A 56,671-nucleotide genomic window follows, 5' to 3' on the forward strand; every position below is an offset into this window, starting at 1 on the left:
TCAGGTGATTCTGGCCGAAATCGACGTCCTTGACCCGCAGGCGGAGGCCCTCCAGCAGGCGGAGCCCGGCGCCATAGAGCAGGCTGGCGATGAGCCATTTCTCGGCGGTGAGGAGGTCGAGGACCGCCTTGACCTCCTCTCGGGTTAGGACGACGGGGAGGCGATCGGGCCTCCGGGCGCGGACGACCTCGCCGAACTCGCCGAGGGGCCGGTCGAGCACCTCCTGGTCCAGGAACAGCAGGGCCGCCATCGCCTGGTTCTGGGTCGAGGCCGCCACCTTCCGCTCGACGGCCAGGAATGTGAGGAAGGCGTTGACCTCGGCTTCGCCGAGCTCGACCGGGTGCCTCGTGCCGTGGAAGTGGATGAACTGCCGGATCCCGTTGACGTACGCATCCTCGGTCCGGATGCTGGAGTGACGGACCCGGATCGCCTCGCGGACCTGATCGAGCAACCTGGGCATGGTCGTCGTTTCCCGTTCGTTCGGCGTGTGCTCCCCGAGACTCGGGGGCGATTGCACGGACGAACAGACGGTGATTTCCAGATCCGAGTGCCCGGCGGATCACATGGGGCGTGGGGGTGTTTGGAATCGATCCCAAACGTGGGAGCCGCACGATGTCGACCGAAGCCGCCCCGCGATCGGAGAAGCAGATGGCCCTGGAGGCCCTCCGCCAGATGCCTGAGGCGGCGACGCTCGAACAGATGAGCGAGGAACTGGCCATCCTGGCCGCGATCCGTCGCGGTGAGGAAGCTGTCGACGCGGGTCGGGTGCTCACCCACAAGGAGGTCACGCGGAGGTCGGCCTCATGGATTCCGAGACAAACCGGGGAAGCAAGGTGATGCCCATCGAACTGACCGAGCAGCAGCAACGAACCCTCGACGGGGCGGACGAGACCCCTCCTCGGGTGGTCGATCCGAGGACGAACCGGGCGTACGTCCTGATTCCCGAGGGGGATTACGAGGACTTGCGCGAGCTGCTCGAAGACGATCGCCGGCAACGAGCCATTCGCAAGGTGGCGCTACGCAATGCGGCCGGACGGATGGACGAGCAACCGTGATCAGACCCGGCGAAGTCTACGTGGCCGACTTCGACGAGGCGGGTCCTCATCCGGTCATCGTCATCTCCCGAGCCGAGTTGAACCGCGGCCGGTACGTGCTGGCCGTCGTTTGCACCTCGGCCCGGTTCGCGGTGCGAAGCACCCTGCCCTCTTGCGTCGCCCTCCGTGCGGGGCAGTTCGGGTTTACGACCGATTGCGTGGCCCAGTGCGAGAATCTGCTCTCGATCGAGACGACGCAGCTCGACCTCGATTCCGGGCCGATCGGCCTGCTCGACGATCTGACGATGCGAGACGTGATCAAGGCGATCGGGTACGTGATGGATTCCGACTGCGAGCCCCTCTGATCGCGACCCGAGCGCTGCCCTTGCCCCCTCGATCACTCGCGCACCGGCCACCCGTTGCGAACGCGAGGCCCGGGCACGTTTGCCCGATCTGTTACGTCCACGTTTCCCGGGGATTTCGCTTGCAAGCCCCAAATCATTTCGGCATGATCGGGATGTGAAATGGAACTATGTGGACGAATGGGCGTGTTACAACACGGACATTCGTCCGTCTACAACAGGTTAGGCGGCGGAAGGCTTCCAATCAAACCGCGAAGCGAATATCACGCAGAGGCCGACGAAGTACCGTCCGGGCTTTACTTTCGCCAACTAGTCCAACGAGGGTTTCCGTCCGTGGACTGGCAATTTCTGCTCGGCTTATCGACCGCAATCGGTGCCATCGCGGGTTGGTTCGTCCTTCACATTCTCGAAGGGCGACGTCATCGCGAGAACAGGCGACGCGAGTTGATCACCCAGTTACTGATCGAGGCTTACCGTCGCCTGGAAGGCTGCGTCGAGCGATCAAATCCGCTCGATTTGGAGTCAGCGATAGCTGACATTCAGTTGTTCGGCTCTCGTCGGCAAGTCGAGTTGGCTCAAGCATTCGCGGTTCAGTTTGCAAACGAGGGTAGTGCGATCCTCGATAACGTCCTCGTCTCGCTCCGCGATGATCTGCATCGAGAACTTCGTCTAGAGGCGGTGCCACGGACTTTGATGTACTTTCGTATACACGAAACACAAGGAGACGCCTAACCGCTCTCATGGCCAATTTTGTCAAGAGCGTACCTTCGACGGCGGTGGCAGGTGAAGGGTTCCTGACCGGGTTCGGGGTGAGGCTCGGCGTGACGGATCGGCTCGGGACGCGGTCGGCGCGGGAAGGGTCGGGTGGATGAGTCGCGATGCGAAGGGGCATCGGCTCGCAAACCGCGCTCGGGGGTCGGCACGAGGGGGACGATCGGCGTCGTCGGCTCGTGGTGGGGGGTCGAGGGAACGGGGTCCCGGCGAGCGTCCACGCCCCAGGCACTCCTCCGCGGCCCGCCGGCCGGCCGTTCATCGCGTTGGGCTCACGTGTGAAAACGTTTCCGGTTAGGAAATGGCTTGGCGGCGGGGCCGATGGGCTCCCGATCGGCGAGGCGGCCGATCGGGGGTGGTTCGGGTCGGGGCGGGTCGATACGGAGGTCCCGCCGGGGCCGGGGCGAGCCGGCCGGACTCTTCGCGGCGAGGTCGGGGCGCGGCGGCGTGGCGGGAGGCGGTCGCGAGGTGCTGATGTCTGGGTGCCACTGGCTCTGCCAGTGCACCCCGTCCGATCGGCACTGGCAGAGCCAGTGGCACCCAGCGGGGGAGCGAGGATCGGAAGCATGAGAAATACGATGATCTTCTGATGCATCCAAAGAATAAGAAGGAATCCCGACGAGGAGCTGGGGCAAAGCGAGTCTTCAAGCGTGCCCCGGATGAAACGGCCTCCGACACCGGGGCACGCGACGCTTTGCGCCCGGCCACCCGTCAGTGAGGCAACCGGCGACGGTGCAGGCCTCGAAGACGACCAGGTCGGGGCGGATGCGGTCGAGGGCCTTCCTCAAGGCCTCGGGGTTGGTGGGGAGGGTGGCGAAGGTCGCTTCAGTGGTTTCGGAGTCGGAGACGCAGGTGACGCTCTTGAACTTGCCGAGGTCGATGCCGATGATGGAGGCCCTGGTCGTGGGGCTCCTCGGTGCGGTGCCTGGGGAGTTCGTTTGCCACCTCAAGGTGACCCCTCGGCTGACATGGATTCTTGAGGCGGCAAAGAGCTTGCTGCGAACCGATGTCACTCCCTGTCTTCCGACTCTATCGGGGCGGAGTGCTGCTCGGCACGATCGACCTCGCCGGCGGGGCAAGCGATTTCCCTTGGAGTGGAGGGACGTTCCTCTCGGAGCCGGAGTTCGAGTCGGTGCGGGGCCTCTTCACCGAGGAGCTCGCCCAGTTCGAGCGGGACCCGGGCGAGCCATGGGAGCGGCTCTACGCCGAGATCGTTCGGCCCGGGCTTTGGCTGGAACAGGTCGGGAGCGGGGTGACCCACCACCAGGTTCTCATCCATATCGACGGCGATCGGGCCTGGTTCAGGATCATCGTCGAACCCGGTGAGGCATGGAGGCGGATCGCCTTGAGGTGATCGGCTGGGTGGCACTGGCGGGCGATGAGTGCCAATGTTTGGATGCCACTGGCTCTGCCAGAACCGGGCCCGACCGGAGCACTGGCAGAGCCAGTGGCACCCGAACTGAAGGGGCGAGGGTTCACCCGCGGTTGCCGCGGACCTCGCCCGCAGCGGTGTGTCGTCATTCAATCCAAGGGAGTCTCGGCGGCCGGGTCCGCTGAACCTTTGCGTGAGCCGACAGAGGTGTGGGCCGGCAGGTGGCCGGGGCAAATCGAGTCTTCGAGCGTGCCCCGTCGCGACGACTCCGGGCTGCGGTCGCGGGTCCCGGGGGAGGATCTCGAGGAGGGGAGGACACATGGCGCGTGCCCGAAGACCGCGACAACCGGCCGACATGATGGACCCGTACGAGAGGGTGATGGAGGCCCGCCGCACCGGGAGGGAGAAGGCCCGCGCCCGGCGCCCGGCCGACGAGAAGGTACTGCGCGAGGTCGCGACGAAGTTTCGCCGCGCCATGGAAGGGCTCCGCGGCGAGGAACACTGGGACGACTTCAAGTGGCTGAACGGCTTCCCCCGAAGCTGCTGCGTCATCACGAGCCGTCTTCTCGGCAGGTATCTGCACGAGGCGGGGTTCCTGGGCGTGGAGGGCCGGAGCGGGGAGAACCTCTCCCCCTGGATTGTGCGGGACGAGATTTACCACCATACCTGGATTGAGGTTCAGGGGATCATCGTCGACCTTACCGCCGACCAATTCAAGGTCATCCGCCGGTCCGGAGGGGGCACTTCGCGTCCTCCGGGAGTCATCGTGACGACCAATCGAATCTTCCACGATGAGTTTCTTTGTTCGCCCAAGAAGGAGCTGACTGAGTGCTGGTGCGAGCCGCAGCGGAAGGAGTGGGCTGAGGCGGGATGGCCTCAGTTATACGAGAGAGTTGTCGCAAAGCTCCGATAGGGGGGCAGGGAGCCGGGGCAACGTCTTCGTGCCCCGATCCGCTCGGCACTGGTCGAGCCGCCTCACGACTCTTATGGCCTCTTGATGTCAAGGGGGCACGTCGACGGGGAGCGGCGGGGGTGAGGATGAACCCGTTGGCCGTCCCCGGCTCGGCCGGCCGCGGAGGACAGCGAGGAGCCTCCGGGATCGTCCGGCAACGGGGGGACAGGACGGGAGGATGCCCCGTTCATGAGAAGTTTACGGGCGAGCGAGGGTGACAGCGAGTATCATCGTGCCCGGAAATTCGAATTCTTCGCAGGTTTGGAGGCTCACATGCTTATTTCGCGTGCTCGGGGTGATTCGGCGGAGTCGGTGGCAACTGGGATGACCCGTCGCGGTGTCTTCCGGGCGGCGGCCGGGGCGGCGGGAGGGGCGGTGCTGCTGGGGTCGGCAGCGGAGGCGGCCACCCCGAAGGGTCGGCGCGTGCTGAGGCTGGCACATCTGACGGATATCCATATTACACCCGAGCGGAATGCCGAGGCGGGGTTTGCAGCCTGCTTGGAGCATGTGCAAGGGCTGGATGATGCGCCGGAGCTCATCCTGTTCGGGGGTGATTGCATCATGGATGCCTTCGCGCAGGATCCGGAGACGGTGTCGAAGCAGTGGAACCTGTGGCATCGGCGGCTGGAGCAGGATTGCTCGTTGCCGGTTGAGTCGTGCATCGGCAATCACGACGTTTGGGGGTGGAGAGGAGGAGGGTTCGAGCCGTCGACCGACGGCAGTTGTCCGGGGAAGCGCTCGGCGGTTGAGGAGCTGGGGCTACCGGGGCGCTACCGGGCGTTTGAGAAGGCCGGTTGGAAGTTTGTGGTGCTCGACAGCACGTATCCCGGGGCCGAGCCGGGCACGTACACGGCCAAGATCGACGAGGAACAATTCGACTGGCTGGTGAAGGAACTGGAAGCGACCCCGGCCTCGACGCCGATCCTGGTGCTTTCGCATATTCCGATCATGGCCGCGTGCCCGTTTCTCGATGGAGACAATGAACAGAGCGGCAACTGGCAGGTGCCCGGTGCGTGGATGCACATCGACGCCCGCAGGCTGACGGCGCTGTTTCACGAGCGAGGGAACGTGCGGGCCTGCCTGAGCGGACATATCCACCTGGCCGACAGGGTCGATTACCTGGGCACGACGTATTCCTGCAACGGGGCCGTCTGCGGCGGGTGGTGGAAAGGACCGTACCAGCAGTTCGGCCCGGCCTACGCGGTCGTCGAGCTGTACGACGACGGATCGTCCGAATGCCGCATGATTTCCTATGGATGGGACAGCCAGGGGTGATTGGTGGTCGATCGGGTGTGCGCTCCGGGACTGTCGCGGTTTCGGGAGGAGCCCGGAGCGGTGATGCCCCGGAGCGGCCGATGCTGGCAGAGTGCTTTCGCGGCCGTTAGGATCGAGGCGAGCGAATCCTCTCGGCCGGGGACCTCACGTTCCGGGCCATGTGATCGGGTCACTCGAACCAAAGAAAAAGGGTGAGGCCAATGACCTCCAAGCAAGGGCTTTCGCGTCGGGGATTTGTCGGGTCGGTGGGCGTTGCAGCGGGAGCCGCAACGTTTGGGATCAGGACGTCGGGGGCGAGCCCGGCGCAGGATCGGGTGCGGCTGGGCCTGATCGGCGCGGGGAGCCGAGGGAACCAACTGCTCAGCGAGTTTTTGAAGCGGGATCAGGTGCAGTTCGTGGCCGTGGCCGACGTGGATGACACGCACGCGAACGAGACGGCCGAGCGGATTCACCGAGAGAAAGGGGGCGAGCGGCCGGAGTCGATGCGCGACTACCGCAAGATGCTCGACCGGGACGACCTGGACGCGGTGGTGATCGCGACGCCGGACCACTGGCATGCGCACCCGACGATTCACGCCTGCCAGGCGGGCAAGGATGTTTATGTTGAGAAACCTTTGGCCCATAATGTGGTCGAAGGCCAGGCGATGTTCAAGGCGGCGCGGAAGTATGAGCGGGTAGTGGGAGTCGGCACGCAGCAGCGATCGAGCGAGAACTTCCGCAAGGCGGTCGAGTCGATTCGAGAGGGGAAGATTGGGCGGGTCCACTGGATCCAGACCTGGAACTTCGAGAACATCAGCCCGTTCGGCATGGGAGTCACCCCGGACAGTGAGCCGCCGTCGCACATCGATTACGACGCCTGGCTGGGGCCGGCGCCGTTGCGACCGTTCAACATCAACCGCTATCACCTCTTGTTCCGCTGGTTCTTCGACTATGCCGGCGGCATGATGAGTGACTGGGGTGTGCATTTGAATGATATCGCCTTGTGGGCTCTTGATCAAAAAGGGCCGACGACGGTGAACACAACCGGCGGGATCTGGACGGTGAAGGATGACCGCGACACGCCGGACACGATGCAGGTGGTGTATGAGTTCCCGGGCGATTGCGTGTTGACGTACTCGATGCGCAAGGGGAACGGCTACCCGATGAACGGGCACGGCTACGGGATCTTGTTCTGCGGAACCGACGGGACCTTGTTCATCGACCGATCGGGACATGAGATTTTCCCCGATCGGATGGCCGAGCCTTATGGCATCAAGCTGATCAAGGGAGAAGTGCCCACGCGGTCGATTCCCACGCAGGCCGAACAATTCAAGGCCCAGGACGACGGCCTTCCCGATCACGTGACCGACTGGCTCGATTGCCTGAAGACCCGAGGGCGGCCGATCTGCGATGTCGAGGTCACGCACTGGTCGACCAACACGACGCACCTGGGGAACATCTCGTACCTGCTTGGCCGGAAGCTGACGTGGGACTCCGAGACCGAGACCTTCCCCGGCGACGACGAGGCGAACCGGTTGCTCTCAAGGCCGTATCGGACCGGGTATGAGCTGCCGGAGGTCTGAGCGGAACGGGTTGTCTTGATCCCCTCTCCCCCGTTTGCGGGGGAGAGGCACACTCTAACAATTGCTTTTAAAGACGTTTGTCTCCTCTTCGTTCGCCTGGTATTCAGGGAGCCCACGCGATGGCGCACCGTTTTGATCGTCGGCAGTTTTTCCGATCGACGTCGGCCGCGGCGGCCGGGTTTTTGATTTTGAGCAAGGATGAGCGGGTAGCGTTCGGGAGGTCGCCGAACGATCGGGTGGCGATCGCGTGCATCGGGGTGGGAGGAAAGGGGAGGAGCGATACGGATCACGCGGCGAGCTGCGGGCAGGTGGTGGCGCTGTGTGATATTGATGATCAGCGTTTGACGCAGAAGGCGGAGCAGTACCCGGAGGCGAAAACGTTTCACGACTTCCGGGAATTGCTGGACACGCTCGACGATCGGGTGGATGCGGTGGTCGTGAGCACGGCCGATCATACGCACGCGGTCATCGCGATGGCGGCGATGAAGCGAGGCAAGCATGTGTATTGTCAGAAGCCGCTGGCGCATTCACCGTTTGAAGCGAGGATGATGAAGGAGGCGGCGCAACGCTACGGCGTGGCGACGCAGATGGGCAATCAAGGGACGGCGTCGAACGGGTTCCGGACGGGGGTCGAGCTGATCCGAGCAGGGGTGATTGGGCCGGTGAAGGAGGTGCATGTCTGGACGAATCGGCCGTTCAAGTACTGGAAGCAGGCGCCCGACATCGTGGCAAGGCCGACCGAAACGCCGCCGATTCCCGATCATGTGAAGTGGGATTTGTTCCTTGGCCCCGCGCCGGAGCGGCCGTATCACCCGGTCTATCACCCGCACGACTGGCGAGGGTGGTGGGACTTCGGCACCGGGTCGCTCGGTGACATGGCCTGCCATACAGCGAATCTGCCGTTCATGGGGTTGAACCTGGGCTATCCGACGCGGTTCTCGGCCGAGAGCGGGGAGATCAACCCGGAAACGTACCCGGCCTGGGCGACGATTACCTATGAATTCCCGGCGCGGGGGGACTTGCCGCCGGTGAAATTGACCTGGTACGAGGGGGCGAAGAACGGCGAGCGGAACCTGCCCGATCCGGCCTTGTTCCAGGGGAGAGAGGCGGTCGATAGCGGCTCGCTCTTGATTGGCGAGCGCGGGTCGTTGTACTCGCCGAGCGATTACGGGATGGATCAGGTCTTGTTGCCGGCCGATCGCTTCTCGGGCTTCTCGCCGCCGGAGCAGACGCTGGAACGGCTCGGCGGCGAGGACGAGCGGGACCTGAACGCCAAGCGGGAATGGGTTCGGGCGATCGAAGGAGGCCCTGCGCCGCTGGGGAACTTCGATTACGCGGCGGTGTTGACCGAGTCGATGCTGCTGGGGAACGTGGCGGTGCGGCTGGGCAAGGCGATTGATTACGACGCGAAGTCGATGAGCGTGGCCGACCTTCCCGAAGCGGCGGCGCTCATCAAGACGCCGTACCGGCAAGGCTGGACGCTCTGAGTCTCAGGAAGGACCGATCCCACGCCCGAGGCGAAACGAGGCGAACGGGTCTCCCTGGGGCGTTGGATTTGTTTAGAATGAGTTTGAACACGGTGGGGCCGATCGCGGGCATGGAGTCATGCGTGCGATCGGTTCTTCGGTGTGCCTGCGGCGGCGTCTTGAGGCGCGGCCGGTTGGTCTGATCCCGCCTTCTCCGCCCGACTCGTTGGACTCGACCCTACCCCGGAGATCGACTGCATGCCCCTTCCGAAGACACCCATGCTCCGACGGAACCTGGTGCTTGGGCTTGTAATGGCGCTTGCCGTTGCCGCCCGCCCCGCCTCGGCTGCCCTGCCCGCCGACGACACCCTGCCGGAACTGTACACCGAGGTCGCCTTCCCGAACCTGACGTTCGATCGGCCGGTCGTGCTGGCGTATCCGAACGATGAGCACAACTTGCTGTTCGTCGTCGAGCAGCACAATGCCCAGATTTATTCGTTTCCGAACGACTTACAGACGGATGATAAGCAGTTGTTCCTCGACCTGCCGCAGACGATCGGCAAGGACAACGAGGAAGGGTTGCTCGGCTTGGCCTTCCATCCGAAGTATGCCGAGAACGGGCAGTTTTATGTCTATTACTCGGCCACGAACCCGAGGCGTTCGGTCGTCTCGCGGTTCAACGTGTCGAAGGACGACCCGCGCAAGGCGGACCCGAACAGCGAGCAGGTGATCTGGGTCTCGGCCGATCAGCCGTACGGCAATCACAACGGCGGCTGCATCGAGTTTGGGCCGGATGGTTACTTGTACATTTCGCTCGGTGACGGGGGGGCGGCCGACGACCCGTTGAGCACCGGTCAGAACCCGACGGACTGGTTCGGCTCGATCTTGCGGATCGACGTGGACACTCCCGAAGGGGGCAAGGCCTACGGGATTCCGAGCGACAACCCGGCGAAGCGCGACCCGAAGTTTTCTCACTGGGCTCCGGAGGTTTACGCGATCGGGATTCGAAATATCTGGAAGTTCACCTTTGATCGGGAGACCGGCGACCTGTGGGCCGGAGACGTTGGTCAGAACAAGTGGGAAGAGGTGATCAAGGTCGTCAACGCGGGCAACTACGGCTGGAACGTGTACGAAGGGTTCCATCCGTTCAAGATTCGGGGGAACCGGGTTGAGCGGTCGTCGCCGGTCTTGCCGCCGATTGTCGAGTATCCGCACCCGGACGTGCCGGCGGCGCAGCGTCGAGGGCGGAACGACGTGGGAAAGAGCATCACCGGCGGCTACGTTTACCGAGGGGATCGGATCCCGGAGCTGCAAGGGGTGTACGTGTATGGTGACTTCGAGACGTTCCGCATCTGGGGCGTGAAGGTTGATGAGCACGACGAGGTGATCGCCACGGGAGAGCTGATCGACCTTGACTCGCCTCGCCAGGCAAAGATCAACATTGCCGGCTTTGGAGAGGATTCGAGCGGCGAGCTTTACATCCTCGGGTTCGACGGGCGAATCCACCATCTCGTCCCTCGCCGCTGAGGTGGGGAAAAGGTGGGAGGAGCCTCGGGGTCGATGGGGACGATGACCATACCGACCCCGTCGATCCGGCCCGAGTCGTCCAGCTCTCGAATGCGCAAGGCAACCGGCCCGAAGGGCACGAGGCAACCGACCTCGGGCCGCTTCGGGCCGAGTCGTTCCATGATCGCCTGTTCGAGTGTCGCTTCGGGCGGGGCGTGGAGACTGAAGCCGTAGCAGGCTTCCAGATCGCCAACCCGGCTGGTGGCTCGAAGCGGGAATTCGACATCGCGAGGCAGGGCCTCGCCCGGTGCACCCTGGGCGAAGACCCGATCGACGAGGGGTCGGGTGCCGGGACCGAGGACGACAATGACGTGATCGCCGGGCAAGATGCGGGTGCTTCCCTTGGGAGGGATGACGCGGTCGCCGCGGGCGATCAGGGCGATGACGGCTCCCTCGGGCAGGGCCAGCTCACGGACCATCTTGCTGGCAGCCCGGGAGTCGAGGTTGAGGTAATAGTCGACGATGTCGCCATCGACGTGGCGGAGTGAGGTCAGTTCCAACGTCACCGGGGCGGAGGGTTCCGGAGGCCGTTGCAGGCCGAGCTTGCGCGCGAGGATCGGCAGAGTCCAGCCCTGGAAGAGCGCCGAGACGAGCACGACGAAGAAGACGACGTCGAAGATCCGGTTGGCATTGGCGATTTGAAAGAGGAACGGGAAGGTGGCGAGGGTGATCGGCACGGCCCCCTTCAACCCTCCCCAGGAGAGGAAGATCAACTCTCGCCAGGTGAAGCGGAAGGGCAAGAGCGTGAGGCCGACCGCGACCGGCCGGGCCACAAACACCAGGACTGCCGCCAGCAGCAGGCCCTGAGGGGCCACGTCGACCAGGCGGCTGGGGAAGCTCAAGAGCCCGAGCACCACGAACATGACGATCTGAGCCAGCCAGGCCCCGGCGTCGTGGAAGAGGAAGATCCCTCGCTTGAACACGAGTCGACTATTGCCGAGGACGATTCCGGCGAGGTAGACCGCGAGGAAACCGCTGCCGTCGAACGCGACGGTCAGCCCGTAGGCAAGCATGCCGACGGCCGTGGCCAGCACGGGGTACAGCCCGGCCGATTCGAGGCGGATGCGGTTAATGAGCTGAACCCCGAGGAAGCCCACGCCAAGACCGATGACCGTGCCGCCGATTGCCTGAGTGGCAAACAGGCCGAGCAGTTCTGGCCCGAACGCCAGGTCGCCGCGAATCACGCCGATCAGGCCGATCGTCAGGAAAATCGCCATCGGGTCGTTCGATCCGCTCTCGACCTCCAGGGTCGACGACAGGCGGCCGGGCAGCCGAATGCCCCCCGATCGTAAGACCGCGAAGACGGCCGCCGCGTCGGTCGATCCGACGATGCTGCCCAGCAGCATGCCATCGATCAGCTTCAGGCCGAGCACCCAGGCCGCGGCAGCCCCCATGATGGCCGACGTGAGCAAGACCCCCAGCGTCGCCAGGGCCGACGCCGGTTTCCAGGCCGTCTGGAAGGCCGACAGCGGCGTACTCAATCCGCCATCGAACAGGATGAGGGTCAACGCCAGCGTTCCGACGCCGTAGGCCAGCTCGTAGTCCTCGAAGTTGATCCCACCGATCCCCTCCGACCCGGCCAGCATTCCCAGGATCAGGAACAAGACGAGCACGGGAATGCCCGCCCGCGCCGAGAACTTGCTCGACGCGATGCCGAGCAGGATCAGAACGCTCGCAATCAGAATCAACGCTTCGGCGGGAAACATGCAGGAGGACTCTCCGGTTTCGAAGGCGTGCGGGGCGATGCGGTCGGTCGAACGGATGCGGGCACCCTCGTCTGGCCTGGCGGCCATCCACTCTCTCGCGAGGCGGGGGAGAGGGTTGAGGGGAGGGGTCTGGGTTCGGATCGCAAGGCGTGGCGTCCGCGTCACAGACCCCCTCACCCGGCCTTTGGCAACCCTCTCCCCCGCGAGCGGGGGAGAGGGTTGAGGGTCGGTCTCCCTCTCTCCGCGAGCAGGGGAGAGGACCGGGGGAGAGGGGACCGCGCCTGGAAATCGAGGGCCGCACTAGCTTACCCGGTCGACGACGGGGGGGCGATCGCAACTGGAGCGATCCTGTTCAGCTTCCGGACCGATGGAAGACGGTGGGAGAGGTGGAGAACGTGACCCCGAACAGCCGGTTGTGGAGCATTTGCTCAAGGATCGTCGGATCGCCGAGCATCGTCTCGGCCGGAACGTGATCGAGGTCCGAGACGGGTCGAGACGGATAGGCATGAACAATCGCCAGGCGGTCGATCAACGGAGGGTGAGCGGCGTCGGTCCGGGTCGGCAGATCGCTCAGGACGCGGTGACGCATGGCCGTCATCAGGGGGGCGGGCAATCGCTGCCAGAAGGCGCGGAACGTGGCGTAGAGGTTCGGCACGCCGGGGGCATCGGGATCGTAATGTTCCAGGACTTCACGGAAAATCGGCTGCACGAGGGCGACCTTGACCAGGGCCGAGGCGGTGGCATCGCCCCCGGCCACACCGGCGGCGAAGCGGTCGGCGCGGGCCTCCTGGCCCCGGGCGATCGGGGCGAGCAAGCGGGAACCGACGGCGAAACTGCCACGAGCCCAACCTCGGAGCGGACTGCGCGACGGTTTCCTTGCGTGGTCGAGCGCGCGGCCGAGGGCCTCGACGAACCGGGCCGATCGGGCGGCGTGGGTCGCGTCGCCGCGGGCGAGGTGGGCCAGCTCGTGAGCGAGCACGGCACGCAGCTCGACCCGATTGAGCACCGAGAGCAAGGGCAATCCGATGAGCAAGGCTCGCCCTCGGCGTCCCCAGGCCGTTGCGCCGCAGCACGGGAGATAGGCCAGGCGAATTTGCCCCGGAGGCTTCGCACCGGCACGTCGGGCCAAGGCGGCAACCTCGTCGAACAGCTCGGGGGCATCGGTTCGGCCGAGGACCGGGCCGTGATCGCCGTCGGGATCGCCCGCCTCGGTCATGGGCCGGACGCCGCCGAGGGCCGCCAGCACGTCGGACCAGCCATTGATCCGATCGTCGAGCCAACCACCCAGGACCGGCACAAAGCCGCCGAGCGCGATCAAGCCGGCCGCCCCCAGCGCATTGCCGAGGGGAAAGGCGCGCTCGACGACCTCAAGGGCTAGCCCCCGAAGGTGCAAGCCCAGGCCGCCGATCGTCGCGTCCCGGCCCGGGTCGCCCCCTGCCTCGGCTCGGCTCACCCGTGCTCCTCCGCTCGACCGTGCTTGACAGATGTCCGATTCACGGTTGACCTTCTGGGACAAGTGTCTTAGGATACGAAGACCGGGGAATGCGGGTCAACCCCGGACCGCATCCACCCACCTGCCCGCCCTGCGCGATCGCCCCGCGAGTTGGGGCGTCCCCCCGCGCCGCCGAGGCCCGTTTGTTTGGGATTGAGATCACCCCGCATCTGACCCGCACTGAACCGTGGAAGGTCCCCGAGCAATGGCCAAGCGACCCCCCACCATTCCCGACTCGGAGCTGGATGTCCTGCGAATTCTCTGGGACCGCGGCCAGGCCACGGTTCGAGAGGTGCTCGACGCCTCGAAGGCCGCCGGGCGGCAGTGGACCTATGCGACCGTCGCCACCCTGCTCGACCGTCTGGAGCAGAAAGGGATGGTCAGCAGCGACCGCCGCGAGCTGGCGTTTGTGTACACTCCCAAGATCGCCGCGCAGGACGTGCGCCGCAAGCGGGTTGAGAACCTGGTGGACAAGCTCTACCAGGGAGAGCCGGGCCTGCTCGTGCTTCACCTGCTTCAGCAGCACCGGCTGGCGCCCGAACACGCGGATCAGATCCGCGCCTTGCTCGAACAGGACGACGCCGAAAGCCCAGGCTCGGATCAGGGTTGATTCGGTCCGGGTCTGGGTTCTGGTCGGGTGATTCCCGCCTGCCCGATTGCCGATCGCGTTGCTTGAGGAACGGTTGTGATGCCCCCCACCGACGGATCGAAAGCGAGAGATCCGTGGCTGGCCGCCTTGGTGCTGGCCGCGCTGGCGCTTTCGGGAGCGATGGGAGCGATGCGCGCCTCTCGGCCGTCGAACGGGACGTGCCCGGCACCGGGGATGGAGTGGGGCGGCGTCCGAGTCGGCACGCCGATTGCCCCGCTGGAGGGTCTGGGGGGCGAACGTGCCCGGCCGTCGGCTGGAGAGATCCCCTGAGGCCGGGGCTTCCGTCGCGGCTCGACTTCGGGGATCATGGGACGATCGGAAATGGACCGCGAGCCGTCGATTGACCCTGACGGCCGCGAGACGGATCGACCCGAAGCAAGACCGGCCGACCCCCGGCCGTCGGACGAACGAACCGGGGCATCATGGCGATCGTCATTTGCCAGTGCGGAACGTGGTTGAAGGCACCTGAACCGGGATCGGTCGGGTCGGGCCGATGCCCGACGTGCGGCCGGGTGATCGGCCCCGATGGGACGGTCGGCAGCGATCCGGCCCCCGAGCTGGTTGCGGGGCGTTCGAAGTTCCGATTCCGGGCCCGCCCCCCTGCCCCCTCGTTCCCGAGACGCGGGCAGCCGATCGGTCTGGGAGAGGTTTTGACGTTTCCCTTGCGCGATGGGCCGGGGCTGGTGCTGCTGGTGCTGTTCCCTCCGTTCTTGACGATCATGTCGGTGCCGGTCTTCGACATCGTGATGTTCTTCCGAGACGGGCCGAGGGGGGGATTCAACCCGTTGGCCTTGCTCTTGATTCCGTTCTCGCTGCCGTTGATCATCAGTTTTTCATTTACTGGTGGATACCTTTTGCTCTTTTTCGCCCGGGTGCTGACCGATGGGGCGATGGGCAGAACCGACCACCCGAGGTTCCCGATGTGGGACCGGCACACGATTCTGGAAGGGCTGGGGCGGTGGCTCTGGGCGGGGATCGTCGGGCTGGGGGTGGGGGCGATTCCGGTCTTGGTGTATGCGAAGCTGCGCGGCGAGTTCGGGCCGCTCGACTGGCTGGCAGTGGTTATCCTGATCGGCCTGTCGGCCGGTTACGTGCAAATGGGTCTGGCCGCGGCGATCTTGCACGACAACCTGGCGCTGGCGCATCCGCTGGCGATTGCCCGAGCCATTCGGATCATCGGTCGCGAATATCTGCCATTGTGGTTATTAACCGCATTTGCCTTATTGCTGGCGGTCGGGGTCTGGCGGCTGGTGATGTTCCACGCGCCCAGCCTGACGGCGGCCGCCCTGGGATTATGGGGACTCTGGCTGCTGTTGCTGTATGAGGGGATGGTGATCACTCACCTGCTCGGGCGCATCTGCTATCGCAACGCGATCGGCCTGGGCTGGTTCCGGAGGGAGCCGACCTGGAGTTCCTGGGACCGCTCGGGACGGATCTATTCGAACTCGTGAGGTCAACAGTGCGCTCCTGGAACGCGGATTGCTCACGAGATGGGTGAACATCCTTCCGCCCGATGAATCGTTGGTGTGCCAACGATCCAAGGAGCATCGCTGCCATGCCCCGGAACTCCAAAAACTATACGAAGCCCCAGCTCCGAGCGAAGCTGAAGGACGCGATCAAGCAGTCCGACAAGGGGGGCAAGCCGGGGCAATGGTCGGCCCGCAAGAGCCAACTTCTCGTTCAACGGTACGAGGCCGAGGGGGGCGGCTACACGACCGATCGTAAGGACGAGGCCGCGATCTCGCTCGAACGCTGGACCGAGCAGGACTGGCAAACGATTGACGGCGAGGCCGACGCTCGCACAAAGGGGCGGACGAAACGCTACCTCCCCCGCAAGGTCTGGGAGTCACTCAGCGACGACGAAAAACGAGAGGCCGAGCGGACCAAGACGACGCAGAGCATGAAGGGGAAGCGCCGGGTTCCCTGGACGGACGCAATCAAGCGGGCCTTCGATCGTCTGGAGCAAGACGAGACGAAGGGGACCACCAGGTCAAAACGTCCGACCTCGACCTCGTCCAGCGCTCGATCCCAGGACGGACCGACGCGGAAGGAACTTTACGAGCGCGCACGCGAACTGGATGTTTCCGGCCGTTCTCGGATGACCAAGGCGCAGCTTCAGCGGGCGATCGACGAGGCCGCCGAGGGCTCGTGAGCCGTTGGGCAAGGGGAAGGTCAAGGAGGAGACAGGGCTTCGTTGACCGAGGCTGCGGCCGCGTTCGCGTCGATCTCGAAGGCGGGATCGGCCGCTTCTCGGATTAAGGCCAGGGCGGCGGCGGTGGCGGAGGCGCAGTAGTTGGCATCAACCTTGTCGGGGGTGTCGGCCTTGTCGTGGTAGAAGTCGGCCTCGTCGGCACCGTCGAAGAGACCGACGCAGACGACCCCGTTGGCCTCGAACGGCATGTAATCGCTGCCGTACATGATGCCGGAGACCGGTTCGAGGCCGGCGGCGGCAACGTGCGTTTTGAGCCGATTGGCCCAGGCGAGCGAGGGGGCGTCGTTGGCCGGGGAGCGGAGGCCGGGATCGTGCTCGACGATGAGGGCGCGGCGGGCCTCGTCCATCGGGTGCCCGATCATGTCGAGGTTGATCATCAGGACGATCGCAATGTTTTCGTCTCGGCATGTTTTCGCATACGCCCGAGAGCCGAGAAGCCCCTGTTCCTCGCCGCTGAAGGCGAGGAGGCGGACGGATCGAGCCGGAGGGTCGAGCGCCATGGCTCGGGCGAGTTCCAGCAAGGCGGCGGTGCCGGAGGCGTTGTCGTTGGCTCCGGGGGCCAGGCCCTCGGCATCAGCGATCTGAGCGTTCCTCGAATCGTAATGCGCGCCGACGAGGACGAACTCCTCGGGACGATCGGTCCCTCGGATCGTCGCGACGACGTTATGCCGTGTGCGGGGGCCGATCCGGAAGTCGTGGAGGGTAACCTCGTCGCATCCGACGGCTTGGAAACGGTCGGCGAGCCAATCGGCGGTGTGGACGTTCGTCTCCGAGAGGGAGTGACGCGTGCCGAAGTCGACCAAGGCGTCCACATCGGCCATCAAGCGAGCCGGAGAGACGGTCGCGGGTGGACCGTCTCCGACTGCCAGGGCCGGCTGGCCTGCAGGAAAGCAAAACAGACCACACGCCATCAGCCCGGCCACGACGAAGCGGGTGAACATACCCGACGATGAGGCAACGCTTCGACTCATCCCTCAGACCCGGTTTCGGCCGGAACGCGTCCGAGACCGTCCGTAGCAGACCAGGCCGATCACAGCTCCGGAGGCCGCCATTGCCAGGGTCGAGGGTTCCGGGGCGGTCAAGGCCCCAGCCAAGGAGGTAGGATCGGCATGTACGCTCAACTGGGCGAGACGGCCCTCGCCGCCCCGTGTCCGGATCTCAAAGGTCTTGCCGGTCACGTTCAGGGTAAAGCGTTCCAGAGAGACGAAACGGGCCACGGTGGAACTGTCGCTGACGAGGCTCGTGACGGGATCGTTCTCATCGACCAGGAGGTCGAAGGTGTAGTCGAGGTCTTCCGTACCGCGCCGACGGAAGAAAACCAACTCTGTGAGAGTCACGAGCGTGTCGGAGTGGAAGATGAGGGATTCCCCTGCTTGCAGCCAGCCGCTGCCGCCACCTCGAACGCCGAGGCCGGGATCGCCCAGGTGGAATCGTTGCGGATTGAGCAAATTGCCGGCCAGGTTTCTCCCACCGGCCGCAGCGATGGTGAACGTGGTGTCGCTCACGGTCACGTTCTGGCCGGACACGATGTTCCCGTTGCTGTCTGGAACGAGGCCGACGTTGGGAATGAATGTGGAGTCACCCAGCGTTCGGTTGGCGAACGTGAAGTGCGTGATGAGATCGGCATGAGCAGGTCCGGCGAGCAGGAGCGGGAGCAGAGCCACAAGAAATTTGGGGAATATGCGTTGTTTCATGGCCCTTCTCCTAATCGCTCGTTGTCGGATAACTCCGCGTCCCGAGTTCTTCGACGGATGGCAATAATATCCGGTTCGGTTGATTGCTTTGGTGCGACGACCCCGTCCTTCACCATCGAGTCGAAAGCATGATGCGCCTGTCTGTACGCCTAGACCGTACCAAGCATTTCTCAATCCGCAATGACTTGTCGGGGAAAGTTGAAATTAATCAACAGACGAACCGCATTCCGTTGATTCATGCGTGAGCCGTCCAACCAAAGGTCTCGCGAGAGGGCATGGTCCCGAATTCCAAGGAATTCGAGGTGGTGGGCTAAGATGCGCTCCCATCGTCAAGCTGATCGGCGATCAGTTCGATGGGGTGGATCGCGTCGATGCCGGCGAGGCCGTGGACCTGGCTGCGGCAGGAGAAACCGGGGGCGGCGAGGAGGGCGGCGGGCTCGTTGCGGGCGGCGGGGAGGAGGACGCGCTCGGCCAGGGCAACACTCACGTCATAATGCCCGCGTTCGTAGCCGAATGAGCCGGCCATGCCGCAGCAGCCGGAATCGAGGGGTTTGACGTCAAGGTCGGGGATGCGTTTGAGGGCGGCGACGGTGTCGGTGGTGCCGACGAGGGCCTTTTGCTGGCAATGGCCGTGGAGCAGGACGCGAGCGTCTCGGGGTCGGAGCGGGAGGTCGGGGACGCGGTCGGGATCGGCGAGGAAGCGGTCGATCATCATCGAGGCATCGGCAACCGTGTGGGCATCGGGGCCGAGGCGGAAATCGCGGTACTCGTCGGTGAGGGTGAGTAGGCAGGAGGGTTCGCAGCCGACGATCGGCACGCCCTGGCGAGCCGCGCCGATGAGCTTCGCCACGTTCTGCTCGGCCCAGCCGCGGGCGAGGCCGAGCAAGCCTTTCGAGATGGCAGGTCGGCCGCAGCAGACGAGGCCGGCAAGTTCGACGGTGTAGCCGCTTGCCTCCAGGACGCGGACGGCGGCGCGGCCGATGGAGGGCTGGTTGTAGGTGGTGAAGCAGTCGTCGAGGAGAATGACGCGGCCTCGGGTGCCGGCCCTCGGGTCGGGCTGGTGGCGGCGGAACCAGCGGCGGAGGTGGTCGCGATCGAAGGCGGGGGCGATCCGGCGGCGGTCGAATCCGGCGACCTTTTCCATGAGCCAGCGGACGGAGGTGCGCTCTCGCATCCAGTTTGAGAGCGGAGCCGTGGCCGATCCCATCGCGTTGAGGCGGTGGATGTGGGCAACCAGGAGGGAGCCGATCGGCACCGTGCGGGACCGGTACTTCTGATGGAGGTACTCCGCCTTGAGTTTGGACATGTCGACGTTCGACGGGCACTCGGTCTTGCATGCTTTGCATTGCAGGCAGAGGTCGAGGGCCTGGTCGAGGTCGGTGCTGACGAGCCCCTCGGCGGGGAGGGTGCCGGACATGACGAGGCGGAGGAGGTTGGCGCGGCCTCGGGTGGAGTGGTCCTCGTCTCGGGTGACCATGTAGCTGGGGCACATGGTGCCGGTGCCGATCTTGCGGCAGGCACCGACACCGGAACACATCTCGACGGCTCGGGCGAAGCCGCCCTGGGAGGAGAAGTCGAAGGCGGTGTCGCGCGGTTCGCGGTCGGCCTGGTAATGAGGGCCGAGGCGGAGGTCGGTGCCGGGGTCGGGTTCGGCGACGACCTTGCCGGGGTTCATGAGGTTCTTCGGGTCGAACGCCTGCTTGACGGTGCGGAACGCGCCGTAGATTTCCTCGCCAAAGAGCTTGCGGTTCCATCGGCTGCGGGCGAGGCCGTCGCCGTGCTCGCCGCTCATGGCCCCTTCGAATTCGAGGACGAGGTCGGAGACCTCGGCGGCGATCGAGCGGAGTTTCTCAACCTCGCGGGAATCCTTCACATTCAAGATGGGTCGGATGTGCAAACAACCGACATCGGCATGTCCGTAGCATGAGGCGATGGTCTCGTGGCGGGTGACGATGTCGTGGAAGCGGCGGTAGAATGCGGGGAGCTTCTCGACGGAAACGGCGGTGTCCTCGACGAAGGCAACGGGCTTGGCGTCGCCGAGCATGCCCATCAGGAGCGAGAGGCCGGCCTTGCGGACCTTCCAGAAATCGTCCTTGGCGGCGTCGGTCAGGGTGGTGCGGTGGCCGAGTAAACCGGGGGCCCCTTCGACGCGGTGGAGGAGGTCGTGGGCTTTCGCAGCCAGCTCGTCGGGGGTTTCGGCGTAATATTGAGCGGCAAGGACGGCCTCGGGACGACCGGCGGCGAAGGAGAGGCTTTTGGCGTACTCGGGATTGCGGGCGGCGAGGTCGAGGATGGCGCGATCGACCATCTCGATGGCGACCGGCTCGGTTTCGAGCATGGGCAAGAGGCGGTCGAGGGCGTGGGGGATGGTGGCGAAGGAAAGCACCACCAAGCCTTGATGTTTTGGCGCAGGCACGAGTTTGAGCTCGGCCCCGGTGACGACGGCGAGGGTTCCCTCGGAGCCGACGATGAGCTTGGCGAGGTTGAAGGCCCAGGGGTCGTCGGGGACCTCGGGGGCGCGGACCGGCAGGCCGGGGATGAACTCATCGAGGTTATAGCCGCTGACGCGGCGAAGGATGTGGGGGAACTGGCTGACGATGGCGTCGTTGTGGTCCTTGACCACGTCTCGGACATCGCGGTGGATGCGGCCGAGGATGCCGTCCTGGCGGCAGCGTTCGGCCAGTTGTTCAGGTGAGCATGGGCCAAGGGTGGTGGGAGTGCCGTCGGAGAGGACCACGTCGAGCGATCGAATGGAATCGACCGTCTTGCCGAAGCGGAGGGAGCGGGCGCCGGCGGAGTTGTTGCCGATCATGCCGCCGAGGGTGGCGCGGTCGGTCGTGGAGACGTCGGGACCGAACATCAGGCCGAGGGGCTTCAGCTCGGCGTTGAGCCGGTCGAGCACGACGCCGGGCTGGACGGAGACGGTCATGCGATCGCGGTCGACGGTGCCGATCCGGGTGAGATACTTCGACGTATCGAGAATGATGGCGGTGCCGATGGTCTGGCCCGAAAGGCTGGTCGCGCCGCCTCGGGGGACGATCGGCACCCCTTCCTCGGCGGCGATGCGGACGGTCGCGATCACGTCGTCGACCGTGCGGGGGACGACGACGCCGACGGGCATGATTTGGTAGAGGCTGGCGTCGGTGGCGTAGAGACCGCGACTGGCGGGGTCGAAGCGGACCTCAGCGCGGGTGGCGTCGAGCAGGCGGTCGCGGAGTCGGTTCACGACGCGAGGCGATGGCGAGGCGGTGCTAGGCATCGGCGATCTCGGCAATTCGTCCCTGGACTTCGGGCGATCCGTCGTCGAGCGTTATTGTAGGCTTCCGGGGAGTCGATCGCCATGCCTGGTGGCGGGGGAACGGGATTCGGAAGGGGACCCCGCGCAGAGACACGGAGACGTAAGAATGAGAGATGAAAGATGAGAGATGAGAGATGAGAGAAGTCCGGTCGGTTGCTGTCGAGTCTTCGAAGACGCACCGCCGTGTGTCGAGGAGGATCGGTGCGTCTTCGAAGACTCAACACACCCTACGACCGCTTCCAGTCGAAATGAATGGGATCCGGGTGCCCCGGGGTCCGCGCCGCGGACCCCGGGGCACCCGCCAATAAACCGTGAACCTACCGATGAAGACGGGAAGCGGTCCTACTCCTCACGGTGAAACGCACGAAGCATGATCGCTCAGGTGACCAGAATGATGGCCGGGATCAGCACAAGAAGTTCGAACGGGATGAGCACGAGAAACGTGTCTTGCGGGTTGAGTCGCCAGAACGCCAGGAGGCCGGCGATCACCGCGAGGGAGACGAGGAGGGTCGAAAGGCGGATGCGAGGGACGTGCATCAGATCATCTCTTACGACACACCGCGATCAGGAGGTCCCGTCATCTCAACGCGGCGCGGAAGGTCGCAACGAAACAGGGCCACCCGGACCCCCTCAGAAAAAAGGGGGCGGGCGGCCCGAGATTGATGGGACCAGGAGGGGCTCAGAGGGCCTCGTAGCAGGACCGGGAGGGGTCGCAGCAGAGGTCTTTCTGGGCGAGGTCGTCGTCGGGACCGAAGGCCTTGTGGGTGGACAGGCACCAGTAGATGGTGTTGTCGTAGTCGCCGTGCGACTCGGCGGGGCCATCGGTGTAGACGTACATGCCCTTGCTCCGGAGCTTGCGGCACGGGGGGCCGACCATCTGGTACTCCGGAGGGGGGGGCGGCGACGGTTCGGGAGCCGGCTCGGGAGCGACGGCGGGGTCGGGCTCGAGGCCGGGCTCGGGCTTCGGTTTCATGGATCGCACGGGGTCAGGCCTCCGTGTTGGACCAGTACTCATCTCCCGCGGCCCGGAGCAGGGCGCGCTTGACGGCGGTCTTGACCAGGGGGACCTTGTAGGCGTTCTTCGAGAGGGGCTTGGCCCCCTCGGTGGCGGCCTGTCCGGCGGCCTCGGCCGAATCGGTGCTGATCGCCTTGCCGGCGATGGCGGCCTCGGCGGCCTTCGCCTGGTAAGGGACCGGCGCGACGCCGCCGAGGATGATCGACGGCTCGCCGCCGTTCTCTGGAACGCAGACGGCAGCCATGACGATCGGCCAGTCGTGCGAGAGCTTCTGGCGGATCTCGTAGAAGGCGTTTTTGCCCTTCGGCGCGGGCACGAGGATGCGGGTGATGACCTCGCCGGTGGTGAGGGTCAGCTCGCGGTCGCCTTCCTCCTTCGGGACCTGGTAAAGGTCCATGACGGGGATCGTCCGGGAGCCGTTGGGGCCGACGATCTCGGCCTCGGCACCGAGGGCGATGAGGGCCGGGGCGAGGTTCGACGGGGTGACGAACAGGGCGTCGCCGTCGGTCATGAAGATGGCGTGGTAGCGGTTGTCGCCGTTGCGGACGAGGTGGCCGTTTTCGGGCTGACCGCCGAGGTCGATGTCGTAGGGGGCGAACTCCCCTTCGAGCTCTCGGATGAGCTTCTGCTTGGCATCGCCGTCACGCTGGCCGCCGAGCAGGCCGAAGCCGGATCGGTAGTACCAGCAGCGGGGGCGCTGAAGCAGGTTGCCGGCCACGGTCGCCATGTTGCGGATCTGAGGGGTGGCGATGGAGCGGGCGGCCTGCTTGATGGCCGGGTATTTCTCGGCGATCGTCTTGTCTTCGAGCAGTTCGGCCAGGGTGGTGCCGGCGCCGATGGCGAGTGTTCCGCCCTCGGTGCTGATGCCGCGGAAGGAGTCGTCCTCAATGGCCTTGAGGTAGACGACCCGTTCGGGGCTGGAGATATAATCCTTCATGCGGCAGAGCAGATCGGTGCCGCCGGAAAGACCCTCGCTGGACTCGGCGCCGGCCAGGGCCTGAACGGCCTGCTCGACGCTGGTCGGGCTGGCGTATTCAAAGGCTTTCATGGGTTCTGATTGCTCCTCGGAATGATCGGATCGGCCGGGGCGGCGGAAGGGACGAGGGTGAGCGATCAACCTGGTCCGGGCTTCCACCGCCTTCGGGGATCGCGCATCAGGCCTTGGCCAGGGCGTTGAGGACGTTCATGGGGGTCATGGGGAAGTTCGGGACACGGGTGCCGAGGGCGTTGGCCACGGCGTTGCCGATGGCGGCGGCGGTGGCGATCGTCGGCGGCTCGCCGACGCCGATCACGCCTCGCTTGCGCATCTGCTCGTTGTCGAAGGGGATGATGTCGATGGCCGGGATGTCGCTGGCCCCAGCGAGCTTGTACAGCTCCATGTCGGGGTTCAGGCAGAGGCCGGTCGAGGGGTCCATGACCAGTTCTTCGAACAGGCCATAGTTCAATCCCATGATCACGCCGCCATAGACCTGGCTTTTCCAGGTCATCATGTTCAGGATCAACCCGGTGTCCTGCACGGCGACGATCTTGTTGAGCTTGACGACGCCGGTTTCGGTATCGACGGTCAGGTCGACGAACTGGCAGCCGCCGACGCCCTGGGCGGTCAGGCCTTCGGAGAAGCTGCCGGTGACGTTGATCGGCATGGTGCCGAGCTTGCGGCAGGCTTCTTTCCAGGGAACTTCACGTTCCCCCTTCACCAGGATGACGCCCTTGCCGATTTCCAGGTCGCCCGGTTCGGCGTCGAGCGCACTGGCGATGCGCTTGAACAGGAGGTCTCGGGCTTCGAGGGCGGCATTGTAAGCCGGCGGGGCCATGGACGGAGTCGTGGTCGATCCGCCGGAGGCCTGGCCAGGGGGGAACTGCGAGTTGCCGATGTTCGAGGTGATGTCGGTCGTGTTCAGACCGAGGACCTCAGCGGCAATCTGGGCGAGGACGGTCCGGCAACCGGTGCCGATGTCCTGGGTGGCGCTGCGCAGCTCGACCGAGCCGTCGGGGTTGATGATGCAGGTGACCTGCTTGTCGTCTCGGCCGCCGCCGCCCCACTGGTGCAGGGCCATGCCGAAGCCGCGTTTGAGGGGTCCGCTGGCCTTGGCGTTTTCGGAGCGGGGCTTGCGTTGATCCCAGCCGATGGCCTCGGCCCCGAGCTTGATCTGATCGCGGTAGATCTCGCTGCGGTTCAGGGGTTCGCCGGCACCGCTGGGGACGGTGTCTTGCTCGGCGAGGCTGTTGAGGCGCATCTGCAAGGGGTCGATGCCCATCTTCTCGGCCAGGTCGTCGAGGGCCGATTCCATGATGAGGCAGCCCTGGGGGTGCCCTGGGGCTCGCATGGCTCGGGCATTGCCGCCGTTGATGCGGATGTCGGTGTGCTGGCGACGGCTGTTGGGCACCTCATAAACGTAGGGCAAGGGGAAGGCGGCCCCACGAGAGATGCCGCCGGTGCCGGCGGTTTCGGCGATCAGGGCGGTGATCTTGCCGTCCTTGTCGGCGGCAAGCGTCAGCTTGGCCGAGGCGCTGGGACGGTTGCCGGCGGTCAGGTGTTCCTGGATGCGGTCGAGGAAGAGCCAGACGGGCTTGCCGGTCTTCTTGGCCAGCTCTCCGGCGGCGACGCCCCAGGTATCGGCCCCGAACTTCGCGCCGAAGCCGCCGCCCATGACGGGGGTCAGCACGGTGACATCGGTGGCGGGCACATTGAAGGCGCCGGCCATTTCCGATTCCACGCCGTCGACGTTCTGGGTGCTGGCCCAGACGGTCATCTTGGTGTCGCCATCCCATCGGACGACCTGTCCGTGGGTTTCGAGGCAGACGTGGGTGATGACCGGGACGGAGTATTCCCCTTCGATGCTGGCGGCGGCCTCCTTGATGGCGGCTTCGGGGTCGCCGTCTTCCTGGGCTCGGCCGGCCTGGGTGTTGCCGCGAGGGGTGAGCTGAGGGGCACCGTCGGCGACGGCCTGGGCCTCGGTGACGGCGTGAGGGAGGACCTCGTACTCGATAGCGATGGCTCGGCAGCCGTCGCGGGCGATTTCCTCGCTTTCCGCGGCGACGGCGGCGATTTCCTCGCCGTGGTAGCGAAGGGTTGCGCCCTCGTTGGCGATCAGATGCACGCCCTTGACGCCGGGGATGGCCTCGGCCTTTGACGTGTCGATCTTGACGATCTTGGCGTGGGCGTGCGGGCTATGCAGGACGACGGCGAAGAGGACGCCGTCGGGCCGCTCGTCAGAGGGGTACTTGGCGCGTCCGGAGGCCTTCGCGAGGCCGTCGAGCCGGGGGACGCCTTCGCCGATGAGACGCGGATTGTCGGGCCACAGTGCTGCCATGACTCAGGCCCCTCCTTTCTTCATCGCCTTGGCGGCGTCGAGCGCCGCCTGGAAGACACCGATGTAGGTGCCGCATCGGCAAATATTCCCGTCGAGCCCTTGCTTGATGTCGTCAAGCGTCGGCTCCTTGCCCGGGTTCTTTTCGAGCCAGGCCTGGCAAGCGGTGACGAACCCGGGGGTGCAGTAACCGCACATCAAAGCATCGTTCTGGAGGAACGACTGGGGAACGCTCCCTTCGTCGGTCTCGAAGCTTTCGAGCGTGCGGACCTCGTGGCCGGTGCAGGAGATGGCCAGGGTCGTGCAGGAGTACACGGCGTCGCCGTCGAGGATGACGGTGCAGGCACCGCAGCTGGCCCGGTCGCAGACGCGCTTCGGCCCGGTGACGTTCAGGCGGTTGCGGAGCGTGTCCAGCAGGGTCGAGCGGGGCTCGATGGTGACGCTCATCGCCTCGCCATTGACCTTCAGCTCGATCGGACAAGAGCCGGAGAAGATCTCGACGCCGTCGGCTTCGGAGACGTCGGCGCGGGCCTCGTGCATCGCCGTCTCGGCCGAGGTGGCCATCACGGCGCCGGCGGCGGCCAGGCTCGAGCCGCGCAAAAAGTCGCGGCGGCTGTGGCCCGGTCGCGGTAATTCGGCCGGTGCCTTGTGGTCTTCAGGTGGCATCGGGGGGACCTCCCTGGGATCGAGAACGTGTCGCGGATGATGCCGACACGCGCGGTTTGCAATCGCTCGGGCGGAGAACCGCGCAGGATGCACTATCGTCGGCCGCCGGACCGTTGGCAAGAGTCGGCCGCCCGAAATTGCGCGGATCTTTCGGCTCGGCAGGGCACGGCGCATTGATGCGGGAGAACGATTGCGACCTCCCTCACGGAGGGTGCGGTCGAGTCCTCAAAAGGACGCACCGATCGACGACAAGGAACAGCCGACAGATTACCGCTTCCCGTCTTCAATCGGTGGGTTCACGGCTTTTCAGCGGGTGCCCCGGAGTCCGCGCCGCGAACCCCGGGCGGAGCCGCATGGGCCGGCCGCCCCCGGCCCGGGGTCCGCGCCGCGAACCCCGGGGCACCCGGATCTCACCCATTACGACGGGAAGCGGTACTACGGAAGGGCGGATCGGTGCGTCTTCGAAGACTCGACGACATCCTACAGGAGCGATGCGGCCGATCGGCGCCGGGAGGCCCGATCTGGTAGGATCGGAAACCTCGAAGGAGGAGCGATGCCGGAGCTTGAGACTGCGGATGTGGTGATCATTGGCGGCGGAGTGGTCGGTCTGTCGATCGCCTATGTGCTGGCCACCGAAGGGCTGCGCCCGGTGGTGCTCGATCGCCGCGAAATGGGTCGCGAGGCAAGCTGGGCCGGCGCGGGGATCATCGCTCCCGGCTCGGACAAGCCGCACCCCTTGCCAATGGCCCGCTTGCGAACCCGAAGCGCCGAGCTGTACCCAAGGTGGTCGGATCGGCTCCGCGAGCTGACCGGCATCGACAACGGCTACCGACGCTGCGGGGCGGTCGATGTGGCGCTCGACGCCAAGCAAGAAAACGACCTGAAGGCCGCGGCGGGGCGCTGGCGATCGGAGGGGATTGCCTTCGAACGGCTGGAGCCGGGGGACTTCGATCGGGTCGAGCCGAGCCTCAACCCTGAGCTTCGGGTGGCGTACTTCGTCCCTGATCGGGCCCAGGTGCGAAACCCGAGGCACCTGCAGGCGCTGGCGACCGCCTGCGATCGGCTCGGGGGGCGACTGCGCCCAGGGGTCCCCTGCACCGGATTTGAGACCTCTCGGGGGAAGGTGATCGCGGTGCAGACGCCGGAAGGGCCGATTCCGTGCGGCTCGGCGGTCGTCTCCGCCGGACCGTGGACCGAGGCGGTGCTGGATTCGGCGGGCGTTCGCGTGCCGACCCCGCCGATTAAGGGGCAAATCGTTCTCCTGAACAGCCATCGTCCCATCTTGCGGCGGATCGTCGAGCTGGAAGACCGCTATCTGGTTCCGCGAGACGACGGCCGGGTGCTCGTCGGCGCGACCGAGGAAGACGCAGGGTTCGACACGAGGCCCACGGCCTCGGTCGCTCGCGAGCTGATCGACCTGGCGATCCGGCTCTGCCCCATTTTGGCCGAGGCCTCGGTCGAAACGACCTGGGCCGGGCTTCGTCCGGGGAGCATGGATTCGAGGCCGATCATCGGACCGGCTCCGGAGGCCGAGAACCTGTTGATCGCCACCGGACACCGCCGCGCGGGCTTGCAGCTTTCTCCCGCCACGGCCGAACTGGTGGCTGATCTGATTCTCGGCCGGGCTCCGTCGATCGACCTGACCGACTTCCGCGCGGATCGGCCGGAGTCGTCGACTCAGGCCTTGCCCGACGCGTTCCGGTCCTGAGAACCGGAACGATCGGCCCTGTCGTACCCCTACGACTTCAGCTCGGGTGTCAACGTCTTCACGAAACGGGATGGCGATGCATCACAAAGGTTACGACATCATCTATGCCGATCCCGATACGCTGGACGAGGTCCGTTGCCGGGTCTGCGGCACGTTCTGCGACGTGAAGCGAGGGGTGCCGACCTCGGCCGGTTTTTCCGAGTCACTTGCAGGATCGAAGCGTCTCCGAGATGTCTTTACCTGCCCCCATGCGGCGACCGAGTGGCATGTGCTGGCGCTGAAACTCGTTCAGGAGATCGAGCGGACGCCGAGCAAACGCCTGGCCGAGCTGATGCGCCTCGACCTGCGCGACCTCCTCTCCGAACACGTCCCCGACGACGCATCCCACGCCCCCGAATGGCTCGGATAGACGATGCTCGATCCGAGGGAACGGGGAAGGGCCTGCGAATTCAAGCATTCAACCCGTCACACATGATCTGACATTCTTTAAGAAAAAATGCTTGACAATTGGTTGCGCCTCGCCGACGCTGCCATGACAACGGTCGTGAAGACGTGAACGTCTCGATGAATCATACGTCCGAGTGTGATTCGTCGTTTCAATTGAACGTTCAATACGGTAGGGAACAGCGGGAGTACGGCCTGTTCGCTGAACCTGAATTGTCCCGAAGCTGAAGCTGGTCGGGCGGCTGACGGTTCGGCCGTGTCGCAACACGTGAAGAATCATGCAAAACAGACGTTCATTGATCGGCGCACTGTTCCTGATGGCCACCGCCGGATGCGGGGGTGGCGACGGCGTGGCCCTTTCAGGAGCGGTCACGTTCCAGGGTCAGCCAGTTGAGGATGGGATGATTCAGTTCATTTCCAATGATGCTGCCGGGGAAGGACGATCGGCCGGTGCGCCGATTGTGGCGGGGAAGTATGCGATCGCCCGCAATGGCGGGCCGCCCCCGGGTTCCTATCGGGTCGAGGTGACGTCGTACCAGGAGGTTCGACCCCAGTCGGCTGAGGAGCTGGGCGGGACGATGTTCGGACGCGATCCGAGCGAACTGGGGATTGCTCCCGAGGCGCTGATGGTCCGCGAGAACGTCATTCCCGAGAGTTATAACACCAACAGCAAGCTGACCGTCACGATCCCTTCGCAACGGAACTTCCAGTACGACGTCGAGATTCCCTGATCGGGACAGGTTGTTCCACGGCCGTCCGCGTTGGTACGGCCTGGTGTTCGTTTCACCGTCCGAGGCAGAGGAGTGTGTTCCATGCACCATCGTCGTCATCGCAGCGGGTTTACCTTGATCGAGCTGCTGGTGGTCATCGCGATCATCGGCGTCCTGATCGCGCTCTTGCTTCCGGCTGTGCAATCGGCCCGAGAAGCGGCGCGACGTGCCCAGTGCGTCAACAACCTGAAGCAGATCGGCATCGCTCTTCATAACTATCACGACTCACTCGGCTCATTCCCGATGGGCACGATCATCAATGCCCCGGGCTGGCCGAACTTGCCCAGCCTGCGGACCCCCTGGTCGTTCCATATCCTCCGGTACCTGGAGGAAGGGAACCTGGGGAACGCCCTGAACTTCGAGGTGGGGATTGCCGGGCCGGGCTGGCAAGGGTCTCATGCAAACATGAGCATTGTGGCCACGCGGGTTGCCACCTACAACTGCCCCTCGGACACCCCGCAGGTCTTCCTGGCCGACTGGCGGCCGAAGTACAACTACGGCCCGAACTGGGGCAACACCAACCTTGGCCAGCTGAACGTAGGAGACCCGGCAACCGACGGGATTCGCTACCTTCGCGCTCCGTTTACCGTCAACCGCGTGGCCGGGATGCGCGACTTCCGCGACGGCACGAGCAACACGATTATGGTCTCCGAGCTGCTCCAGGCCTCCGAGCTTCGAGACATGCGCTCCGAGTGGTGGAACGACACCGACTGCAACTTCATGACCCGCACTCCGCCGAACACCACGATCCCCGACTTCATGCCCGCCTGGTGCGTGAGCCGGCCGGGAGACAACGAGCCTTGCGTCGTCGGCGGCGGCTGGAACGACCTGTACATGGCCAGCCGGAGCCGTCACCCTGGTGGCGTGAACACCCTTTACGGGGATGGATCGGTTCGGTTCACCAAGAGCACGATCGCCTTGCCCATCTGGCGATCTCTCGGCAGCATGAGCGGCGGCGAGGTGATTAGCGCCGACCAGTTCTGAGCGGTGTTCATCCCTGGATTGAAACTCCGATCGGAGCGTTTGCGTTGACCCGGCAGGCTTCGACGACCCTCGGGGGCGATTCCTCGCTCCCGAGACGGTCGAAACGTTCGGTCGTCCGAACGCTGGCGATCGTCGTTCTGGCGGCCGTCGCGGTGGCGGGACCGGTCGGATGGGGCATCTCCCGATCACGAGCGTACCGCGTCTGGTCGGCTGATCGGGCGTTGAACCAGGGGGAACCCGAGCGGGCCATCGACCGTCTCGGCCCCTGGAAAACCTCGGACGATCCCCGGGCGGTGGCAATTGTGGCTCGGGCGCAGATCGCCCGGGGAAATCCGGAGTCGGCCCTGCGATTACTCGAAGCCCGGCTCGCCCATCGAGTCGAGCTAGGTTGGCTCCAGTTGCTGGGAGAGACGGCCCTGAGCGTTGGTGATCTGACCCGCGCGATCGAGGCGTTCGAGGCCCTCAACGCCCGGCAGCCGGATCACCCGCCGACCCTCGCCCGCCTGGCCGAGCTGTCCGAACCGCTCCGCGGTCCGGCCGAGGCCGATCGGCGCTACCAGGACCTCGAACGCCTGGAGCCAGAGAACCCCGAGTGGCCGAAGCAACGCGGTCGGATCCTACTGGGCACCGATCGTTACGCCCTGTCGGCCAAGACGCTAGAGGCGTCCCTCCTCCTCGCCCCGAACGACTCGGAAGCACGTCTCTGGCTGGCCGAGGCGCTCTACCTTTCCGGCGATCCGGCCGCCAGTCTCGAACAGTTGGAGATCTGTCGACAGGACGAAGGCGGACGCAACGACCGAGTGGAGGTGGCCCGCGCCGAGTGTCTGCGGGCCCTGGGCCGGACCGAGGAGGCGGCGGAGGTCCTCGATCAGCTGCTCGACCGATCACCGAACGATGCCGACGCCCTTCGCCTGCGGGCCGAGCTGGCGCTCGAACGCGGTGCGATCGATCAGGCGGCCGACCTGCTCAACCGGGCCGTGACCGAGTCCCCGAGTGACTGGCGGATTCATTACCAACTGTCGATTGTTCTGGCCCGGCTGGGACGTGACGAGGAGGCTCGCCATCACGCCGAGCGAATGACCGTCGAGCGGGAGCGGGCCCGATTCGCTCCCGCTCGCTGAGGATCGCACGCGGGATTGAGGAGTTGAGCACATTGACGAACTTGGGAGAGAGTCCTCGTTCGGCTGGGATCCAACTGGCGTTGATCTGGGCGCTGGTCGCCCTGATCGCATCGGGGCTGAGCTGCACGGTGCAACCTGCGGCTGGGCCGGAGGCAGGCGATCGCCCCGATCCAGAGGTTGCCGCCGGAGACTTGCCGACGGAATCGACGACCCATGACCTGGCCTTCTCCGAGGTTTCCGGAACGGGGATCGACGCGGTCTATCGCAATGGCGAGGAAACCGGGGCGCTGGCGATCCTCGAATCGCTCGGCGGCGGGGTGGCCGTGTTCGACTTCGACCGCGATGGCCGGCCCGACCTCTTTTTTCCGGGAGGGGGCCAGATCGTGCCCTCGGCCGGGGGCCTGACGGTCGAAGGGCTGCCGGGCCGGCTTTATCGGAATCTCGGGGGCTGGCGTTTCGAGGACGTGACCGAACAGGCCGGTTTCGACGACGCCTCACGCTACTCGCACGGCTGCACGGTCGGAGATTTCGACAACGATGGGTTCCTTGATTTGCTCGTTACCTCCTATCAAGGGCTCTCACTCTATCACAACATCGGCGGCACGTTCGTCGATGTGACCGAGGCCGCCGGACTGACCGAGCCAGGCTGGGCGACCTCGGCCGCCTGGCTCGATGCCGATGGTGACGGGCTGCTCGATCTTTATGTGGCCCGGTACGTCAACTGGTCTCCCGAGCACAACCCGGAGTGCCGCTATCACTCGTCGGGAGATGTTGACATCTGCTCCCCTTCAGTGTTCGAACCGCTGCGCGACTTGTTCTACCGGAACCAGGGAGACGGCACCTTCAAGGAAATCGGCCGAGAAGCTGGGCTGGTCGATGGGGGCAAGGGGCTTGGCGTGGTGGCGGCCGATCTCGACGGCGACCGCTTGATCGACGTGTACGTTGCCAACGATACGACTCCGAATTGGCTGTACCGAAACCGGGGTGACGGCACCTTCGAGGAAATCGGCCAGCTCTCGGGGGCCGCGCTCAGTGCCGAGGGGGTGGCCACCGGCAGCATGGGGGTGGCCGTGGGCGACCTCGACGGCGATGGCGATCTCGACCTCTGGGTGACGAACTACGAGGGAGAGATCAACGAGTTCTACCGAAACGACGGTGCCATGCAGTTCGTTCCGATCGGTCTTGCGTCGGGCCTTGGCGCAGCGAGCCGGCCGCTCGTCGGCTGGGGAACCGTGCTGGTTGATGGCGACGGCAACGGTCTGCCCGAGGTCTTCGTGGCCAATGGCCATTTGATGCACCGTCTGCCCGGCACCCCCCGCCCTCAGCCGTCGATGCTCTTTCAGCGTGCTCCTGACTCGGGCCGATTCGAGCCGTTGCGGTTTGATTCGGAATCCTGGTTTTCCCAACATCGTGATGCGCGCGGGGTGGCCGTGGGGGACCTCGACGGCGACGGCGACCCCGATCTGGTCGTCGTCCCTCAGAACGCCCCGGTCAGCCTGTTGCGGAACGACAGCCTAGAGCCGTCGCGGTTTCTTCGGGTCCGCCTCGAAGGAACAGAAAGCAACCGATCGGCCGTCGGAGCGACGGTGATCGTCTCGGCGGGGGCGCGATCGCAGAGCATTCCGCTCGTGGGAGGCGGCAGCTACCTGTCCCAAACTGACGCACAACTGCTGATCGGATTAGGCACCGCGCCGATCGCCGATCGGGTTGAGGTGCACTGGCCGAGCGGTCAGACCGACCGGCACGACGACCTCGAAGCCGGCCTCTCCTGGCTCTTGAGAGAGGGGGAAGCGGCACAGCTCGATCCGACGTCTCACGACTGATCCTTAAGACCCCTCGGTCGGCTCATCGGCCGAGGGGGCGTCGGCCTCCGCATCGGGAGCATCCGAGTCGGCGTCCGACTCCTCGGGAGCGTCGGCCGGTTCGGTGGCGATCTCCAGCAGCTCGACCTCATAGAGGATGGTCGAGTTTGGAGGGATCGAGGGAAGCTGGTCGGCCTGCATCGCCCCGTCGAGCGGGAGTTCCTTGCCGGGAGCGTATTCGCCGAAGGTGCCGAGCGCTCCATAGGCAAGATTGGCCGGAACGACCAGACGACGCACCTCGCCGAGCTTCATGCCGGTAATCCCTTCATTGAACCCCTGCACGGCGCGGGGGTCGCCGATGGTGTGGGTCCAGGGGGTTCCCCGATCTCGGCTGCTGTCGATCAGCTCGCCCCCTTCGAGGGTCGCGACGTAGTGCAGCACGACCCGATCGCCCGTCTTCGCCTGAGCCCCATCTCCGGCTCGAATCGTCTCGTAGACGAGCCCCGAGGCGGTGGCGATTTCCTCGCCTTCCTCGGTCGGTTCGTTGAACGACGGCGACGCCCCCCCGGACGGAGCGGGATCGACGGCCGGCATGAGCCCGGTCTCGTCGGTCAGTGTGCCCGCGGGATCGGGATCGACAGACACGCCGCAACCGAGCAGAGCAAGACTGATCACGAGGACCATCAGACGGACAAGGTGTCGCATCGGTTGTTCGCTCCTCCACAGAAAGGGGGGGGGGATACCCCCGATCGCTTGAACCTGGCAAGGCGGAACGACCCAGGGACGCACCGAGGATAGGATCGACCTTGGGCTGATTCTCATGCTCCTGAACGTGTCGTACAAGGGGGAACCCGGACTGGCTGGCACAATCGTCCCCTTCAGGAGCGTGCGGGGCGTCGTTCCAGATACTGATGCGACGGAAGCGTAAGCCAGGGTCGATTCGGATGCAGATCGACCACCGGGTTTGACTCGATACGCGGCGTTTGTCGGTTGAGCTTTTCTGATCTAGGGTTTGGATATCAACGCGACTTCGGGTTGCACGGGTCAGGCAAAGCCCCCATCAATCATGGTGCGCTCATGTCCGTCGAACAGATGAACGGAGCAAGCTCTGCAAGCGAGGTGATCCGACCGTTCGGGTCAAAGTTCTTTGAGCGATTGCTCGACCGTCTCTACGATGGCGTTTACTTCGTCGATCGGAACCGGACCATCCTTTACTGGAATCAGGCGGCCGAACGGCTGAGCGGCTATGCAAGCAGCGAGGTCGTCGGTCATGCCTGCCAGGACAACATCCTCTGCCACACCGACTGCCGAGGAACACCGCTCTGCTCACGAGCATGCCCGTTGCTCCAGGCGATTCAGGAAGACGAGCCAACCTCCGCCCGGGTGTTCTTGAAGCATCGTAAGGGACACCGCGTTGCCGTCGATGTCTCGGTGATGCCGATCTACGACGACGACGGCCAGAACGTGGGAGCCGTTGAGATCTTCCGGGATGCCAGCCCGGTCGTCGCGCTCGAATCGGCCTATCGCCAGATGCGAGAACTGGCCGAGAAGGACACACTCACCGGCGCGATCAACCGCCGTCAGGCCATGGAAATCCTTGAGCAGCAGGTGAAACTGCTCCGGAATTCGGGAATTCCGTTCGCGCTGATCATGGCCGATCTCGACCACTTCAAGCTCGTGAACGATACCTTCGGCCACGCCGTCGGAGACGCGGCGTTGATCGCCTTCGAAACCTGCCTGGAACAGCAGAGTCGAGGCAGCGACATCGTCGCCCGGATCGGTGGCGAGGAGTTTCTGGTCATCCTACCGAGCCTCGACGTCTCGCACGCGCATCGGATCGCGGAGCGTTTGCGCAAGAACGTCGCCAAGATCAGGATTCCCGATCCGGAATCGCTGCGACTCTCGGCCAGTTTCGGGGTGGTCGAGGCAGCACCTCACGAATCGCTCGATCATCTGCTCGCTCGGGTCGATGCCGCCCTCTACCGAGCAAAACGCATGGGACGCGACCTCGTCGAACGCGGCTGAGGCGTTTGCCGAAGGGATGCCCTGAACGATTGGCCGATAACGCTCAACCCCGTCACGAGCCATCAAGCCCGGTCGGAGGCTCCGGTGCCTGGGTCGCCGAGCCCGGCCAGAACGTCACCCCGGCCTTGGCAAGGCTGATCAGGGCCGCAACCACAAACGAGAGCAAGCCGAGGAGGATCTGGTCGAGCCCCGGCACGAGGCGACGCAGCGTCAGGTACGATCGCGACCCGTAGACGAACACCCAGGCCCCGAGCAACACTCCCGCCGAAACGAGAAACGCCCGGCCCCCCCCGATCCTGGAGTAGACTGCGGCCAGGGCGGCCAGCGTCGGCAGGTACAGAACCGCGATCGGCCCCAAACGATCGAACAGTTCGTGAAAGGCACCAAGCGTCCAGCCAAGGCCAAAGAGGAGAAAGAGCCCGACCGCCAGGTCTCGGAGGCAGTCTCCCAGCGCCCCCTCGATCAGTCCGAAGCCGAGCATCACGAGCAGCGCGAGGTGAGCGGCGACGATCCAGGGAATCGTCCCTCCCAGCGAGTCGGGCAGTGCCGCCGTGAGGCTCGCGATCAGAAAGGCACAGGCCAGAATGCCCCGGCCTGCGTTCCACCGACGGATCGCCGGAACAGCTTGCACCAGGGCCGCCACCAGCAAGGGCCAGGGGTTCGCAAACGAAAGGCTGTCGAGGTCCAGGGTGGTCGGCCTGACCACCGCCAGCGCGGCCAGGGCCAGGCAGAGCCCATCACGCCCACCGGGCACCCGGCGATGAATCGCCCATCCATAAAGCGGCAGCGCCAGCACGAGCGTGAGGAAGGCCGGTGTCGCCCCCAGCACCTCGCGGAAGTGGGAGAGGAAGAATTGATACACCGGATCGGCCCGGTCGTGGCCCATCATTGCCAGGCCGAGCAGGCCGAGGGGAGCGAGCAGGGCCAGGGTCGTCACCACCCGCCCGGCCCGCGGATCGCGCGCCGATCGCCCCAGCTCCAGCACCAGGAAGGCACAGGGCAAGAGGAAGGGCACCAGAAAGTACGGACCAAAGATCGTTTGATCCTTCATCACAAAATGAAAGGAAACACAGAGCCAGTACGACCGCGCGCAGGCCGCCCCGCCGAGCAATCCGAACAGGACCCACGGATACAAGGGCCATCGCCACGGGCTGCCGTTTTTCTCGGCATACGACGGCCCGCGACCGATGGCCGGAAGCAAGGTCAGGCTGAGCAGGCCCGCCACCGGCGCGAAGCCGAACAGGGCCCACATCAAGGCCGGGGCGTTGGGCCGATCGACGAGCGGCGCCAGGCCGATCGGGTAAAGGAAAAAGAGGGCCAGGATTGCCTGATACGGCACCCGGAACCCGCTGCGAAGCTCCAGCCCCAGGCCGCGCAAGATCCCCTCGCTCACGAGCAGGGCAAACCCGAGGCCGATCAGATAGAGCCCCCTGCCCATCGCCGGATCGCCGGCCAGGGTTTCGTCAAACGCCACCGAGATCGCCAGGAACATCAAGACGACCAGGAGAAGGACCGTCCGCACGTCGTCCCAAACTTTCCCCCGACGCACCAGGACCACCGCCGTCGCCGCCAGCAAGAGCGTGTACGCGGCCAGGCCAAGCATCAAGGCTCCGGTCTCCACCGCCGGCCCCCTCGCATCGAACGAGGCCCGCAGGCCGAGAAACACCAGGCCGGCGCTGATCACATAGAACGGATTGCTCGTGTACACCCATCGCATCAGACCCGCCGGGGCGAGCCCGCGACCGCGACGCGAAGGAAGGGACGGCCCGGACGAAGGAATCGCTTCGTGATTCATCACTGAGCCTCGATCGGTTCGGAAGACGGGACGGGGGTCCGATCGGTTCGTTCGGTTGCCTCGCGACGACCCCGGCGTGGACCGGGACCAATCTGAGACAGATGTCAGAGGTGTATGGTCATCGTACGCGCCGCTCTGACAAATGTCGAGCCTGGTTGGCCCATGTTTTTTTTCGGAACCGTCGTCCCGGGGACGATAAGACGCAATTCCTGAGGAAGGAGCGCCAGCGCCGCGGGGCCACCCGCGGATTCTGTCGACAACGACCTGGGACGGGGACGTTGTGCAGAGTCGCAGCGGCTCAGAGCCTCGCGAACCGGACGTTGGACGTCAGGATTCGTTGGCTGTTGGCTGTCCTCTTGCGACGCTGCGGCATGACGCGAGCTCCTTCTCCCTGTTCCCTGTGTTCCGGGGGCGGGCGCCGGTTGACCGACCGGCCTCGGGGCGGATAGTCTGCCGCTCTGAAGGCGAGAAAGGTTTCCGCAGACCTCGATCCACGAGTCGGAGTGCGTTGGAATGAGCCCGTTCGAAGTGGAGATCAAATTCCGGGACGCCAATCACGACGACCTGTTGCGGCGGCTGGGCGATCTCGGCGCGGTGCCTCGCGAGGAAGTGGAGCAAGAAGACATTTACATGTCTCACCCGTCTCGTGATTTCCGGGAGACCGACGAGGCCATGCGGCTGCGTCGCGACGGGGGCGAGAACCGCGTGACCTACAAGGGGCCGAAGCTCGGCGGGCCGACCAAGACCCGCGAGGAAGTGGAGCTGACCTTCGAGCCCGGTCCCGACGCCTTGCTCAAGATGGAGCGGCTGTTCGTCAACCTTGGCTTCCGCCCCGTGGCGACGGTTCGCAAGCGTCGGCTCGCGTACGACCTTCAGTTCGATGGCCGATGGGTGCAGGTCGGGATCGACTCGGTCGAGGGACTGGGGGCGTATGCCGAGGTCGAGGCGATTGCCAACGGCCCGGCCGATTTGCCCGAGGCCCAGCAGGTCGTGCTCGAACTGGCCCGGCTGCTCGGCCTCGGGTCGGATCAGGTGGAAACGCGATCGTATTTGCGCATGGTCCTGGAAGGGCGAGGCGGCTGATTCCGGGCAGGCCCAGGCTCAAGGGGCTTCCGGCTCATCGCCGAGAAACAGCTCGACCCGAGCCGGTCCTCCCGTGGTGATCTGGGTGAAGGCATCGACCTGTTCCCGAGTCAGGCCACGGTCCTTGACGAGATGCGCCGACCAGAGCCGAGACGCCCGGATCGCATGAGAGCAATGGATCAGGGCCTTCCCTTCGTGCGAGGCCAGCGCCTCTCGCAACTGCTCGACCGCTTCGAGCCGCGGGGCATACGGTGGTCGACCGATCGGAATCGACACATAATCGACTCCGAGCGACTTCACCAGCGCCGGCTCGTCGAAGGGAACCGACTCCATTTCCTCAGGAGGACGCAGGTTGATCACCACCGTCACCCCATCCTTGGTCAGGCGGGTGAGGGTTTCCGGGTCGGGCTGGGCGGCCAGGTAGATCGGACCGGATCGGTACAGGCCGCCGATTTCCTTGCCCCCTTCGACTGCCTCGGGGGCCTCGACCGGAGCCGAGGCCAGCGACGAGTCGGGCCTCGGTTTCGGTTCGTCGTCCTGACTCGGAGCGAGGACGAGGACCAGAGACGCAAGCACTGCGGGATACACAGACATCGTCATCGTCTCCTTTGGAAGGACGGCTCACGGATTGACAGCGAGCGAGGCCCACTCGATCGGCTCCTCGGCCCCGATCCGCTGGTACTGGGTCCGTCGGTGCGGATCGGACTTCAAATCCAGGTGATCGACCCGCTCCGGATCGAGCAGCACCAGAGCGAACGTGGGGGGCGGGTCTCGGGGATCGGGCGTCTCGACCTGAAACTGCCTGAGGTCGGCACGAGGGGCACCCGGCTCGGGCCAGAGCAGGCTGATCCGGGTCGCCGGGGGTAAGGCGGTCCAGACCTCGGCCCGCTCGGCACGCCATTGCGGGTCGGACTCGGCCGGACCGATGACGCGAAGGTGGCCCGACAGTCGAAACTGTTCCCGGGTCTCGGCGAACATCCAGCACGCCTCGGCCCGACTGTTCCGGTCGATCTGGCCAACCTTCGCGCTGCGCGTGTCGGCCGAGAACCGGAGGATCGGGCCGGTCCCGAGAAATCCCCGGAAGACGACCGTCCGGACGCTCGGCCAGCCGTCAGACGTGACGGTCGCCAGCTGGAGCCATCGCGAAGGCGGTGCTCCTTGGTGGTTCGTCAGGGCTCGCTCGATCGCGAGGCGCCAGGGGATCTCACTCATGGCCACATTGTGAACAGTCCGCGATCGGCAAGCAAGCCATCGCGGCGGCGGATCATCTCGATCGGAGACGGCCCACACGGCGACCCCTACCCCTTGAAGCGGTAACCGCGCTAGAATCGTGGGGAATCACGCCCCGACCGCCGAAGGCCGATCGCTTGCCGGAGCACGACCTGCCGTGTCCAACCCTGTCGAAACGATCGTCAAGAACGTCTGCCCGCTCGATTGCCCCGACACATGCAGCATGGTCGTTACCGTGCGAGACGGGGTCGCCGTCGACCTGCGAGGCGACCGCGACCACCCGTTCACCCGCGGGTTTCTCTGCCAGAAAATGGCCCGATACCTCGACCGCGTGTCCAGTCCCGATCGCCTGATGCACCCGATGCGACGGATCGGCCCCAAGGGTCCCGGCCAGGGGCGATTCGAGCGGATCTCCTGGGACGAGGCGCTCGATCGGATCGCCGATCGCTTCCGAGCGATCGCCGATTCGGCCGACGGTCCCCAGGCGATCCTGCCCTACAGCTATTACGGCACGATGGGGAAGTTGCAGGCCGAGAGCCTCGACCGCCGCTTCTTCCACCGACTGGGCGCCTCGACGCTCGACCGAACGATCTGCGCCTCGGCCGGTGGCGTCGGCTACGAGTACACCATGGGAGCCGGCCGCCTGGGAGCCGACCCGATGGCCGTTCCCGAGTGCCGCCTGATCCTCAACTGGGGATCGAACACGGTAAACACGAACAGCCACCTCTGGTCCTTGATGATCGAGGCTCGCAAGCGCACCAATGCGACGATTGTCACCATCGACCCCTATAAAAGCCCCACCGCCCGCCGCTCCGACTGGCATCTTCAACCTCGGCCCGGCACCGATGCAGCCCTGGCCCTCGGATTGATGCACGTCATCTGGCGCGATCAGTTGCACGATCAAGATTATCTCGATCGTGGGACGGTCGGCGCGGAACTGCTTCGCGATCGCGTCTTGACGGAGTACCCGCCCGATCGGGTTGCTGCGATCACCGGGGTTCCGGTCGATCAGATCGAGACCCTCGCGCGGCGTTATGCGACCGAACACCCCAGCCTGATCCGCGTCAACTACGGTCTTCAGCGCCACGGAGGCGGCGGGATGGCCGTGCGGACGATCTCCTGCTTGCCCGCCATCGTCGGTGCCTGGCGGCACCGAGGGGGGGGCACCTTTCTCTCAACGAGCGGGACCTACGGGCTGAACTCGTTTGCATTGACGCGCCCCGACCTCTCACCTCCGGGCACGCGATCGGTGAACATGAACCAACTGGCCGAGGCATTGGCCGGAGAGCTTCCCGGACCTCGGGTGATGGGGCTTTATGTGTACAACTGCAATCCGGCGGCCGTGGCCCCCGATCAGGGGAAAGTGCTTCGCGGCTTGCGCCGCGACGACCTGTTCACCGTGGTTCACGAACTCTTCCCGACCGACACGGTCGACTACGCCGATATTGTGCTGCCGGCGACCTCGCAGCTTGAGCACGAGGACATTCACACGTCCTATGGCCATCACTTCTTGATGCACAACCCTCGAGCGATCGCGCCCCGGGGCGAATGCCGATCGAACGCCGACGTCTTCCGAGGGCTCTCTGACCGACTCGGGTTTGAGCCCTCTCTCTTTCCCGATGATGACACCCTGATGCGGCAGGCCCTCGACGGTGGCCCCGCGCTCGCCGGGATCTCGTTGGAGCGATTGAAAGCGGAAGGATCGGTTCGCTTGAACATTCCCGAGGACTATCGCCCTTTTTCCGACGGCCGCTTCCCGACCCCTTCAGGCAAGTGCGAGCTGTACTCGGAGCGGATGAAGGCCGACGACTTCGACCCCCTGCCCTCGTACATCCCTCCGCTTGAAGATCCGCAGACGAGGCCCGAACTGGCGTCTCGCTATCCGATTCAGATGGTCAGCCCTCCTCGCCCGCAGTTCCTCAACTCAACCTTCGCCAACTCCCCTGCTCACCTCCGAGCGGCAGGGGATCCGACCATCGAGTTGGCCGACGACGATGCCGCCGTCCGTGGCCTCGAAGCCGGCGACTGGGCCGAGGTCTTCAACGATCGCGGCCGATTTCTCGCTCGGGTTGCCCTGACTGGGGCCGTCCGCCCCGGTACGGCCGCGAGCACCGGAATTTACTGGTCGAAGCACTCGCCCGGCGGCTCGGGGGTCAACGCCACCACCTCCTCGGCCCTGGCCGACATGGGAGGCGGCGCGACCTTTTTTGACAACCTGGTCGAGGTGCGCAAGGTCGATCGAGAGGAATCGCCCTCCCCAAATCACGCTTGCTAATTCAGGGAAAGATCAACATTCAGGGTTTCGAACATGAGCATGTTGCTCAATTTTCTCAGACTCTGGAAAGCTCCACGGGCCGATCATTTGCGCGTCACGATCTACACTCGGGCCGAGTGCTCCTGCTGCGAGACGGCGAAGGCGGTCATCGAACCTCGGCGAAGGAAGCACGGGTTTCTGGTCGAGGAAATCGACATCGACACCGACCCGGAACTCGTTGAGGCGTACGGAACCCTTGTTCCCGTGGTGGCCATTGATGGGAAGGTGCGGTTCCGGGGCAAGGTCGAACCGATCTTGCTCGATCGCCTGCTCAGAGTCGAGGCGAATCGATTGCATCAGCAAAAACCAATGAGGTGACAACGTGTCATGGCCGATGCCTGAAGGGGCGGTGTTGGGAATTTTTGGGAAGAAGCCGGAACCGGGCAAGGTCAAGACGCGGCTGGCCGCCGAGTTCGGCAGCGACTTCGCCGCCGAGGCGCACGAGGCGATGCTCCTCGACACGCTCGAAGCCTGGGGCTCTGATCGGTTCCTCGCTCCAGGCGGTCGTCGCGTCTTTGTCTTCGCCCCAGGAGACGCCGGGCCCTGGTTCGACCCCATCGTACCGGGCACGCTGGCCATGCAGCCCCAGTCGGAAGGAGATCTCGGCGCTCGTTTGCGATCGTTTATTGAAGGGGAATTCGCCGAGGGAGCCTCGCGAGTCGTGGTGATCGGGTCGGACAGTCCGACGCTTGATCCGTCCATCGTCATCAGTGCATTCCTGTGTTTGGATCAGAAAGACGTGGTCATTGGCCCCTCGACCGATGGCGGCTATTACCTGATCGGCTGTCGGATGCCGGTCCCCTCGCTGTTCGAGGGGGTAGCCTGGGGATCGGCGAAGGTGCTCGGGCAAACGCTCGATCGGCTCCGAGGATCGGGGCGCTCGCTGGCCGTCTTGCCGCCGTGGTACGATGTCGACACGCCCGACGACTGGCGGTTGCTCGGGGCTCACGTGCGGGCCATGCGACTCTCGGGTATGGACCCGGCCTTGCGTCGGGTCGAGGCGTTGTTGCCTCGGGTGCTCCCGGAAGCCGAGCCCCGCTGACCTCACCGTCACTCCTCTCGGAACGATCCAGGCTGAGCCCATTCTTCCATGCGTGCCTTGATTCGAATTTTGTTGATAAGCTGTCTCTTGATCGCCCTGGTTCGGGCGGCGTGCTTCCTGGCCTATGCCTGGTTTGCGCTGGGAAACCCGCTCGACGTGTACCACCTCGAAGCCCAGATGGTTCACCTGGCCTGGCGGGTGCAGCATGATCGGGTGATGTATCCCGACTGGCGAAACGACCCGCACGTCATGAACGTATTCGGACCGCTTTACTTCTTGCTCGTGGGCGGAATCGGCCGGCTGATCGATGCGGACCTGGAGGGGCTCTATCGGGTCGGAAGGCTCACCAGTCTTGGCTCGGCCCTGCTGGCAAGTCTGATTGTGGGGGTGGCCTCGGGGACTCGGGAAGGAAAAGGGGCGGGCTTCGTCGCCGGATCGCTGACGCTGGGTGCGGCCCCGTTGTTCGGGTTCGGGGTGATGGTGCGGGCCGATTTGATGGCCGATACGCTCGGCTTCGCCGGTTTTCTGCTGGCCGTCGGCCGACCGTCGCGGTGGCGGTATGCGTTGGGGGCGACCTTGCTGGTCGCGGCCATCTTTACCAAGCAAACGATGGGTCTGTACCTGATTGCCGCCGTCCTGGCCGCCATGCGGACTGATCGCAAGCGATGGGGGCTAACCCTCGCCGCTGGATCGGGGGCCGTCACCCTGGCCATCATCGCGGCCGTGACGCGAACGGTCGAGCCGCTCTTCGCCCGCGAGTTGTTCGGCGCGGCCGAAACACCGATCTTACTTTCAGACTGGCAGCGGACCCTCTCCCGGCTCTGGCAGCTCGGGCCGGAACTGCCGATCCTTGCCCTTGTTGGCCTGGTCTTGTGGACCGTTCGACGCGAACGCCGGGATCCTTCGCTCGTGGTGCTGGCCGGGGTGGTGCTGGTCGGGGCAATCGTTCTGGCGATGAAAAGCGGTTCGGATCTGAATTATTTTCTTGGTCTTCGTCTCGTTGCGGCGATGGCGGCTGGGGCGGTCTGGGGATCGGTCGCGTCGCTGATTCGAGAATCGGGGCCGATCCGTCCCAGGGCAGCCGTGCTGGCGATCGTCGGCCTGGTCGGCTTGGGGGTGAGTTTGCTACCGAGCCTCGACCACTCGTACGCGCAAGCGCGCTCTGCCCAGTCGATCCATGCGTATTTTTCGGGCGCCGGTCGGCCGGTGGTGGCGCAGTACCGCCGGATTTTCGAACTGGCCGAGGACCCGGAAATTCGCCTGCTGACCGACAGCGGCATGGTGGCCGCCCATCAAGCAGACCGGGCGGCGTTCGTCGATCCCTGGCTGTTCCGTATCCTGGTCGAGACGGGCAAGATCGAGCCAACCGCAATCTTGCAACGACTTGAATCACAGGAATACGATTACATCATCACCACCAAAGATTTATACGACACGGCCGACCCGTACGACACCTACGGGTTCGGCCTTCCTCCTCAACTGGCCGAGGCCGCTCGCCGGAATTATGGCTTCGCCGGAGTCTCGGCCGGGCTGTTCCTGTATCTGCCCAGACGTTCCAACGAAGGCAGCAGCACGGCGAACGGCTCGTAATCCTCAGATCGAGACCGGCTTCCCGAGGTGACGGCGGACGGCGACGAACTGCCCGGCGTGCATCAGCGGGTGCACACCCACCATGTTCAGCAGTGCACCCACGGTCGGGGCGAACGGGGGGAATTTCTCGGAGTCGGTGCGGTCGAGGTCGGCATCCGAGAGGCTGTCGAGCAAGGCGAGCGTCGCCTGTCGCTGGGCTCCCCAGAGTTCTTGATATTTGGCGACCGAGTAGAACTTGGCCGGGTCATCCTCGGTGAACTTATCGCGGCCGTGGCCTTCGACGAAGTCGGCGGGCAGAGCCGGGCTGGTGCCGGGGCTGATCAACTCGACAAAGTGCCGTTCGGCACCGATCAGGTGGCCGAGCTGCCAGGCCATGTGGTTCATCCCCGAGACCGGGCGAACCAGCAGGTCGGCATCGCTCAGGTCCTTCAAGTAACTGTCAACAACCATCGAACTCATGTCGATGGTGTTGCGAATCGTGTCCTTGGCGTTCATCGGGGGCAGGCGCTCCGGAGGGTGAAGGAAGGATTGTTCGGGGGCTTGGGTCGGGCCTGGGGCTCCACACAAGGCTCGAATCACTGCTCAGCGTCGGAATCGAGCACGAAGTCGGCGATAAAGAGCTGGCTGGTGTTGTCGGAGGTACGGCCCTTGGAGGTCCACATCAGTTTCGAGCCGTCGGGGCTGAAGACAGGGAGGCCGTCGAAGCCGGGGGCAAAGGTGATCCGCTGCTCCTCGCCGGTTTCCAGATCCATCAGGTAGATCTCATAATTGAAGTGGCCGTGCTTGCTCGTCGAGTAGGCGATGAACCGGCCGTCCGGGTGGAAGTACGGCCCCCAGTTCACATGCTCGTTGTCGGTCAGTTGTCGCTCGTTCTGGCCGTCGACGGTGTTGATGAACAGCTGGAGCAGGTCGTTCTCCTGGCGGTCGCTCCGGTAGATCAGGTATTTGCCACAGGGGGAGAAAAAAGGACCGCCGTCGTAGCCGGGGGCGTTGGTGATTTGCCGAACGTTCGAGCCGTCGGCGTCCATCACGTAGATGTCGGCGTCGCCGTCGCGAAAGCTGGTGAAGACGATCTGCGAGCCATCGGGCGAGTAGCTGCCTTCGGCGTCGTAGCCGGGGGCGTCGGTCAGGCGGACAAGGTTCGAGCCGTCCGGATCGGCGCGGAAGATCTCCATGTGCGGATCGAAGTCCCAGGCGTACCGTTCCGATCGGCTGTAGGCCGGTGCGGCCTCGCGTTCCCCTTCGGCCGAGCCATCCGCCAGGGCAGGGTCAAGGTGCGAGGAGGCGAAAAGAATCGACTGGTCATTCGGATGGAAGTAGGCGCAGGTGCATTTTCCCTTTCCCGTGCTGACCAGCTTCGGCGTCGCGCCGGGGGTTAAGGCAACGGAATAAATTTGATAGCCGTCCCAGTCCGGCGGTGGGGGTTGAAGGGTCGAGGGCTCGGGATACGCGGCGGCCTGGAAGATGATGGTGTTGCCATCGGGGCTAAAGTACCCTTCGCCGGCCTTCGCGAACCCATAGGTTACCTGGCGGATATTCTTCAGGTGGCGCGACTCGTTGGCGGCGACTTCCTCAGGAGTCATTCCCTCGGCTCCCGGAGGGCCGCCCGGACCGCCATACGAGCTGCCCGAAGAAGACGAAGGCCGCTGCTCTTGCGGCGGCGGATCGAGGGCCAGGATCGGTGCCAAGAGGGCCGCGGCCAGGGCAATCGGGAGCGTCATCGATGAGGGCCTCCGGGGTGATTCAGTGCTGGAGGGTCCCTTTTCGACCCCCCGCCTCGCGACTAGTATAGGGGCTGTGACCACCCTTCGCCAATCCGCCCGCCGCTTCGCCTTCCCGCCGCGTTCTCGGGCCTCCGTGTCGGAGCAAGTGAATTCGTGCCCAAGATTTACACGAAAACCGGAGATGATGGTACCACCGGCCTGCTTGGTCCCGGTCGCGTCGGCAAGGACGACCTCCGGATTGAGGCGTACGGCACCGTCGACGAGCTGAACGCCGTGCTCGGCGTGGCCCGATCGACCCCTTCGATCAGCCTCGACCTCGATCGCAAGCTGTCTCAGATCCAGGAAGAGCTTTTTTCCATCGGCGCGGCCCTGGCCGACCCAGACCCCGATGGCCCCTTCCACAACAGCGTGCCGCGCGAATTCGTGCTCCGGATCGAGCACGAGATTGACCACGTCGAGTCGGGCTTGCCGAAGTTGCAGCACTTCATCTTGCCTGGAGGCTCGCCCACGGCCTCACAATTGCACCTGGGCCGAACCGTCTGCCGGAGGGCCGAGCGCCTGGTCGTCGCCCTGAGCCATGCCGCGGGCCAACACGTGCCGACCAACCTCGTCATCTACCTGAACCGCTTGAGCGACTACCTGTTCGTGCTCGCCCGATCGGCCAATGCCGAGGCCGGCGTGGCCGACGTCCCCTGGAGAGGCCTGTGAAGCTTGCCGGATCGTCCATCCTGATCACTGGAGGCCGTCGCGTCGGGGCCTCGCTCGCCCGGTTGCTCGCCGACCGTGGCGCGAAGCTGGCCATGACTTATCGGACCAGCCGCGAGACGATCGAGCAGACCCTCAACGACTGCCGGACCCAGGGAGCAGCCGATACCCTCCCCATCGAGGCCGATCTGGTCGATCCCGAGCAGGCCGAGCGGGCCGTGCAACAGGTTGTCGAGCGGTTCGGACGGATCGACGCCCTGGTCAACATGGCGAGCATCTACGAGCGCACCCCATTCGCCGAACTCACGCCCGAGCATTACGACCGGATGATCGCGGCGAACCTCAGCGCCCCCTATCATGTGGCCGTCGCCGCCGGCAAGGCCATGCTGGCCCAGGAGCCGATTCCCGGCGCCGCCTCGGGCCTGAAGGGGAAGATCCTCTGTTTCGGCGATTGGGGAACCGATCGCCCCCGAGGGGGGGACCTGCCCTACATCATCGCCAAGGGGGGCCTCTCGACCATGACCCTGGCGATGGCCAAGGAACTGGCCCCCCACGTCGCGGTCAACCTGATCCAGCCAGGGACGATTGTCCCCTGGCCCGACATGACCGACGACCAACGGAACGAAATTCTTCGGGCCACCCCCCTGGCCCGCATCGGATCGGCCGATGACGCCAACCACCTGGTGCTCTATCTGCTTGAAGGAACCGATTTTGCGACCGGCGGCTGTTACCGGATCGATGGCGGCCGATATCTCGGAACCGATGATGAAGTGTCCTGATTCGGGGTTCTTTACCAACCGAATTCGTTGAAACGATTTGCCCGAACCCGGGGGCAGCGCGGTATAATCCGAAGCCGTGGAACCTTCGACGGGACAGAAGGTTCCAGAGACAATCTCGGGCAAGGACGATTTTCCGGAGGAGCATCGGGTACGGTGATCACCGGAGAGCTCCGGACGGTTTTGAACGTTCATGGCGACGGTGAAACCCGCGAGGCCGTGTCTCTCCTGCTCAACGCCGAAGGGTTGAGAAGCCGAGACGCCACCTCGACGGCCGAGGCTCGTGCTGCGCTGGCAAGTCCCGAGGGCCGAGACGCCCGACTCGTCTTGCTCGATGCCTCGCTCGACGAGGCTGAATCGTTCTGCCGCGACCTGATGCAATCGGTCCCCTCGCTTCCCCTGGTGCTCACCCGGGCCGAGGAGAACGCCTTGCCCGATGGGCTCCGCCCCTTGGCGGTCGAGGTTCTGGATCGTCCGCCCGATGGCTCGCGATGGCTCGCCGCCATCCGGGCCTGGACACAAGTTGGCACTCGATTACAGGAACTCGGTGCCGAGGCCGAACGCTGGCGGTCGATCTTCGAAGCGATTGACGAAGGGATGGCCCTTGTTGACCCCGAGGGTCGGATTCGATGGAGCAACGCCGCAATGGCCGGCTTGCTCGGCGACGAGCCGGCTGCCTTGCTCGGCCAGCGGCTCACCGATCGGGCAGCGCACCTGATTCCCCCCGGCCGTCAATGGCCCCACGATCGCACCCTCCGCAGCGGTTCCCGAAGCCGGGACGAGTGGGAGTTGGGCCATCACTGGTTCCGATCCTCCGCCGCCCCGATCCGAAATGCGCTGGGAGCCCTCAGCGGAATCGTCACGACCCTTGAAGACGTGACGCATGAGGTGCGGCTCCGCCAGCGGATTGCCCAGGTCGAGGCCGAGGCGGAGGCCCGTTCCGAACGCATTGATCGACTCGAACGCGACGCGAGGCTCTATCAAGCTCTTGCCGGCATTCCCGTCCGCCCCGAAGATCGGAACGCTCCACGTCACTTGCCGCTCAGTCGAGAGCTGCCCGAGGTTTTTTGCGACGCCCTGGAAGACTTCGGCCGCGTGCTCGACCTGCGATTGCTCCACCGCAGCTACCAGACCTCGAATCAGCCCGACGGCTCGGCCATTCTGACCGCCCTGGCCGATCGGCTTGCCACGGCCGGCGCGGGTCCGCGAGACGTCGTCGAGCTGCACGCGATGGCCCTTCGGCAGCGATCTTCCGGCACCAAAGTTGCCAAGATCAACGCGTATGCCGAAGAAGCCCAGGTCGCGGTGCTGGAGTTGATGGGCCGTCTTGCCGAACATTATCGCGCCGGTCTCGCCGCCGCGACCCGCTCCGGAGCGGTCGCATCGGATCGGTCCCCGGATCGCTCGGAGTGACCGCCTATGGACCGTTATGTCTTGAAACTGTATATCACAGGTCTGACGTCCCGATCGCAACGCGCCGTGGCGACGCTGCAGCGGCTCTGCGATTCGGAGCTCGCCGGCCGATACGAGTTGGTGGTCGTCGATGTGCTCGAACAACCCGAGCTGGCTGAGCAAGACAAGGTGCTCGCAACACCGACCGTAATTAAGGAACACCCTGAGCCGCAGCGCCGCATCATCGGCGATCTTTCCGACGCGGCTCGCGTGCTGGCGGCACTCGACCTCAACGATGGCGAGACGCACGCCCCACTCACGGATACCCGCGTCAAGGAGGCCGATTGAACCTTCCATGTCGATCACGAAGCTGCCTACGGAAATCCACGGTTTCGATCTCATCGCCTGCGGTGGTCTTCCCGAAGGGCGAGTCACCCTGGTCGCCGGATCGTCGGGCAGTGCCAAGACGGTCTTCGGAGCCCAGTTTCTCGCCGCCGGGGTGATGGTCCGCGATGAGCCAGGGGTCTTCGTCACCTTCGAGGAAACCCCGGATGACCTGCGGCGCAACTTCAGCGGCCTCGGCTGGGACATCCCTTCGTGGGAAGCAAACGACCGTTGGGCCTTTGTCGATGTCTCTCCCGATCCCGGGGAACAACCCGTTTTTGCCGGCGGCTACGACCTCGGTGCCTTGATGGCCCGCGTCCAGCACGCGGTCAAGAAAGTGGGAGCACGCCGGCTGGTGCTCGATGCCATCGGGGCCTTCTTCGGCCAGTTTCCTGATCAACACACCGTGCGATCCGAGCTGTTCCGGATGACCCGTGCCTTGCGGTCGCTCGGCGTGACCTCCCTGATCACCGCCGAGCGAGGGGAGGAGTACGGATCTGTCTCACGCTACGGCGTCGAGGAATTCGTCTCCGACAACGTGATCATCCTCCGCAACGTCCTCGACGAGGAAGTCCGCCGCCGGACGCTCGAAATCCTCAAATTCCGAGGCACCGACCATCTCAAGGGAGAGTGGCCCTTCACCATCGTCCCCGAACGGGGGATCGTGGCCATCCCTTTGGCCGCCTTGGAGCTGAAGCAAAAGTCGTCAGACGTGCGCATCTCGTCGGGCAACCCCGACATCGACCGCATGTGCGGCGGTGGCTTCTTCCGAGACTCGATCATTCTCGTCAGCGGGGCCACCGGCACGGGCAAGACCTTGCTCTCGACCGAGTTCATCGCCGGAGGGGCCCGCAACGGCGAGCGCAGCCTCCTGTTCGCGTTCGAGGAAAGCCGCGAACAACTCTTCCGCAACGCCGCCGGCTGGGGAGCCGACTTCGCAACGCTCGAAGCCGAGGGACTGCTCAAGGTGCTTTGCACCTACCCCGAATCGACAACCCTGGAAGACACCCTCATTTTGATCAAAGAAACGGTCGAGGAGTTTCAGCCCGATCGGATTGCGGTCGATAGCCTCTCGGCTCTGGAACGGGTCGCGCCCGTCAAGAGCTTCCGCGAGTTCGTCATCGGCCTGACCTCGGCCATCAAGGACAAGGAGGTGCCTGCCCTGTTCACGGCCACGACCGACAGCCTGCTCGGCGGCTCGTCGATTACCGAGGCCCATATCTCCACCATTACCGACTCGATCATCCTGCTCCGCTATGTCGAGCTGTTCGGGGAGATCCGCCGCGGCATGACCGTGCTCAAGATGCGCGGCTCGTGGCACGAAAAAGTGATCAGAGAGTTTACGATCGACGGCTCTGGGCTGCATCTCGGCCATCCGTTTCGGAACGTCTCAGGGATCCTCTCCGGTGTGCTCTCTCATGCGGGGTCGGCACCGGCGAATCGGATTGATGACCTGTTCCAGGACGATCCCACGCTTCCTCCGTCTCATTAATCCCGATGGCCCGCCCCCCCATGCGAGGTTTCGAGGATGGAAGGATCAAATGAGCGGCGGGAGGCTGTCCCCGTGCCTCTGAACGGACCGGGCCCTCCCCAGGCCCAGTCCGATGCCACCCCCTTTCAGCGGATGGTCGAGCACGGTGCCGATGGCGTGGCGATCCTTGACGCCTCGGGAGTCATCGTCTACGCCAATCCGGCCGCCTCGGCCTTGCTTGGCCGGCCCTTGACTCAGTTGATCGGCCGTCCGCTGGGCTTGCCGGTCGTCGCCTTCCAGTCGGCCGAGATCGACGTGCCGACCACCGGAGATTCCACGCGGATTGTCGAGCTCCGCTCAGCCGAAGGAATCTGGGACGGCCGACCCGCCTTGCTCGTCGGCCTGAGAGACGTCACGGCCTACCGTCGCCTGGCTGACAGCCAGCGATTCCTGGCAAGGGCCGGGGCCGAGCTAGCCCATTCGCTCGATCTTCCTACCACGGTGGCCCGCATTGCCCAGCTTGTCATTGAGGATCTGGCCGACGGATGCCTGATCGACCTGATCCAGGCCGACGGCAGTGTCCACCGCCCCATCGCCCGCCACGCAACCGCCGAACTCGACGCCTTGCTGAACCCGCTTCGAGACGGCTCCTGCGTCGATCTGAACGATCCGATCGGCCTTCCCCGTGCCCTCCGCACCGGCCGCCCCAAGATCTACAACCGAACCACCGAATCGGCCCTCGACTCACTGGCGACTGATCCCGTCCGTCGCCAGGCGCTCCGGAAGCTCGGCATCGGTTCGATCATGATCCTCCCCCTGATCGCTCGGGATCGGACCCTCGGGGCCTTGACCCTCCTGACCACGCGCCCCGGTCACTTCTTCTCGGCCGCCGATCTTCCCAGTGCCGGAGAACTGGCCACCCTGGCCGCCCTGGCCATCGACAACGCCCGGCTCTACGACGAGGCCCGAGACGCCGTCCGACGCCGAGACGAGTTCCTCGCCATGCTCTCGCACGAGCTACGCAACCCCCTCTCCTCGATCATTCACGCCGCCAACCTGATTCAGTCCCACCCGAACCTCCAGTCCAACCAGACCAACGCGATCGAAGTGGTGGCCCGACAGTCGCAGCAGATGAGCCGGTTGCTCGACGACCTGCTCGACATCTCTCGGGTCACCCGAGGCATCATCCATCTGGAGCGTCAGCCGGTCGATCTGCTCGACGTGCTTGAGCAGGCATTGGAATCGGCCCGCCCGGCGATCGAAGCCTCCCACCACCGTCTGCAACTGAACCTGCCAGGCAATTCCCTGGCGGTGGTCGGTGATCAGACCCGACTGGTCCAGGTGCTGGTCAACCTGCTGACAAACGCCGCACGCTACACCCCCCCTGGCGGCGAGATCACCCTGGAGATCGTCTCGGGGCCGCAGACGGTCGAACTCGTGGTCCGAGACACCGGTATCGGCATCGAACCCGAGTTCCTCCCCCGCATCTTTGACCTGTTTGCCCAGGGACGGCGCGGCCTCGATCGCTCGCAAGGGGGCCTTGGCATCGGCCTGACCCTGGTCCGGGAGATCGTCGAGCTGCACGACGGCTCCATCTCGGCCTTCAGTGACGGGCCGGGACTCGGCAGCACCTTCCGCGTCCGATTGCCGGTGGCCGATGTCGAGACCCTCCCCCTCGACTCGCCCAACGTTCCGGCCCCGCAACCGGCTCAGACCGATCGAAGCCCCCTTCGCATCCTGCTGGTCGAGGATCACGCCGACAATCGCGAGATGCTCCGCACGCTGCTGACCCTCAACGGCCACCAGATTGAAACCGCCGCCGATGGTCTGGCGGCCCTCGAAGCCCTCCGACAGCGCCCAGACCTGGCCCTGATCGACATCGGCCTGCCCGGAATCGACGGCCTGACACTCGCCCGGATCGTTCGATCCGACCCCGACCTCAGCGACCTCCCCTTGATCGCCGTGACCGGCTACGCCCGTCCCGAAGACCGTACCGAAGCCCTCGACGCCGGCTTCGACGACCATCTGCCCAAACCCGTCCGGCTCGAAGACCTCAAGCGCCTGCTCGATCGCCTCCCCCGGCGGTCCGACTCCTGATCCCCTCCTTTCCGCCCCCGCAACTCGCTCGCCACAGCCGCGATCACCCCTCGGCATCGCCGCCGCCGTCCATCGGAGCGAACCGGGCCGCCGCCACGGCCGATCGGGTTTCGATCGGCGGCAACGCTCCCCGGTCAAGCCGCGCCACCCGTTCGGCCACAAGGCGGTCGAGCAAGGGGTCGGGACCAAGTGGCGGGCCGAGGATGAACACCACGTCCGGATGTCGGCTCGACAGGTCCTCTCGGGCCGCGGTCAGGTCGCGGAGCAGGTGGACTCCCATCGACAGGAAATAAGGGACCATCAGGACTCGGGTCGCTCCGCGAGCCACGCAACGATCCCCCGCCTCGGGAATCTCCGGCGTGGTCAGCTCCAGAAAGCCCGCTTCGACAATCGGATAGGTCCCCTGCTCGGCCATCCGATCGGCCAGGCGTCTCAGGTCGGCGTTGGCCGGCTCGTGTCGGCTGCCGTGGGCAATCAGCAGGACGGCCGTCACGGCCTCGGTCTGCGGTCGGGGCATCGGGACCACCTTAGAACGTGCGACGGAGGGCGAGCCGTCGAGTCGTGATCGGCTCACGGTCGAGCCTCTTCCCGATTGTTTGCCTCCCCGACGACGCCGGCAAGGGGGCATCTTCATGATGATCACGTTGCGATCAGGCCGGCTTTCCTTCTCTCGGAACGAAAACCCGCCGCCCCCGGCACTCGTTCCGATCCGGAACAAAGGCGGACGCGGCGGTGTCGTGTGACGCAGGGGACTCGCCCGGTTCGGCCAGTGTCTCGCACGGCGGCAAGCCCCGATCGATCCCTCAGCGGGGCAATCCTCCAGGAGTCGGCAACCCTCCTGGAACGGGGGTCAGGTCGGGCAAGACGCCGGGAATGCCCGGCGGAGGAGGAGCGGCCGACGGCAGGCCCAGCGGCGAAACGCTTTCCGGAACCGGCGGAGGAGGAGGCGCGGAGGCCGGCTTCGCCAGGGCTCCGGGATGTCGGTCGGCCGCCGTTTCGGGACGAGCGGTGACCACCACCAGACGCTCGACTACCGTTGATCGGCCCCACTTCTCCGACTGGGATCGCGCTCCGAGACTGATCACGAGGCTTTCGCCCGGTTTGACCGGCCAGGCCCCCTCGACATGCGACCGGATGATCTCCGGCACCTGGAAGGACGCCTGGAGCTTCATGGCCCCGGTCTTGGAGACGGCCGGATCGTTCCCCTCTCCGAAGCGTCGAAAGAGGCCCGCGATCGGCCCTTGATCGCCCCCTTCGGGACCGGTAATCGCATCTTCGAACGATCCTGTGTGCACCCCTTGCAGGCTCGTCTCGTCGAGGTTCACCCCAACGACCAGGCCTTCGGGAGTCGGCGTGGCCGACAGGGCCATGTCCAGACCATTGTGCATCTGTTCCAGGATCGGCTGATAGGCCAGACCGCCTTCGCGGCCCGTCGGCTTCTCTCCCTGGCGTTCGAGATCGACGATGAGCTGGACGGTCGATCCGGTCATCGTCCGCGCCGATTGTCCTGCCGCAGCCACCGCCGAAGGGGCCTGCACGACTGAGGATCGCGCGGTCTTTTCCACATAGTTCACCAGATCGCGGACCGCCGGTTCACCGACGGCCCAGACCATCAGGCCCGCCTGCCAGTCGAGCCTGCGCGTGCGGCCCTTGAGAACGCCTCGCCAGTCGAGCCCCTCGACCTGGAGATCGCGGACCTCAAAGACGTAGCGGGGGCCGTTGGCCATCTGCTGGGGCAATTCCGCCGGGGTTCCCTGCGGCAAGACCGAGGGCTCCGGAATGGGGGCCGAAGGCGGCACGGGCGACGGCAATTGCGGGGGGCCTTCGAGCGGCGCCAGGAGCAAGACCAACGACGAGACAATCGCGCCGAGCATCTGGGAGTCCCTCCCTCCGAGCTGGCAATTTCGTATCCATCCGTTCCCTTTGAGGACCGCGAGGCGGCCCCCGGGGCGGCGGATCATAGCCCTGAGCCCTCGAACGGTCAACCGAACTCCTGGCACCCTTCGACCGGATTACGGCTCCTGGGTCCAGGGGGGAACAGACGATTCGGTCTGGCTCGGCTCGTCGGCAAACGGCTCCAGGTGGACGAGCACATCCCGCAGGGTCGGGAAGGCTTCCAGCAGGCGATCCTTGACCCGATGGCCGATCCGGTGCCCCTCGGCAATGGTCAACTGGGGGTCGACTTCCAGATGGATGTCTGCGAAGTACTCCAGCCCCGACTTCCGCACCCACAAGGTCTCGACTCCCTTGACCTCGGGATCGGCCAGGGCCTCGGCCTCGATCCGGGAGACGAACTCCCCCTCGGCCTGGGCATCCATCAGCTCGTGAGCACTTTCCCAGACGAGAACCACCGCCGATCGCACTATGATCGCCATGACGACCAGGGCGGCCACCTCATCGGCGAAGCGATACCCGGGTCCTCCCCATCGCACGACCGACAGGCCGATCAGGACGGCCAGGGCACTGAAGGCATCGGCCCGATGGTCCCAGGCGTTGGCGACCAGCGCTCTCGACCCCGTCCGCCGGCCGATCCCGATCTTGTACCGGAACAGGACTTCCTTGATCACCACGTTGACCGCGGCGATGACGAGGGTCCAGCCGGGGGGGATCTCGTGCTGCTCCGGCAGGCGTCGGATCGCCTCCGTCCCCACGAGAAGCGCCGAGCCGAGCACCAAGAGCGAGACGCTCAGGCCGGCGATCGCCTCAGCCCGGGTGTGACCGTACGGATGCTCGCGGTCCGGGGGTCGTTGCGCCAGCCTCAGGGCGACCAGCACGGCGAGCGACGTGACCACGTCTCCCAGCGAGTTGACCGCGTCGGAGATCAGGGCGAACGAGTGTCCGACCAGCCCGCCGACCAGCTTGGCCGCTCCGAGCCCGGCGTTGACCACCAGGCCCAGAACCGCCGCTCCGACGACCTCGCGGTACAGGGCCGCTCGCGACTCCTCTCTCGGCACCCTTGGCCCCTCTGTCACCGGCTCCGACCTCCCCGCCTCGATGGCTTCGAGCCTCGTTGTCCTGCCCAGGCGTTCCTCCCCCTTATACCCGCCCGATCCGGTCCGCGCCCGCGCTGATCTTTCTGGGTCTGCTCTGGGATGAATTCGGGATGAAGCCCGAGCCCACTACTCCGACTCGAATCGAGCCGGCTCCGGCATCCTGCGAGAATCCCTCCGATGAGCACGACATGGACCGATTCCGCCCGTTCGCAACCTGCCTCCTCCTCCCTCCTCGATTCCCTTCGCCACCGAGCCTCGCGGACGACCTCGTTGATGCGTATGGGGTACGACGAAGGCTGGATCGTGCTCGGCGTTGCCGCGATGGGGATGTTCAAGGTCCTGCCCATCGCCCTGCCGCTGGTGTCTGTCTCTCCGGCAACGGCCCTGCTCTCGTCGGCTCTGCTGGGCCGGCACACGGGGAGCCAGCGGTCCAGCGGATCGGGGCAACCCTGGCGGACTCCTTCGGCCGGGGGCACTTCGGGGCGATCAAGGGGATCGCCATGGCGATCGTCATCGGGGCCTCGGCCCTTGGTCCCCTGCCGCTGGCGATCGCCCGGGACAGCCTCGGCCACAACGACCTCGCCCTGATGGGCCTGATGATCTTCCCGGTCGCCGCCGGCCTCGCCGTCCGGTCGGCCCGGCCACCGGTGCTTCCCGAGACCGACCGAGGGCCCTCGGCTGCTCCGGCCTGAGCAGCATGGATCGCACCCGGTCCGATCCATGCTGCAACCAATCGACACGGAAACACGCAAGCCTTGACCATTGCGACCGTATGGCTCAGAATTCAGGCATCTCTTTCGAGATCGCCCTGGCTCCCC

At 65.2% G+C, this 56,671-nt stretch carries 54 protein-coding genes; 33 read left to right on the plus strand and 21 right to left on the minus strand.

Annotated elements, in window-relative coordinates:
- On the minus strand, positions 1 to 460 hold a 460-nt coding region (locus HG800_RS18750), incomplete at its 3' end, for a phage integrase N-terminal SAM-like domain-containing protein (protein WP_169978288.1).
- A 152-nt stretch (positions 461 to 612) separates the two neighbouring features.
- On the opposite strand from HG800_RS18750, the gene HG800_RS18755 reads away from it, so the two are divergent.
- From HG800_RS18755 to HG800_RS18770, 4 genes are all read left to right on the plus strand, one after another.
- Positions 613 to 837, plus strand: coding sequence for a hypothetical protein (locus HG800_RS18755; RefSeq protein WP_169978290.1), 225 nt, complete (start codon positions 613 to 615; stop codon positions 835 to 837).
- The gene (locus HG800_RS18760) at positions 837 to 1,055 is read left to right on the plus strand and encodes a hypothetical protein (protein ID WP_169978292.1); all 219 of its coding nucleotides are present in this window, start codon (positions 837 to 839) and stop codon (positions 1,053 to 1,055) included. The genes HG800_RS18755 and HG800_RS18760 overlap by 1 nt, the downstream gene beginning before the upstream one ends.
- Complete coding sequence (locus tag HG800_RS18765; protein WP_169978293.1) at positions 1,052 to 1,399, plus strand: type II toxin-antitoxin system PemK/MazF family toxin; 348 nt, start codon at positions 1,052 to 1,054, stop codon at positions 1,397 to 1,399. The genes HG800_RS18760 and HG800_RS18765 overlap by 4 nt, the downstream gene beginning before the upstream one ends.
- A 330-nt stretch (positions 1,400 to 1,729) precedes the next feature.
- Entirely contained in the window at positions 1,730 to 2,128 is a 399-nt protein-coding gene (locus tag HG800_RS18770; RefSeq protein WP_169978295.1) for a hypothetical protein, read from the plus strand.
- Between the two features lie 683 nt (positions 2,129 to 2,811).
- On the opposite strand, the gene HG800_RS18775 is transcribed toward HG800_RS18770, so the two are convergent.
- Complete coding sequence (locus HG800_RS18775) at positions 2,812 to 3,180, minus strand: hypothetical protein (RefSeq protein WP_169978297.1); 369 nt, start codon at positions 3,178 to 3,180, stop codon at positions 2,812 to 2,814.
- Positions 3,181 to 3,209: 29 nt separating this feature from the next.
- Here HG800_RS18775 and HG800_RS18780 point away from each other — a divergent pair, with 29 nt between their 5' ends.
- The 6 genes from HG800_RS18780 (at position 3,210) to HG800_RS18805 (ending at position 10,321) form a co-directional block, all read left to right on the plus strand.
- Positions 3,210 to 3,521 carry a hypothetical protein gene (locus tag HG800_RS18780; protein ID WP_169978299.1) on the plus strand — a complete coding sequence of 104 codons (312 nt, stop codon included), beginning with the start codon at positions 3,210 to 3,212 and terminating at the stop codon, positions 3,519 to 3,521.
- Between the two features lie 337 nt (positions 3,522 to 3,858).
- Complete coding sequence (locus HG800_RS18785) at positions 3,859 to 4,452, plus strand: hypothetical protein (protein WP_169978301.1); 594 nt, start codon at positions 3,859 to 3,861, stop codon at positions 4,450 to 4,452.
- Between the two features lie 312 nt (positions 4,453 to 4,764).
- Positions 4,765 to 5,766 (plus strand): metallophosphoesterase family protein, encoded by a 1,002-nt coding sequence (locus tag HG800_RS18790; RefSeq protein WP_169978303.1) that lies wholly within the window; start codon positions 4,765 to 4,767, stop codon positions 5,764 to 5,766.
- Between the two features lie 200 nt (positions 5,767 to 5,966).
- Entirely contained in the window at positions 5,967 to 7,328 is a 1,362-nt protein-coding gene (locus HG800_RS18795; protein ID WP_169978305.1) for a Gfo/Idh/MocA family oxidoreductase, read from the plus strand.
- 119 nt (positions 7,329 to 7,447) lie between these two features.
- Positions 7,448 to 8,815, plus strand: coding sequence for a Gfo/Idh/MocA family protein (locus tag HG800_RS18800; RefSeq protein WP_169978307.1), 1,368 nt, complete (start codon positions 7,448 to 7,450; stop codon positions 8,813 to 8,815).
- 237 nt (positions 8,816 to 9,052) lie between these two features.
- On the plus strand, positions 9,053 to 10,321 hold the full coding sequence (locus tag HG800_RS18805) for a PQQ-dependent sugar dehydrogenase (RefSeq protein WP_235963795.1): 1,269 nt from the start codon (positions 9,053 to 9,055) through the stop codon (positions 10,319 to 10,321).
- Here HG800_RS18805 and HG800_RS18810 read toward each other — a convergent pair.
- The gene (locus HG800_RS18810) at positions 10,270 to 12,066 is read right to left on the minus strand and encodes a potassium/proton antiporter (RefSeq protein ID WP_169978599.1); all 1,797 of its coding nucleotides are present in this window, start codon (positions 12,064 to 12,066) and stop codon (positions 10,270 to 10,272) included. The genes HG800_RS18805 and HG800_RS18810 overlap by 52 nt on opposite strands.
- Positions 12,067 to 12,418: 352 nt before the next feature.
- Entirely contained in the window at positions 12,419 to 13,519 is a 1,101-nt protein-coding gene (locus HG800_RS18815) for a M48 family metallopeptidase (RefSeq protein WP_315852062.1), read from the minus strand.
- 244 nt (positions 13,520 to 13,763) lie between these two features.
- Between HG800_RS18815 and HG800_RS18820 the strand changes: the two genes are divergently transcribed.
- From HG800_RS18820 to HG800_RS18835, 4 genes are all read left to right on the plus strand, one after another.
- Positions 13,764 to 14,168: a BlaI/MecI/CopY family transcriptional regulator gene (locus HG800_RS18820; RefSeq protein ID WP_169978309.1), complete on the plus strand. Its 405-nt coding sequence runs from the start codon at positions 13,764 to 13,766 to the stop codon at positions 14,166 to 14,168.
- Between the two features lie 78 nt (positions 14,169 to 14,246).
- Positions 14,247 to 14,477 (plus strand): hypothetical protein, encoded by a 231-nt coding sequence (locus tag HG800_RS18825; RefSeq protein ID WP_169978311.1) that lies wholly within the window; start codon positions 14,247 to 14,249, stop codon positions 14,475 to 14,477.
- Between the two features lie 152 nt (positions 14,478 to 14,629).
- Positions 14,630 to 15,658 (plus strand): hypothetical protein, encoded by a 1,029-nt coding sequence (locus tag HG800_RS18830; protein WP_169978313.1) that lies wholly within the window; start codon positions 14,630 to 14,632, stop codon positions 15,656 to 15,658.
- Between the two features lie 104 nt (positions 15,659 to 15,762).
- Complete coding sequence (locus tag HG800_RS18835) at positions 15,763 to 16,359, plus strand: hypothetical protein (RefSeq protein ID WP_169978315.1); 597 nt, start codon at positions 15,763 to 15,765, stop codon at positions 16,357 to 16,359.
- 20 nt (positions 16,360 to 16,379) lie between these two features.
- On the opposite strand, the gene HG800_RS18840 is transcribed toward HG800_RS18835, so the two are convergent.
- The 8 genes from HG800_RS18840 to HG800_RS18875 form a co-directional block, all read right to left on the minus strand.
- Positions 16,380 to 17,390, minus strand: coding sequence for a M28 family metallopeptidase (locus HG800_RS18840; protein WP_169978317.1), 1,011 nt, complete (start codon positions 17,388 to 17,390; stop codon positions 16,380 to 16,382).
- Positions 17,391 to 17,393: 3 nt separating this feature from the next.
- Entirely contained in the window at positions 17,394 to 18,113 is a 720-nt protein-coding gene (locus tag HG800_RS18845; RefSeq protein WP_169978319.1) for a hypothetical protein, read from the minus strand.
- Between the two features lie 310 nt (positions 18,114 to 18,423).
- Positions 18,424 to 21,372 (minus strand): FAD-binding and (Fe-S)-binding domain-containing protein, encoded by a 2,949-nt coding sequence (locus HG800_RS18850; RefSeq protein ID WP_169978321.1) that lies wholly within the window; start codon positions 21,370 to 21,372, stop codon positions 18,424 to 18,426.
- 417 nt (positions 21,373 to 21,789) lie between these two features.
- Positions 21,790 to 21,948, minus strand: a complete 159-nt coding sequence (locus tag HG800_RS18855; RefSeq protein WP_169978323.1) for a hypothetical protein — start codon at positions 21,946 to 21,948, stop codon at positions 21,790 to 21,792.
- A gap of 142 nt (positions 21,949 to 22,090) precedes the next feature.
- Positions 22,091 to 22,393 (minus strand): hypothetical protein, encoded by a 303-nt coding sequence (locus tag HG800_RS18860; RefSeq protein ID WP_235963797.1) that lies wholly within the window; start codon positions 22,391 to 22,393, stop codon positions 22,091 to 22,093.
- 4 nt (positions 22,394 to 22,397) lie between these two features.
- Positions 22,398 to 23,474, minus strand: coding sequence for an FAD binding domain-containing protein (locus HG800_RS18865; RefSeq protein ID WP_169978325.1), 1,077 nt, complete (start codon positions 23,472 to 23,474; stop codon positions 22,398 to 22,400).
- Positions 23,475 to 23,580: 106 nt separating this feature from the next.
- Complete coding sequence (locus HG800_RS18870; protein WP_169978327.1) at positions 23,581 to 25,740, minus strand: xanthine dehydrogenase family protein molybdopterin-binding subunit; 2,160 nt, start codon at positions 25,738 to 25,740, stop codon at positions 23,581 to 23,583.
- Positions 25,741 to 25,743: 3 nt separating this feature from the next.
- Positions 25,744 to 26,403 (minus strand): (2Fe-2S)-binding protein, encoded by a 660-nt coding sequence (locus tag HG800_RS18875; RefSeq protein ID WP_169978330.1) that lies wholly within the window; start codon positions 26,401 to 26,403, stop codon positions 25,744 to 25,746.
- Between the two features lie 553 nt (positions 26,404 to 26,956).
- On the opposite strand from HG800_RS18875, the gene thiO reads away from it, so the two are divergent.
- From thiO to HG800_RS18905, 6 genes are all read left to right on the plus strand, one after another.
- Positions 26,957 to 28,111 (plus strand): glycine oxidase ThiO, encoded by a 1,155-nt coding sequence (thiO, locus tag HG800_RS18880; RefSeq protein WP_169978332.1) that lies wholly within the window; start codon positions 26,957 to 26,959, stop codon positions 28,109 to 28,111.
- A gap of 70 nt (positions 28,112 to 28,181) precedes the next feature.
- Positions 28,182 to 28,520: a hypothetical protein gene (locus tag HG800_RS18885; protein ID WP_169978334.1), complete on the plus strand. Its 339-nt coding sequence runs from the start codon at positions 28,182 to 28,184 to the stop codon at positions 28,518 to 28,520.
- A gap of 313 nt (positions 28,521 to 28,833) precedes the next feature.
- The gene (locus tag HG800_RS18890; RefSeq protein ID WP_169978336.1) at positions 28,834 to 29,286 is read left to right on the plus strand and encodes a hypothetical protein; all 453 of its coding nucleotides are present in this window, start codon (positions 28,834 to 28,836) and stop codon (positions 29,284 to 29,286) included.
- A gap of 81 nt (positions 29,287 to 29,367) precedes the next feature.
- Positions 29,368 to 30,309, plus strand: a complete 942-nt coding sequence (locus HG800_RS18895) for a DUF1559 domain-containing protein (RefSeq protein WP_169978338.1) — start codon at positions 29,368 to 29,370, stop codon at positions 30,307 to 30,309.
- A 44-nt stretch (positions 30,310 to 30,353) separates the two neighbouring features.
- Positions 30,354 to 31,430 (plus strand): tetratricopeptide repeat protein, encoded by a 1,077-nt coding sequence (locus HG800_RS18900; protein WP_169978340.1) that lies wholly within the window; start codon positions 30,354 to 30,356, stop codon positions 31,428 to 31,430.
- Between the two features lie 23 nt (positions 31,431 to 31,453).
- Positions 31,454 to 33,253, plus strand: coding sequence for a CRTAC1 family protein (locus HG800_RS18905; protein ID WP_169978342.1), 1,800 nt, complete (start codon positions 31,454 to 31,456; stop codon positions 33,251 to 33,253).
- Positions 33,254 to 33,256: 3 nt separating this feature from the next.
- Here the strand turns inward: HG800_RS18905 and HG800_RS18910 are convergent, their stop codons facing one another.
- Positions 33,257 to 33,937, minus strand: a complete 681-nt coding sequence (locus tag HG800_RS18910) for an FKBP-type peptidyl-prolyl cis-trans isomerase (protein ID WP_169978344.1) — start codon at positions 33,935 to 33,937, stop codon at positions 33,257 to 33,259.
- Positions 33,938 to 34,309: 372 nt separating this feature from the next.
- Between HG800_RS18910 and HG800_RS18915 the strand changes: the two genes are divergently transcribed.
- Positions 34,310 to 35,257 carry a GGDEF domain-containing protein gene (locus HG800_RS18915; RefSeq protein WP_169978346.1) on the plus strand — a complete coding sequence of 316 codons (948 nt, stop codon included), beginning with the start codon at positions 34,310 to 34,312 and terminating at the stop codon, positions 35,255 to 35,257.
- A 52-nt stretch (positions 35,258 to 35,309) separates the two neighbouring features.
- Here HG800_RS18915 and HG800_RS18920 read toward each other — a convergent pair whose 3' ends face one another.
- Positions 35,310 to 37,052 carry a hypothetical protein gene (locus HG800_RS18920; protein ID WP_169978348.1) on the minus strand — a complete coding sequence of 581 codons (1,743 nt, stop codon included), beginning with the start codon at positions 37,050 to 37,052 and terminating at the stop codon, positions 35,310 to 35,312.
- Between the two features lie 513 nt (positions 37,053 to 37,565).
- Between HG800_RS18920 and cyaB the strand changes: the two genes are divergently transcribed.
- Positions 37,566 to 38,135 carry a class IV adenylate cyclase gene (cyaB, locus tag HG800_RS18925; protein ID WP_169978350.1) on the plus strand — a complete coding sequence of 190 codons (570 nt, stop codon included), beginning with the start codon at positions 37,566 to 37,568 and terminating at the stop codon, positions 38,133 to 38,135.
- An 18-nt stretch (positions 38,136 to 38,153) separates the two neighbouring features.
- Here the strand turns inward: cyaB and HG800_RS18930 are convergent, their stop codons facing one another.
- Together HG800_RS18930 and HG800_RS18935 are read right to left on the minus strand one after the other, a co-directional pair.
- On the minus strand, positions 38,154 to 38,729 hold the full coding sequence (locus HG800_RS18930; RefSeq protein WP_169978352.1) for a beta-lactamase hydrolase domain-containing protein: 576 nt from the start codon (positions 38,727 to 38,729) through the stop codon (positions 38,154 to 38,156).
- Between the two features lie 27 nt (positions 38,730 to 38,756).
- Positions 38,757 to 39,347, minus strand: a complete 591-nt coding sequence (locus HG800_RS18935; protein WP_169978354.1) for a pyridoxamine 5'-phosphate oxidase family protein — start codon at positions 39,345 to 39,347, stop codon at positions 38,757 to 38,759.
- A gap of 175 nt (positions 39,348 to 39,522) precedes the next feature.
- Between HG800_RS18935 and HG800_RS18940 the strand changes: the two genes are divergently transcribed.
- The 4 genes from HG800_RS18940 to HG800_RS18955 are packed head-to-tail and all read left to right on the plus strand — an operon-like array spanning position 39,523 to position 44,311.
- Positions 39,523 to 41,640 carry a molybdopterin-containing oxidoreductase family protein gene (locus HG800_RS18940; protein ID WP_315852063.1) on the plus strand — a complete coding sequence of 706 codons (2,118 nt, stop codon included), beginning with the start codon at positions 39,523 to 39,525 and terminating at the stop codon, positions 41,638 to 41,640.
- Positions 41,641 to 41,673: 33 nt separating this feature from the next.
- Positions 41,674 to 41,997, plus strand: a complete 324-nt coding sequence (locus HG800_RS18945; protein WP_235963798.1) for a glutaredoxin family protein — start codon at positions 41,674 to 41,676, stop codon at positions 41,995 to 41,997.
- Between the two features lie 4 nt (positions 41,998 to 42,001).
- Positions 42,002 to 42,721, plus strand: coding sequence for a TIGR04282 family arsenosugar biosynthesis glycosyltransferase (locus HG800_RS18950; protein ID WP_169978356.1), 720 nt, complete (start codon positions 42,002 to 42,004; stop codon positions 42,719 to 42,721).
- Between the two features lie 48 nt (positions 42,722 to 42,769).
- Positions 42,770 to 44,311 (plus strand): hypothetical protein, encoded by a 1,542-nt coding sequence (locus tag HG800_RS18955; protein ID WP_169978358.1) that lies wholly within the window; start codon positions 42,770 to 42,772, stop codon positions 44,309 to 44,311.
- Positions 44,312 to 44,314: 3 nt separating this feature from the next.
- Here HG800_RS18955 and HG800_RS18960 read toward each other — a convergent pair whose 3' ends face one another.
- Both HG800_RS18960 and HG800_RS18965 read right to left on the minus strand, forming a co-directional pair.
- Entirely contained in the window at positions 44,315 to 44,806 is a 492-nt protein-coding gene (locus HG800_RS18960) for a DinB family protein (RefSeq protein WP_169978360.1), read from the minus strand.
- Between the two features lie 80 nt (positions 44,807 to 44,886).
- Positions 44,887 to 46,032 carry a TolB family protein gene (locus HG800_RS18965; RefSeq protein WP_235963799.1) on the minus strand — a complete coding sequence of 382 codons (1,146 nt, stop codon included), beginning with the start codon at positions 46,030 to 46,032 and terminating at the stop codon, positions 44,887 to 44,889.
- A gap of 156 nt (positions 46,033 to 46,188) precedes the next feature.
- Here HG800_RS18965 and HG800_RS18970 point away from each other — a divergent pair, with 156 nt between their 5' ends.
- The 6 genes from HG800_RS18970 to HG800_RS18995 all read left to right on the plus strand — a co-directional run bounded on the left by HG800_RS18970 (position 46,189) and on the right by HG800_RS18995 (position 52,860).
- A complete protein-coding gene (locus HG800_RS18970; protein WP_169978362.1) occupies positions 46,189 to 46,743 on the plus strand; it encodes a cob(I)yrinic acid a,c-diamide adenosyltransferase in 555 nt (184 codons plus the stop codon).
- Positions 46,740 to 47,519: an SDR family NAD(P)-dependent oxidoreductase gene (locus tag HG800_RS18975; protein ID WP_169978364.1), complete on the plus strand. Its 780-nt coding sequence runs from the start codon at positions 46,740 to 46,742 to the stop codon at positions 47,517 to 47,519. The genes HG800_RS18970 and HG800_RS18975 overlap by 4 nt, the downstream gene beginning before the upstream one ends.
- A gap of 153 nt (positions 47,520 to 47,672) precedes the next feature.
- Positions 47,673 to 48,929, plus strand: a complete 1,257-nt coding sequence (locus HG800_RS27555) for a PAS domain-containing protein (RefSeq protein ID WP_169978366.1) — start codon at positions 47,673 to 47,675, stop codon at positions 48,927 to 48,929.
- A 6-nt stretch (positions 48,930 to 48,935) separates the two neighbouring features.
- On the plus strand, positions 48,936 to 49,256 hold the full coding sequence (locus tag HG800_RS18985; RefSeq protein ID WP_169978368.1) for a circadian clock KaiB family protein: 321 nt from the start codon (positions 48,936 to 48,938) through the stop codon (positions 49,254 to 49,256).
- A gap of 7 nt (positions 49,257 to 49,263) precedes the next feature.
- Entirely contained in the window at positions 49,264 to 50,784 is a 1,521-nt protein-coding gene (kaiC, locus tag HG800_RS18990; RefSeq protein ID WP_169978370.1) for a circadian clock protein KaiC, read from the plus strand.
- A gap of 72 nt (positions 50,785 to 50,856) precedes the next feature.
- Positions 50,857 to 52,860, plus strand: coding sequence for a hybrid sensor histidine kinase/response regulator (locus HG800_RS18995; protein ID WP_169978372.1), 2,004 nt, complete (start codon positions 50,857 to 50,859; stop codon positions 52,858 to 52,860).
- A 43-nt stretch (positions 52,861 to 52,903) separates the two neighbouring features.
- Here HG800_RS18995 and HG800_RS19000 read toward each other — a convergent pair whose 3' ends face one another.
- The 3 genes from HG800_RS19000 to HG800_RS19010 form a co-directional block, all read right to left on the minus strand.
- On the minus strand, positions 52,904 to 53,377 hold the full coding sequence (locus HG800_RS19000) for a sirohydrochlorin chelatase (RefSeq protein WP_169978374.1): 474 nt from the start codon (positions 53,375 to 53,377) through the stop codon (positions 52,904 to 52,906).
- A 286-nt stretch (positions 53,378 to 53,663) separates the two neighbouring features.
- Entirely contained in the window at positions 53,664 to 54,734 is a 1,071-nt protein-coding gene (locus HG800_RS19005) for a hypothetical protein (protein WP_169978376.1), read from the minus strand.
- 138 nt (positions 54,735 to 54,872) lie between these two features.
- The gene (locus tag HG800_RS19010; protein WP_206352352.1) at positions 54,873 to 55,832 is read right to left on the minus strand and encodes a cation diffusion facilitator family transporter; all 960 of its coding nucleotides are present in this window, start codon (positions 55,830 to 55,832) and stop codon (positions 54,873 to 54,875) included.
- Between the two features lie 209 nt (positions 55,833 to 56,041).
- On the opposite strand from HG800_RS19010, the gene HG800_RS19015 reads away from it, so the two are divergent.
- Complete coding sequence (locus tag HG800_RS19015; RefSeq protein ID WP_169978378.1) at positions 56,042 to 56,545, plus strand: hypothetical protein; 504 nt, start codon at positions 56,042 to 56,044, stop codon at positions 56,543 to 56,545.
- Positions 56,546 to 56,671 lie beyond the last annotated feature (126 nt).

It is taken from the genome of Tautonia rosea, assembly GCF_012958305.1.
GTDB classification, from domain to species: Bacteria; Planctomycetota; Planctomycetia; order Isosphaerales; family Isosphaeraceae; genus Tautonia; species Tautonia rosea.

Excerpts from the sequence above, each read along its gene's own strand:
- HG800_RS18755 (WP_169978290.1), top strand. The coding sequence starts at position 613 with ATGTCGACCGAAGCCGCCCCGCGATCGGAGAAGCAGATGGCCCTGGAG.
- HG800_RS18760 (WP_169978292.1), top strand. The coding sequence starts at position 837 with ATGCCCATCGAACTGACCGAGCAGCAGCAACGAACCCTCGACGGGGCG.
- HG800_RS18785 (WP_169978301.1), top strand. The coding sequence starts at position 3,859 with ATGGCGCGTGCCCGAAGACCGCGACAACCGGCCGACATGATGGACCCG.
- HG800_RS18790 (WP_169978303.1), top strand. The coding sequence starts at position 4,765 with ATGCTTATTTCGCGTGCTCGGGGTGATTCGGCGGAGTCGGTGGCAACT.
- HG800_RS18795 (WP_169978305.1), top strand. The coding sequence starts at position 5,967 with ATGACCTCCAAGCAAGGGCTTTCGCGTCGGGGATTTGTCGGGTCGGTG.
- HG800_RS18800 (WP_169978307.1), top strand. The coding sequence starts at position 7,448 with ATGGCGCACCGTTTTGATCGTCGGCAGTTTTTCCGATCGACGTCGGCC.
- HG800_RS18805 (WP_235963795.1), top strand. The coding sequence starts at position 9,053 with ATGCCCCTTCCGAAGACACCCATGCTCCGACGGAACCTGGTGCTTGGG.
- HG800_RS18810 (WP_169978599.1), bottom strand. The coding sequence starts at position 12,066 with ATGTTTCCCGCCGAAGCGTTGATTCTGATTGCGAGCGTTCTGATCCTG.
- HG800_RS18820 (WP_169978309.1), top strand. The coding sequence starts at position 13,764 with ATGGCCAAGCGACCCCCCACCATTCCCGACTCGGAGCTGGATGTCCTG.
- HG800_RS18825 (WP_169978311.1), top strand. The coding sequence starts at position 14,247 with ATGCCCCCCACCGACGGATCGAAAGCGAGAGATCCGTGGCTGGCCGCC.
- HG800_RS18830 (WP_169978313.1), top strand. The coding sequence starts at position 14,630 with ATGGCGATCGTCATTTGCCAGTGCGGAACGTGGTTGAAGGCACCTGAA.
- HG800_RS18835 (WP_169978315.1), top strand. The coding sequence starts at position 15,763 with ATGCCCCGGAACTCCAAAAACTATACGAAGCCCCAGCTCCGAGCGAAG.
- HG800_RS18840 (WP_169978317.1), bottom strand. The coding sequence starts at position 17,390 with ATGAGTCGAAGCGTTGCCTCATCGTCGGGTATGTTCACCCGCTTCGTC.
- HG800_RS18845 (WP_169978319.1), bottom strand. The coding sequence starts at position 18,113 with ATGAAACAACGCATATTCCCCAAATTTCTTGTGGCTCTGCTCCCGCTC.
- HG800_RS18850 (WP_169978321.1), bottom strand. The coding sequence starts at position 21,372 with ATGCCTAGCACCGCCTCGCCATCGCCTCGCGTCGTGAACCGACTCCGC.
- HG800_RS18855 (WP_169978323.1), bottom strand. The coding sequence starts at position 21,948 with ATGCACGTCCCTCGCATCCGCCTTTCGACCCTCCTCGTCTCCCTCGCG.
- HG800_RS18865 (WP_169978325.1), bottom strand. The coding sequence starts at position 23,474 with ATGAAAGCCTTTGAATACGCCAGCCCGACCAGCGTCGAGCAGGCCGTT.
- HG800_RS18870 (WP_169978327.1), bottom strand. The coding sequence starts at position 25,740 with ATGGCAGCACTGTGGCCCGACAATCCGCGTCTCATCGGCGAAGGCGTC.
- HG800_RS18875 (WP_169978330.1), bottom strand. The coding sequence starts at position 26,403 with ATGCCACCTGAAGACCACAAGGCACCGGCCGAATTACCGCGACCGGGC.
- thiO (WP_169978332.1), top strand. The coding sequence starts at position 26,957 with ATGCCGGAGCTTGAGACTGCGGATGTGGTGATCATTGGCGGCGGAGTG.
- HG800_RS18885 (WP_169978334.1), top strand. The coding sequence starts at position 28,182 with ATGGCGATGCATCACAAAGGTTACGACATCATCTATGCCGATCCCGAT.
- HG800_RS18890 (WP_169978336.1), top strand. The coding sequence starts at position 28,834 with ATGCAAAACAGACGTTCATTGATCGGCGCACTGTTCCTGATGGCCACC.
- HG800_RS18895 (WP_169978338.1), top strand. The coding sequence starts at position 29,368 with ATGCACCATCGTCGTCATCGCAGCGGGTTTACCTTGATCGAGCTGCTG.
- HG800_RS18910 (WP_169978344.1), bottom strand. The coding sequence starts at position 33,937 with ATGCGACACCTTGTCCGTCTGATGGTCCTCGTGATCAGTCTTGCTCTG.
- HG800_RS18915 (WP_169978346.1), top strand. The coding sequence starts at position 34,310 with ATGTCCGTCGAACAGATGAACGGAGCAAGCTCTGCAAGCGAGGTGATC.
- HG800_RS18920 (WP_169978348.1), bottom strand. The coding sequence starts at position 37,052 with ATGAATCACGAAGCGATTCCTTCGTCCGGGCCGTCCCTTCCTTCGCGT.
- cyaB (WP_169978350.1), top strand. The coding sequence starts at position 37,566 with ATGAGCCCGTTCGAAGTGGAGATCAAATTCCGGGACGCCAATCACGAC.
- HG800_RS18930 (WP_169978352.1), bottom strand. The coding sequence starts at position 38,729 with ATGTCTGTGTATCCCGCAGTGCTTGCGTCTCTGGTCCTCGTCCTCGCT.
- HG800_RS18935 (WP_169978354.1), bottom strand. The coding sequence starts at position 39,347 with ATGAGTGAGATCCCCTGGCGCCTCGCGATCGAGCGAGCCCTGACGAAC.
- HG800_RS18945 (WP_235963798.1), top strand. The coding sequence starts at position 41,674 with ATGAGCATGTTGCTCAATTTTCTCAGACTCTGGAAAGCTCCACGGGCC.
- HG800_RS18955 (WP_169978358.1), top strand. The coding sequence starts at position 42,770 with ATGCGTGCCTTGATTCGAATTTTGTTGATAAGCTGTCTCTTGATCGCC.
- HG800_RS18960 (WP_169978360.1), bottom strand. The coding sequence starts at position 44,806 with ATGAACGCCAAGGACACGATTCGCAACACCATCGACATGAGTTCGATG.
- HG800_RS18965 (WP_235963799.1), bottom strand. The coding sequence starts at position 46,032 with ATGACGCTCCCGATTGCCCTGGCCGCGGCCCTCTTGGCACCGATCCTG.
- HG800_RS18985 (WP_169978368.1), top strand. The coding sequence starts at position 48,936 with ATGGACCGTTATGTCTTGAAACTGTATATCACAGGTCTGACGTCCCGA.
- kaiC (WP_169978370.1), top strand. The coding sequence starts at position 49,264 with ATGTCGATCACGAAGCTGCCTACGGAAATCCACGGTTTCGATCTCATC.
- HG800_RS19000 (WP_169978374.1), bottom strand. The coding sequence starts at position 53,377 with ATGCCCCGACCGCAGACCGAGGCCGTGACGGCCGTCCTGCTGATTGCC.
- HG800_RS19005 (WP_169978376.1), bottom strand. The coding sequence starts at position 54,734 with ATGCTCGGCGCGATTGTCTCGTCGTTGGTCTTGCTCCTGGCGCCGCTC.
- HG800_RS19015 (WP_169978378.1), top strand. The coding sequence starts at position 56,042 with ATGGACCGATTCCGCCCGTTCGCAACCTGCCTCCTCCTCCCTCCTCGA.